The organism is Streptomyces piniterrae, assembly GCF_005048155.1.
Classification (GTDB): Bacteria; Actinomycetota; Actinomycetes; order Streptomycetales; family Streptomycetaceae; genus Streptomyces; species Streptomyces piniterrae.
In genome coordinates, this window is the sequence record NZ_SUMB01000015.1 from 169,135 (window position 1) to 226,231 (window position 57,097).

54 protein-coding genes, 1 tRNA gene and 1 pseudogene (2 of these 56 running past the window's edge) are annotated in these 57,097 nt (G+C 69.0%); 28 read left to right on the forward strand and 28 right to left on the reverse strand.

Features of this window, described 5'->3' with window-relative positions; translation table 11 throughout:
- From nhaA to FCH28_RS39545, 4 genes are all read left to right on the forward strand, one after another.
- Positions 1-195, forward strand: the final stretch of a protein-coding gene (gene nhaA, locus FCH28_RS33740) for a Na+/H+ antiporter NhaA (protein WP_136744029.1). It extends 1,200 nt beyond the left edge of the window; 195 of the gene's 1,395 nt are visible here — the last part of the coding sequence; its start codon lies off the left edge, out of view; the stop codon is at positions 193-195.
- A 46-nt stretch (positions 196-241) separates the two neighbouring features.
- Positions 242-694 carry a phage holin family protein gene (locus tag FCH28_RS33745; protein ID WP_136744030.1) on the forward strand — a complete coding sequence of 151 codons (453 nt, stop codon included), beginning with the start codon at positions 242-244 and terminating at the stop codon, positions 692-694.
- Between the two features lie 2 nt (positions 695-696).
- On the forward strand, positions 697-1,635 hold the full coding sequence (locus FCH28_RS33750) for an alpha/beta fold hydrolase (protein ID WP_136744031.1): 939 nt from the start codon (positions 697-699) through the stop codon (positions 1,633-1,635).
- A 337-nt stretch (positions 1,636-1,972) separates the two neighbouring features.
- A complete protein-coding gene (locus tag FCH28_RS39545) occupies positions 1,973-2,170 on the forward strand; it encodes a hypothetical protein (protein WP_136744032.1) in 198 nt (65 codons plus the stop codon).
- 83 nt (positions 2,171-2,253) lie between these two features.
- Here FCH28_RS39545 and FCH28_RS33760 read toward each other — a convergent pair whose 3' ends face one another.
- From FCH28_RS33760 to nth, 3 genes are all read right to left on the reverse strand, one after another.
- Positions 2,254-3,453 (reverse strand): MarP family serine protease, encoded by a 1,200-nt coding sequence (locus tag FCH28_RS33760; RefSeq protein ID WP_136744033.1) that lies wholly within the window; start codon positions 3,451-3,453, stop codon positions 2,254-2,256.
- A 13-nt stretch (positions 3,454-3,466) separates the two neighbouring features.
- A complete protein-coding gene (locus FCH28_RS33765; protein ID WP_136744034.1) occupies positions 3,467-4,228 on the reverse strand; it encodes an NUDIX hydrolase in 762 nt (253 codons plus the stop codon).
- Between the two features lie 84 nt (positions 4,229-4,312).
- Positions 4,313-5,407: an endonuclease III gene (nth, locus tag FCH28_RS33770; protein ID WP_246103457.1), complete on the reverse strand. Its 1,095-nt coding sequence runs from the start codon at positions 5,405-5,407 to the stop codon at positions 4,313-4,315.
- A gap of 503 nt (positions 5,408-5,910) precedes the next feature.
- Between nth and FCH28_RS33775 the strand changes: the two genes are divergently transcribed.
- Positions 5,911-6,585 (forward strand): Crp/Fnr family transcriptional regulator, encoded by a 675-nt coding sequence (locus FCH28_RS33775; protein ID WP_006604164.1) that lies wholly within the window; start codon positions 5,911-5,913, stop codon positions 6,583-6,585.
- 108 nt (positions 6,586-6,693) lie between these two features.
- Here the strand turns inward: FCH28_RS33775 and FCH28_RS33780 are convergent, their stop codons facing one another.
- The 4 genes from FCH28_RS33780 to sp36 all read right to left on the reverse strand — a co-directional run bounded on the left by FCH28_RS33780 (position 6,694) and on the right by sp36 (position 9,229).
- A complete protein-coding gene (locus FCH28_RS33780) occupies positions 6,694-7,524 on the reverse strand; it encodes an MBL fold metallo-hydrolase (RefSeq protein ID WP_136744035.1) in 831 nt (276 codons plus the stop codon).
- Complete coding sequence (locus FCH28_RS33785; RefSeq protein WP_136744036.1) at positions 7,521-8,459, reverse strand: NUDIX hydrolase; 939 nt, start codon at positions 8,457-8,459, stop codon at positions 7,521-7,523. The genes FCH28_RS33780 and FCH28_RS33785 overlap by 4 nt, the downstream gene beginning before the upstream one ends.
- 144 nt (positions 8,460-8,603) lie before the next feature.
- Positions 8,604-9,068, reverse strand: coding sequence for a RidA family protein (locus tag FCH28_RS33790; RefSeq protein WP_136744037.1), 465 nt, complete (start codon positions 9,066-9,068; stop codon positions 8,604-8,606).
- On the reverse strand, positions 9,065-9,229 hold the full coding sequence (gene sp36 / locus FCH28_RS33795) for a Sp36 family protein (protein WP_136744038.1): 165 nt from the start codon (positions 9,227-9,229) through the stop codon (positions 9,065-9,067). Before sp36 ends, FCH28_RS33790 begins: the two co-directional genes overlap by 4 nt.
- A 199-nt stretch (positions 9,230-9,428) precedes the next feature.
- Between sp36 and bagA the strand changes: the two genes are divergently transcribed.
- Complete coding sequence (gene bagA, locus FCH28_RS33800) at positions 9,429-10,406, forward strand: ATPase BagA (protein ID WP_136744039.1); 978 nt, start codon at positions 9,429-9,431, stop codon at positions 10,404-10,406.
- Positions 10,403-11,731, forward strand: coding sequence for an ATPase BagB (gene bagB / locus FCH28_RS33805; protein ID WP_136744040.1), 1,329 nt, complete (start codon positions 10,403-10,405; stop codon positions 11,729-11,731). The genes bagA and bagB overlap by 4 nt, the downstream gene beginning before the upstream one ends.
- A gap of 412 nt (positions 11,732-12,143) precedes the next feature.
- Here the strand turns inward: bagB and FCH28_RS33810 are convergent, their stop codons facing one another.
- Entirely contained in the window at positions 12,144-12,485 is a 342-nt protein-coding gene (locus tag FCH28_RS33810; RefSeq protein WP_136744041.1) for a WhiB family transcriptional regulator, read from the reverse strand.
- 382 nt (positions 12,486-12,867) lie between these two features.
- Here FCH28_RS33810 and FCH28_RS33820 point away from each other — a divergent pair, with 382 nt between their 5' ends.
- Positions 12,868-15,057: a transglycosylase domain-containing protein gene (locus FCH28_RS33820; protein ID WP_136744042.1), complete on the forward strand. Its 2,190-nt coding sequence runs from the start codon at positions 12,868-12,870 to the stop codon at positions 15,055-15,057.
- Between the two features lie 282 nt (positions 15,058-15,339).
- Here FCH28_RS33820 and FCH28_RS33825 read toward each other — a convergent pair whose 3' ends face one another.
- Entirely contained in the window at positions 15,340-15,807 is a 468-nt protein-coding gene (locus tag FCH28_RS33825; RefSeq protein ID WP_136744043.1) for a GatB/YqeY domain-containing protein, read from the reverse strand.
- A gap of 140 nt (positions 15,808-15,947) precedes the next feature.
- Here FCH28_RS33825 and FCH28_RS33830 point away from each other — a divergent pair, with 140 nt between their 5' ends.
- Together FCH28_RS33830 and FCH28_RS33835 are read left to right on the forward strand one after the other, a co-directional pair.
- Entirely contained in the window at positions 15,948-16,880 is a 933-nt protein-coding gene (locus tag FCH28_RS33830) for a metallophosphoesterase (RefSeq protein WP_136744044.1), read from the forward strand.
- Between the two features lie 118 nt (positions 16,881-16,998).
- Positions 16,999-17,072, forward strand: a tRNA-Pro gene (locus tag FCH28_RS33835).
- An 82-nt stretch (positions 17,073-17,154) separates the two neighbouring features.
- Here FCH28_RS33835 and FCH28_RS33840 read toward each other — a convergent pair.
- Positions 17,155-17,592 (reverse strand): tyrosine-type recombinase/integrase, encoded by a 438-nt coding sequence (locus tag FCH28_RS33840; RefSeq protein WP_246103447.1) that lies wholly within the window; start codon positions 17,590-17,592, stop codon positions 17,155-17,157.
- A gap of 31 nt (positions 17,593-17,623) precedes the next feature.
- On the opposite strand from FCH28_RS33840, the gene FCH28_RS33845 reads away from it, so the two are divergent.
- Positions 17,624-18,016, forward strand: a complete 393-nt coding sequence (locus FCH28_RS33845; protein WP_342781681.1) for a hypothetical protein — start codon at positions 17,624-17,626, stop codon at positions 18,014-18,016.
- An 8-nt stretch (positions 18,017-18,024) separates the two neighbouring features.
- Positions 18,025-18,435, forward strand: coding sequence for an ATP-binding protein (locus FCH28_RS33850; RefSeq protein WP_136744046.1), 411 nt, complete (start codon positions 18,025-18,027; stop codon positions 18,433-18,435).
- A gap of 10 nt (positions 18,436-18,445) precedes the next feature.
- Here the strand turns inward: FCH28_RS33850 and FCH28_RS38400 are convergent, their stop codons facing one another.
- Positions 18,446-18,613: a hypothetical protein gene (locus FCH28_RS38400; RefSeq protein WP_169314321.1), complete on the reverse strand. Its 168-nt coding sequence runs from the start codon at positions 18,611-18,613 to the stop codon at positions 18,446-18,448.
- A 53-nt stretch (positions 18,614-18,666) separates the two neighbouring features.
- A complete protein-coding gene (locus FCH28_RS39800; protein WP_281289778.1) occupies positions 18,667-18,789 on the reverse strand; it encodes a hypothetical protein in 123 nt (40 codons plus the stop codon).
- A gap of 48 nt (positions 18,790-18,837) precedes the next feature.
- Here FCH28_RS39800 and FCH28_RS33855 point away from each other — a divergent pair, with 48 nt between their 5' ends.
- Positions 18,838-19,905: an NAD(P)-binding domain-containing protein gene (locus FCH28_RS33855; RefSeq protein ID WP_136744047.1), complete on the forward strand. Its 1,068-nt coding sequence runs from the start codon at positions 18,838-18,840 to the stop codon at positions 19,903-19,905.
- 5 nt (positions 19,906-19,910) lie between these two features.
- Positions 19,911-20,453: an NUDIX hydrolase gene (locus FCH28_RS33860; RefSeq protein ID WP_136744048.1), complete on the forward strand. Its 543-nt coding sequence runs from the start codon at positions 19,911-19,913 to the stop codon at positions 20,451-20,453.
- 85 nt (positions 20,454-20,538) lie between these two features.
- On the opposite strand, the gene FCH28_RS33865 is transcribed toward FCH28_RS33860, so the two are convergent.
- On the reverse strand, positions 20,539-20,739 hold the full coding sequence (locus FCH28_RS33865; RefSeq protein ID WP_187363992.1) for a DUF5988 family protein: 201 nt from the start codon (positions 20,737-20,739) through the stop codon (positions 20,539-20,541).
- Positions 20,740-21,306: 567 nt separating this feature from the next.
- Here FCH28_RS33865 and FCH28_RS33870 point away from each other — a divergent pair.
- Positions 21,307-21,534, forward strand: coding sequence for a hypothetical protein (locus tag FCH28_RS33870; RefSeq protein ID WP_136744049.1), 228 nt, complete (start codon positions 21,307-21,309; stop codon positions 21,532-21,534).
- Between the two features lie 259 nt (positions 21,535-21,793).
- Entirely contained in the window at positions 21,794-22,006 is a 213-nt protein-coding gene (locus tag FCH28_RS39550; protein ID WP_246103448.1) for a hypothetical protein, read from the forward strand.
- A gap of 378 nt (positions 22,007-22,384) precedes the next feature.
- Here the strand turns inward: FCH28_RS39550 and FCH28_RS38405 are convergent, their stop codons facing one another.
- The 4 genes from FCH28_RS38405 to FCH28_RS33895 all read right to left on the reverse strand — a co-directional run bounded on the left by FCH28_RS38405 (position 22,385) and on the right by FCH28_RS33895 (position 26,198).
- Positions 22,385-22,720 (reverse strand): hypothetical protein, encoded by a 336-nt coding sequence (locus tag FCH28_RS38405; protein WP_169314322.1) that lies wholly within the window; start codon positions 22,718-22,720, stop codon positions 22,385-22,387.
- A 501-nt stretch (positions 22,721-23,221) separates the two neighbouring features.
- Positions 23,222-24,364 carry an LCP family protein gene (locus FCH28_RS33885; protein ID WP_169314323.1) on the reverse strand — a complete coding sequence of 381 codons (1,143 nt, stop codon included), beginning with the start codon at positions 24,362-24,364 and terminating at the stop codon, positions 23,222-23,224.
- Between the two features lie 516 nt (positions 24,365-24,880).
- Entirely contained in the window at positions 24,881-25,156 is a 276-nt protein-coding gene (locus FCH28_RS33890) for a hypothetical protein (RefSeq protein ID WP_246103458.1), read from the reverse strand.
- Positions 25,157-25,790: 634 nt separating this feature from the next.
- Complete coding sequence (locus FCH28_RS33895) at positions 25,791-26,198, reverse strand: cupredoxin domain-containing protein (protein ID WP_222852475.1); 408 nt, start codon at positions 26,196-26,198, stop codon at positions 25,791-25,793.
- 302 nt (positions 26,199-26,500) lie between these two features.
- Between FCH28_RS33895 and FCH28_RS33900 the strand changes: the two genes are divergently transcribed.
- The 4 genes from FCH28_RS33900 (at position 26,501) to FCH28_RS33915 (ending at position 29,001) form a co-directional block, all read left to right on the forward strand.
- Positions 26,501-27,112 carry an iron transporter gene (locus FCH28_RS33900; protein WP_136744050.1) on the forward strand — a complete coding sequence of 204 codons (612 nt, stop codon included), beginning with the start codon at positions 26,501-26,503 and terminating at the stop codon, positions 27,110-27,112.
- Positions 27,113-27,115: 3 nt separating this feature from the next.
- Entirely contained in the window at positions 27,116-27,736 is a 621-nt protein-coding gene (locus FCH28_RS33905; protein WP_136744051.1) for a hypothetical protein, read from the forward strand.
- Positions 27,737-27,812: 76 nt separating this feature from the next.
- On the forward strand, positions 27,813-28,634 hold the full coding sequence (gene efeU / locus FCH28_RS33910; protein ID WP_136744052.1) for an iron uptake transporter permease EfeU: 822 nt from the start codon (positions 27,813-27,815) through the stop codon (positions 28,632-28,634).
- 130 nt (positions 28,635-28,764) lie between these two features.
- A complete protein-coding gene (locus tag FCH28_RS33915) occupies positions 28,765-29,001 on the forward strand; it encodes a globin family protein (RefSeq protein ID WP_136744053.1) in 237 nt (78 codons plus the stop codon).
- Positions 29,002-29,072: 71 nt separating this feature from the next.
- On the opposite strand, the gene FCH28_RS33920 is transcribed toward FCH28_RS33915, so the two are convergent.
- Entirely contained in the window at positions 29,073-32,207 is a 3,135-nt protein-coding gene (locus tag FCH28_RS33920) for an FG-GAP-like repeat-containing protein (RefSeq protein WP_136744054.1), read from the reverse strand.
- Between the two features lie 1,837 nt (positions 32,208-34,044).
- On the opposite strand from FCH28_RS33920, the gene FCH28_RS39555 reads away from it, so the two are divergent.
- Together FCH28_RS39555 and FCH28_RS39560 are read left to right on the forward strand one after the other, a co-directional pair.
- Positions 34,045-34,521, forward strand: a complete 477-nt coding sequence (locus tag FCH28_RS39555; protein ID WP_246103449.1) for a hypothetical protein — start codon at positions 34,045-34,047, stop codon at positions 34,519-34,521.
- A 141-nt stretch (positions 34,522-34,662) separates the two neighbouring features.
- The gene (locus FCH28_RS39560) at positions 34,663-35,289 is read left to right on the forward strand and encodes a hypothetical protein (protein WP_246103450.1); all 627 of its coding nucleotides are present in this window, start codon (positions 34,663-34,665) and stop codon (positions 35,287-35,289) included.
- Here FCH28_RS39560 and FCH28_RS33930 read toward each other — a convergent pair.
- Entirely contained in the window at positions 35,219-36,061 is an 843-nt protein-coding gene (locus FCH28_RS33930; protein ID WP_136744055.1) for a PE-PGRS family protein, read from the reverse strand. The two genes, FCH28_RS39560 and FCH28_RS33930, sit on opposite strands and share 71 nt — an antisense overlap.
- Before the next feature lie 813 nt (positions 36,062-36,874).
- On the opposite strand from FCH28_RS33930, the pseudogene FCH28_RS40165 reads away from it, so the two are divergent.
- Positions 36,875-37,123: pseudogene (locus tag FCH28_RS40165) on the forward strand (5-methylcytosine restriction system specificity protein McrC); the annotation flags it as partial.
- Positions 37,124-37,262: 139 nt separating this feature from the next.
- Here FCH28_RS40165 and FCH28_RS33940 read toward each other — a convergent pair.
- The 8 genes from FCH28_RS33940 to FCH28_RS33975 all read right to left on the reverse strand — a co-directional run bounded on the left by FCH28_RS33940 (position 37,263) and on the right by FCH28_RS33975 (position 48,478).
- Positions 37,263-38,540: a restriction endonuclease subunit S gene (locus tag FCH28_RS33940; protein ID WP_136744056.1), complete on the reverse strand. Its 1,278-nt coding sequence runs from the start codon at positions 38,538-38,540 to the stop codon at positions 37,263-37,265.
- Entirely contained in the window at positions 38,540-40,036 is a 1,497-nt protein-coding gene (locus FCH28_RS33945; RefSeq protein WP_246103459.1) for an N-6 DNA methylase, read from the reverse strand. The genes FCH28_RS33940 and FCH28_RS33945 overlap by 1 nt, the downstream gene beginning before the upstream one ends.
- Positions 40,037-40,041: 5 nt before the next feature.
- On the reverse strand, positions 40,042-40,233 hold the full coding sequence (locus FCH28_RS33950; RefSeq protein ID WP_136744057.1) for a hypothetical protein: 192 nt from the start codon (positions 40,231-40,233) through the stop codon (positions 40,042-40,044).
- Positions 40,234-40,594: 361 nt separating this feature from the next.
- On the reverse strand, positions 40,595-41,917 hold the full coding sequence (locus FCH28_RS33955) for a 7-cyano-7-deazaguanine synthase (protein WP_136744058.1): 1,323 nt from the start codon (positions 41,915-41,917) through the stop codon (positions 40,595-40,597).
- Positions 41,914-42,702, reverse strand: a complete 789-nt coding sequence (locus FCH28_RS33960) for a hypothetical protein (protein WP_136744059.1) — start codon at positions 42,700-42,702, stop codon at positions 41,914-41,916. The genes FCH28_RS33955 and FCH28_RS33960 overlap by 4 nt, the downstream gene beginning before the upstream one ends.
- 1,440 nt (positions 42,703-44,142) lie before the next feature.
- Positions 44,143-44,577, reverse strand: a complete 435-nt coding sequence (locus FCH28_RS40170; RefSeq protein ID WP_136744098.1) for a WhiB family transcriptional regulator — start codon at positions 44,575-44,577, stop codon at positions 44,143-44,145.
- A gap of 295 nt (positions 44,578-44,872) precedes the next feature.
- Positions 44,873-46,891, reverse strand: a complete 2,019-nt coding sequence (locus FCH28_RS33970; RefSeq protein ID WP_136744060.1) for a hypothetical protein — start codon at positions 46,889-46,891, stop codon at positions 44,873-44,875.
- A 777-nt stretch (positions 46,892-47,668) separates the two neighbouring features.
- Entirely contained in the window at positions 47,669-48,478 is an 810-nt protein-coding gene (locus tag FCH28_RS33975) for a DUF3987 domain-containing protein (RefSeq protein ID WP_136744061.1), read from the reverse strand.
- A gap of 574 nt (positions 48,479-49,052) precedes the next feature.
- Here FCH28_RS33975 and FCH28_RS33985 point away from each other — a divergent pair.
- The 4 genes from FCH28_RS33985 to FCH28_RS34000 all read left to right on the forward strand — a co-directional run bounded on the left by FCH28_RS33985 (position 49,053) and on the right by FCH28_RS34000 (position 55,478).
- Positions 49,053-53,129: an nSTAND1 domain-containing NTPase gene (locus tag FCH28_RS33985; protein ID WP_136744062.1), complete on the forward strand. Its 4,077-nt coding sequence runs from the start codon at positions 49,053-49,055 to the stop codon at positions 53,127-53,129.
- A 346-nt stretch (positions 53,130-53,475) separates the two neighbouring features.
- Entirely contained in the window at positions 53,476-54,072 is a 597-nt protein-coding gene (locus FCH28_RS33990; protein WP_136744063.1) for a UTRA domain-containing protein, read from the forward strand.
- 5 nt (positions 54,073-54,077) lie between these two features.
- A complete protein-coding gene (locus FCH28_RS33995; RefSeq protein ID WP_136744064.1) occupies positions 54,078-54,848 on the forward strand; it encodes a glycosyltransferase family 2 protein in 771 nt (256 codons plus the stop codon).
- Between the two features lie 120 nt (positions 54,849-54,968).
- On the forward strand, positions 54,969-55,478 hold the full coding sequence (locus FCH28_RS34000) for a hypothetical protein (protein WP_136744065.1): 510 nt from the start codon (positions 54,969-54,971) through the stop codon (positions 55,476-55,478).
- Positions 55,479-55,560: 82 nt separating this feature from the next.
- Here FCH28_RS34000 and FCH28_RS34005 read toward each other — a convergent pair whose 3' ends face one another.
- Positions 55,561-56,778, reverse strand: a complete 1,218-nt coding sequence (locus FCH28_RS34005) for an amidohydrolase family protein (RefSeq protein ID WP_136744066.1) — start codon at positions 56,776-56,778, stop codon at positions 55,561-55,563.
- Between the two features lie 203 nt (positions 56,779-56,981).
- On the opposite strand from FCH28_RS34005, the gene FCH28_RS34010 reads away from it, so the two are divergent.
- Positions 56,982-57,097 carry the 5' end (the start) of a DoxX family membrane protein gene (locus FCH28_RS34010; protein WP_136744067.1) on the forward strand. Its footprint extends 334 nt past the window's final position, so only the first 116 of its 450 coding nucleotides appear in the window; the start codon lies at positions 56,982-56,984; the stop codon falls past the right edge of the window.

Genomic DNA, 57,097 nt, shown 5'->3' on the forward strand with positions numbered 1-57,097 from the left:
AACAACAAGTACCGCAAGCTCTGCGAGGAGGAGGAGCGCGACGAGGACCACGACGGCATCCCCGACATCTACGAACTCGACAAGCCCGAGTACCACCTGCGGATGGCCGCCATCCTCGAAGCGAAGGCCGCGGAGCACCGGCGCCTGGCGGAAGTAGCCTCCGGGACACACACCGGCGACGATGGTCCGGCATGATCTGAACAGATATCGCATCCGGGTGAAAAAGAAGAGGGAGACGGCGATGAGCGCAGCCGACGACGGCACGGACCGCAGCCTCGGACAGCTGGTGGCTTCGGCAACCGCCGAGATGTCCGCACTTGTCCACGACGAGATCGCGCTGGCCAAGGCGGAACTGCGGCAGGACGCCAAGCGGGCGGGCATCAGCAGCGCCGCCTTCGTCGGGGCCGGGGCGCTGGCGCTGTTCGCCCTGCCGGTGCTGAGCTTCGCGGCAGCGTACGGCATCCACAACCTCGGCCTCGGGCTCGCCTGGGCCTTCCTGATCGTCGGTGGCGCCTTCCTGGTGCTCGCCGCTCTGCTGGTCGCCATCGCGGTCGCCAAGATCAAGAAGATCAAGAAGCCGGAGAAGTCCATCAGCTCGGCCAAGGAGACCGCGGCCGTCCTCCAGAAGGCCAAGCCACACCCGCGCACGGCGCCGGCGGAGCATCCGGTGCTGGAGTCTGTGACACGCTCGTAGGTATGACAGCCCCTGACACCACCACCTCGGTCGTAAGAGTCGACGTGCCCGGCGGGAGAGAGGTGGCACACCGGGACGTCGCGGCGAACGGCGCCCGCTTCCACATCGCCGAGATGGGCGACGGCCCCCTGGTGCTGCTGCTGCACGGCTTCCCGCAGTTCTGGTGGACCTGGCGGCACCAGCTGCCCGCGCTCGCCGACGCGGGCTTCCGCGCGGTCGCGATGGACCTGCGCGGCGTCGGCGGCAGCGACCGCACGCCGCGCGGTTACGACCCGGCGAACCTCGCCCTCGACATCACGGGCGTGATCCGGTCCCTGGGCGAGCCGGACGCCGCGCTCGTCGGCCACGACCTGGGCGGCTACCTCGCCTGGACGGCGGCGGTGATGCGGCCCAAGCTGGTGCGCCGACTGGCGGTGTCCTCGATGCCCCACCCGCGGCGCTGGCGCTCGGCGATGCTCGCCGACGTCAAGCAGAGCAGGCGGAGTTCGCACATCTGGAACTTCCAGCGGCCCTGGCTTCCGGAGCGCCGGCTGATGGCGGACGACGCGGCGCTGGTCGGCCGGATGATCCGCGACTGGTCCGGGCCCCGGCTGCCCGAGGACGACGCGGTCGCCGTCTACCAGCGGGCGATGAGCATCCCCTCGACGGCGCACTGCTCGATCGAGCCGTACCGGTGGATGGTTCGCTCGATGGCCCGCCCCGACGGCATCCAGTTCAACCGCCGGATGAAGATGCCCGTACGCGTTCCGACGCTGCATCTGCACGGCTCCCTCGACCCGGTGATGCGCACCCGCAGCGCCGCCGGCTCCGGTGAGTACGTCGAGGCCCCGTACCGCTGGCGCCTCTTCGACGGCCTGGGCCACTTCCCGCACGAGGAGGACCCGGTGGCGTTCTCGTCCGAGCTGATCAACTGGCTGAAGGACCCGGAACCGGACCGGTGACGGCGGGCACCGCACGGCTGGGGGTCCGGGGGTCGTCCCCCGAAGAGCGCAGTAACTGGCTGAAGGACCCGGAACCGGACCGGTGACGGCGGGCACGACACGGCTGGGGGTCCGGGGGTCGCCCCCCGAAGAGCGCAGTAACTGGCTCAAGGACCCGGAACCCGACCGGCAACCGGACCGGTGACGGCCGGAAGGCGGGGTCCGTTGAACGTCCGCCGCGGCCGGACCGCAACCCGTTCGAACGTTCATCTGACGAACGGCCACTTGCCTCGCGCATAGGCCAATTGGCGGCTCCCGAGGCGGTTACGGACCTTGGGGCACGGGCAGAGTCGAAGGTATGGGCTGGACGCACGACTACCGTGACGTGGCACGCAACCGCCGCAGCAGTGCCGCTGCAGTGGGCACTCGGGAGAGGGGAACCCCGGACCTCGGGTCCGGCGACTCCCCCGAACCCGCGCACCCGATGGGCATTCCGCGCATCCTGCGCCGCAGAGCGCGCTGGGTGAGCGCGCGCCTGCGCCATCCCCGCGGCTGAGCCCCGGCTCCTCCGCGCCGCCGGCGTGCGGCGCGGGAAGCCCCGGCTCACATCTCAGGCCCCCGCGCCCCGCACCTCACCGCTCAGATCGCACAGCCCTGGGTGTCGACCTGCCGCTCGGCCGTACGCCCCTGGGTGACGTCCCCGCGGACCTCGTCGGCGGTCAGCGCGTAGCCGGTGCGCGAGTCGTCCAGCGACTTCGCGAAGACGACGCCGTAGACCTCGCCCTGAGGAGTGAGCAACGGTCCGCCGGAGTTGCCCTGCCGGACCGTGGCGTAGAGGGAGTAGACATCGCGGCCGACCGTGCCGCGGTGGTAGATGTCCGGGCCGTTGGCCTGGATGCGGCCGCGGATACGGGCGGAACGGACGTCGTAGCCCCCGTTCTCCGGGAAGCCGGCGACGATGGCGCTCTTGCCGGTGTTCGCGTCCGCGCCGGCGAACCGCAGCGCCGGGGCGTCCAGCGACGGCACGTCCAGCACCGCGATATCGCGCCGCCAGTCGTAGAGCACGACCTTGGCGTCGTACGTACGCCCCTCGCCGCCCACCTGGACGGTCGGTTCCTCGACGCCGCCGACGACATGCGCGTTGGTCATCACGCGGTGCCGCCCGAAGACGAAGCCGCTGCCCTCGAGGACCTTGCCGCAACTGGGCGCGGTGCCGACGACCTTCACGATGCTGCGCTTGGCCCGCGCCGCCACCGGGCCGTTGGCCAGCGCGGGATCGGGCGCGGGCACCGAGGTGATCGGCTCGTTGGAGAAGGGCGTGAAGACCTGCGGGAAGCCGTTCTGCGCCAGCGCGGAGGAGAAGTCGGCGAACCAGGTGTTGGCCTGCGGGGGCAGCACCCGGGAGACACCCAGCAGCACCTTGGAGTTACGGACCTCCTTGCCGAGCGTCGGCAGGGACGTACCGGCCAGGGCGGAGCCGATCAGCCAGGCGACCAGCAGCATCGCCAGCACGTTGACCAGCGCGCCGCCGGTCGCGTCCAGCGCTCTCGCCGGTGACCAGGTGATGTGGCGGCGCAGTTTGTTGCCCAGATGGGTGGTGAGCGCCTGGCCCACGGATGCGCACACGATCACGATGGCGACCGCCGCGATGGCCGCGAAGGTACCGGGGGTCGCGTCGCCGGTGATCTCGTTCCAGATCAGCGGCAGCAGAAAGACCGCGATCAGGCCGCCTCCGAGGAAGCCGATCACGGACAGGATGCCGACGACGAAACCTTGCCGATAGCCGACGATCGCGAACCACACAGCCGCGACCAGCAGCAGAATGTCCAGGACGTTCACGCCCGACACCGTCTCACGAGCGCCAGTCGAGCGGGACGTGCTTGTCACGGTCCCACGGAATCTCCCAGCCCGCGTAGTGCAGAATCCGGTCGATGACTCCGGCCGTAAAACCCCAGACCAGGGCGTTCTCGACAAGGAACGCCGGGCCCATGTGCCCGCTCGGGTGACGCGTGGTCACGCGGTGACCGGGGTCCGTGAGATCTGCCACGGGAACCGTGAACACCCGGGCGGTCTCCGCCTGGTCGACCGCACCGACCGGGCTCGGCTCACGCCACCAGCCCAGCACGGGCGTCACGACGAAGCCGCTGACCGGGATGTAGAGCCGCGGCAGCACGCCGAAGACCTGGACACCGGACGGATCGAGGCCGGTCTCCTCCTGGGCCTCGCGCAGCGCCGCCCGCACCGGGCCGCACCCGTCGGGGTCGCCGTCCTCCGGGTCGAGGGCGCCACCGGGGAAGGAGGGCTGGCCGGCATGCGAGCGCAGGGTGCCGGCGCGCTCCATCAGGAGCAGTTCGGGGCCGCGCGGGCCGTGGCCGAAGAGGATCAGCACCGCGGACTGCCGGCCGCCGCTCTCGGGCGGCAGGAAGCGGCTGAGCTGGCGGGGCTCGATCGTGTCTGCCGCGCGGGCCACCGGGGTCAGCCATTCGGGCAACCCGTCGGCCGTGACGGTGACGTCCGGCACGTCTGCGCCCGGCGCCGGGCCGTACGGGCCGCTGGGCGCCGTCTTGCGCCGGGCGGCCGTGGTCTCGCCGTACTGCTCCCGTGCTCTCGTCATACGCGCCCCCTCAGGCTCGGCTTCTATGGTCGGGGCTTCGCGGCCGGCCACCCTCGGGGCCGGCCCCTGTCACCGCTGCTGCCGTCATGGCGCCGCCATCGGGGGCGCGGGCTGCCCCGGATAGTCGGCCGGCGGCTTGAGGCGCTGCCCCGGCTGCCCGCCCAGCTCGTACTTGAGCAGCTTCTTCGCCTTCTCCGGGTCCGTCTCGCCCTCGCCGTACGCGGGGCAGAGCGGGGCGATGGGGCAGGCGCCGCAGGCGGGCTTGCGGGAGTGGCAGACGCGTCGGCCGTGGAAGACGACACGGTGCGAGAGCATCGTCCACTCGCTCTTCGGGAAGATCGCGGCGACGTCGGCCTCGACCTTGTCCGCGTCCTCCTGGGTCGTCCAGCCGAAGCGGCGGGCCAGGCGGCCGAAGTGGGTGTCGACGGTGATGCCCGGGACGCCGAAGGCGTTGCCCAGCACCACGTTGGCGGTCTTGCGGCCGACGCCGGGAAGGGTGACGAGGTCCTCCAGGCGACCCGGGACCTCGCCGCCGAAGCGGTCGCGCAGCGCGGCCGAGAGGCCGAGCAGCGACCTGGTCTTGGCGCGGAAGAAGCCGGTGGGCCGGATCAGCTCCTCCAGCCGCTCCGGGGCCATCGCGGCCATGTCCTCGGGCGTCGGGCAGACCGCGAAGAGGCGGGGGGTGGTCTGGTTGACCCTCAGGTCGGTGGTCTGCGCGGACAGGACCGTCGCGACCAGCAGCTCGAAGGGGTTGGTGAAGTCCAGCTCCGGATGCGCGTACGGATACAGCTCGGCCAGCTCGCGGTTGATCCGGCGGGCCCGGCGCACCATGGCGACCCGCGACTCGGGCTTACGGGCGGCGGGGGCTTTCTTGGCGGCGGTCTTCGTGGCCGTCTTCTTGGCGGCGGTCTTCTTGGCCGCGGTCTTCTTGGCGGCGGTGTCCTTGGCCGCGGCGGCCTTCGTGGCGGTCTTCTTCGCAGCGGCGGGGGCCGTCGTGGCGACGGCCTTCTTCGTCGCGGCAGCCTTCTTCGTCCCGGCGGCCTTCTCCGCGGCCGGCGCCTCGGCCCCGGCGGACGTCTTGCCCACTGCGGCCTTCTTCGTCGCCGCGGCCCTGGTCGTCACGGCCTTCTTCGCGGCGGCCTTCTTCGCGGCGGCCTTCTTCATGACGGCCTTCTTCATGACGGCCTTCTCGGCCGCCGCCGGCTTCTCGGGGGTCTGCTTCACGGCGGCCTTCTTCCCTGCCGAGGTCTTACTTGCCGAGGTCTTGATTACCGACGTCTTCCTTGCTGAGGTGTTCGCCATCGGGTCCTTCACCGCCGGACGCGACGCGCCGGGCTTCCGCCCCGCCGGCTTCCGGCCGGACACCACCCTGGAGGACGATTTGTCACTTTTATCCGCATTCGGGCCTTCGAAGGACGGCTGTTCGCCCACAGCGGAATCGCGTCCTGCGCTCACTCGCCCAGCCCCCCAGTCCTGTGCTCCCACCGGCGTATTGGACACTCGGCCAGACTAAGGCCACCCACTGACATCCGGCCCGATCACCGGGATTCGTGACCCCAATCGGCCCCCTGCCGTACGGCTCGCGGCACGGGTCCGGCAAACTTGTGATTGATCGCACTGTTTTGCATTCCGGCATGATGGGGACCACAGTCCCCCGGAGCATGTCGACAAGGAGAGATCTCGTGGACGACGTTCTGCGGCGCGCACCGCTCTTCGCGGCGCTCGATGACGAGCAGGCGGCCGAGCTGCGCGCCTCGATGGGAGAGGTCACGCTCGCCCGCGGCGACGCCCTGTTCCACGAAGGGGACCCCGGCGACCGCCTGTACGTGGTCACCGAGGGCAAGGTGAAGCTGCACCGCACTTCTCCGGACGGCCGGGAGAACATGCTCGCCGTCCTCGGTCCCGGAGAGCTGATCGGTGAGCTCTCGCTCTTCGACCCGGGCCCGCGCACGGCCACCGCCTCCGCCCTCACCGAGGTCAAGCTCCTCGGCCTGGGCCACGGTGACCTCCAGCCCTGGCTGAACGCCCGCCCCGAAGTGGCCACGGCCCTGCTGCGCGCGGTCGCCCGCCGACTGCGCAAGACCAACGACCAGATGTCCGACCTGGTCTTCTCGGACGTACCGGGCCGCGTGGCGCGCGCCCTGCTGGACCTGTCGCGCCGCTTCGGCGTGCAGTCCGAGGAGGGCATCCACGTCGTACACGACCTGACGCAGGAGGAACTGGCCCAGCTCGTGGGCGCCTCCCGCGAGACGGTCAACAAGGCACTCGCCGACTTCGCGGGCCGCGGCTGGCTGCGCCTGGAGGCGCGCGCCGTGATCCTGCTGGACGTCGAGCGCCTGGCCAAGCGTTCGCGCTGACACCGGCCGCGCGATCGCGCACCGCGACACCACGAAGGGCCCCGCTCCGGCGGGGCCCTTCGCGCGTCAGGTCCGGGCCTCCAACGGCCCCTCAGATCAGCCGGCGTTTCAGATCAGCCCGTGTTCCCCCAGGTACTCCAGCTGCGCCCGCACCGACAGCTCCGCCGCCGGCCACAGGGAGCGGTCGACATCCGCGTAGACGTTGGCGACGACGTCGGCGGGGGTACGGTGGCCGGCCTCGACCGCGGTCTCCACCTGGGCGAGCCGGTTGGCCCGATGCGCCAGGTAGAACTCCACCGCCCCCTGGGCGTCGTTGAGCACCGGCCCGTGGCCCGGCAGGACCGTCGAAACGCCGTCGTCGACCGTCAGGGAGCGCAGCCGGCGCAGCGAGTCGAGGTAGTCGCCCAGCCGCCCGTCCGGGTGCGCCACCACGGTGGTGCCGCGGCCCAGGATCGTGTCACCGGTGAGGACCGCGCCATCGGCCGGGAGATGGAACGAGAGCGAGTCGGCGGTGTGGCCCGGTGTGGGCACCACACGCAGTTCCAGGCCGCCGGTGGTGACGACGTCGCCCGCTTCCAGGCCCTCGCCGCCGAGACGCAACGCCGGGTCCAGCGCGCGTACGGCCGTACGGGTCAGCTCGGCGAAGCGCGCGGCGCCGTCCGCGTGGTCCGGGTGACCGTGGGTCAGGAGGGTCAGCGCGATCCGCTTGCCGGCCCGTTCGGCGGTGTCGATGACGGCCGTGAGGTGGGCGTCGTCGAGCGGGCCCGGGTCGATGACGACCGCGAGGTCGGAGTCCGGTTCGGCGACGATCCAGGTGTTGGTGCCGTCCAGGGTCATCGGCGACGGGTTCGGGGCCAGCACACAGTGGGCGCGCGCGGTAGCCGGTCCTGAGATGACCCCGCCGCGGGGCTGGCCCGGGAGAGCGGCTGCTTCGGTCATGCGGGGGTCCCTCCCGAGGGGCTGGGGGTGTCCGGAGGGCCGTCGGGAGTGCCGTTCCCGGGGCCGTCGTCGGCCGGCGCGATGTGTTTGGTGAACTCGTCGTGGCCCGGCCAGCTCAGCACGATCTGGTCGTCCACGATCTTCGCGCGGGCCAGCACCGGTGTCAGGTCCTGGGCAGGGGCCGCGACCAGCGCGTCGGCCGCCGTGGCGTACGGCTGGAGCGCGCGCAGCATCGAGATGGTCGGCGGCATCATCAGCAGCTCGCCGCGGTCGTACCCGGCGGCGGCCTCGGCCGGCCGGATCCACACGGTCCGGTCCGCCTCTGTGGACGCGTTGCGGGTGCGCTGCCCCTCGGGCAGCGCCGCGACGAAGAACCAGGTGTCGTAGCGCCGCGGCTCGAACTCCGGGGTGATCCACCGCGCCCAGGCGCCGAGCAGGTCGGAGCGCAGCATCAGGCCGCGCCGTCCCAGGAACTCGGCGAAGGACAGCTCGTGGCCGACCAGCGCCGCGCGGTCCGCCTCCCAGTCCTCGCCCGTGGTGTCCGCCACGACCGTGTCGGCCGACGCGCCCGCGAGCAGCACCCCCGCCTCCTCGAACGTCTCGCGCACCGCCGCGCAGACGATGGCCTGCGCGGTGGCCGGATCGACGCCCATCCGGACCGCCCACTGGGTGCGCGACGGCCCGGCCCACGCCACCGGCGCCTCGTCGCGCGGGTCGACGGAACCGCCCGGATAGGCGTACGCGCCTCCGGCGAAAGCCATGGAGGCGCGTCTGCGCAACATATGGACGACGGGGCCGCCGGAGTCGGTGTCCCGCAGCAGCAGGACGGTCGCGGCCCGCCGGGGCCTGGCAGGGGTCAGCTCGCCGCTCGCGAGCGCCCGGATGCGGTCCGGCCATTCCGGCGGATACCACTGGCCATTGGTCGTCGACGACATGGCCGGATGCTATGCGCTCGCGCGCGGATGTTCGAGGGTCCCTACGGCACGAAGGGCGCTCTCCGGACGCGCACCACCGGAGTCCGCCGGATCACGAACGCCCGTCGGCAGCCCGCATGGACGCCAACGCCCCGCGTCCGACGGCTATTCCGCGATCTCGACCTGGATCTCGACCTCGACCGGGGCATCGAGCGGCAGCACCGCCACGCCCACCGCGGACCGGGCGTGTACGCCCTTGTCACCGAGGATCTCGCCGAGCAGCTCACTGGCACCGTTGAGGACGCCCGGCTGGCCGGTGAAGTCCGGTGCGGAGGCCACGAAGCCGACGACCTTCACGACCCGCTGGATCTTGTCCAGGTCGCCGGTCACCGACTTCACGGCGGCCAGCGCGTTCAACGCGCAGGTCGCGGCGAGCTCCTTGGCCTGCTCGGGGCCGACCTCGGCACCGACCTTGCCGGTGACCGGCAGCGCGCCGTCCACCATCGGCAGCTGGCCGGAGGTGAAGACGTACGCGCCGGAGCGCACCGCCGGCTGGTACGTGGCCAGCGGCGGCACGACCTGCGGCAGCTTCAGCCCCAGCTCCGCGATCTTGTCCTCTACGGCGCTCACGCCTGCTTCTCCCGCTTCAGGTAGGCCACCAGCTGCTCGGGGTTGTTCGGGCCCGGCACGACCTGAACCAGCTCCCAGCCGTCCTCGCCCCAGGTGTCCAGGATCTGCTTCGTCGCGTGCACGAGCAGCGGCACCGTTGCGTATTCCCACTTCTTGGTCATGCGGCGAGCGTAATGCCTGTCCACGGCCGCGGCGGACGGCGCCCGGCGTGCCTCGCTCAGCAGCGGTCACGGAGCGATCATGAAGCGCCCCCTAGGGGACATCCCCGAGGCCGTCCCTGACGTATCCGCGACAGAAGCTGGGGGTTTCCCGGGTGTATCCCGTGCGTATCGCGGACGCGGACTGGTTAGGCTCCTGGGCGTGAGCAGGCTCCATGTCGTCAGCGGCAAGGGCGGCACCGGCAAGACCACGGTCGCCGCCGCCCTCGCCCTGGCCCTGGCCACCGAGGGACGACGTACCCTCCTGGTCGAGGTCGAGGGCCGGCAGGGCATTGCCCAGCTGTTCGAAACCGAAGCGCTTCCGTACGAGGAACGCAAGATCGCCGTGGCACCCGGAGGCGGCGAGGTGCACGCGCTGGCCATCGACGCCGAGCGCGCCCTCCTGGACTACCTCCAGATGTTCTACAAACTCGGCACCGCGGGCCGGGCGCTGAAGAAGCTCGGCGCCATCGACTTCGCCACCACCATCGCCCCCGGCCTGCGGGACGTCCTGCTGACCGGCAAGGCGTGCGAGGCCGTGCGCCGCAAGGACAAGAGCGGCGGATTCGTCTACGACGCGGTCGTGATGGACGCCCCGCCGACCGGCCGGATAACCCGCTTCCTGAACGTCAACGACGAGGTGGCCGGGCTGGCGAAGATCGGCCCGATCCACAACCAGGCGCAGGCCGTGATGCGGGTCCTCAAGTCGCCCGAGACCGCGGTGCACATGGTGGCGCTCCTGGAGGAGATGCCGGTCCAGGAAACCGCGGACGGCATCGCCGAGCTGCGCACCGCCGGCATCCCGGTGGGCGGCATCGTCATCAACATGACCCGCCCGGCCGTGCTGGGCAACGGCGACCTGGACATCGCCGCCCGCGGTGCCCGTACGGCCGTCGCCAAGGCGCTCTCCCAGGCCGGGCTGGGCGGCGCGCGCCGCGGCGGCCTGGCCGACCGGCTGATCGACCCCCTGCTGGAGCAGGCCCGCGAACACGCCGAGCGGGTCGAGCTGGAGCGCGCCGAGCATGCCGAGCTGACCGCCATCGGCCTGCCCACCTACGAGTTGGAGCTGCTCCCCGAGGGAGTGGACCTCGCCGGGCTCTACCGCCTGGCGAGAGACCTGCGGAAACAGGGGCCCATATGACCTCGGACGACACGACGCTGGACGCCTCGGCCCCGTGGCTGGAGGTCGATGCGCTGATCGACGACCCGCGCACCCGCATCGTGGTGTGCTGTGGCGCGGGCGGCGTGGGCAAGACCACCACCGCCGCGGCGCTGGGCGTACGGGCGGCCGAGCGCGGCCGCAAGGTCGTCGTACTGACCATCGACCCGGCCAGACGGCTGGCGCAGTCGATGGGCATCTCCGAGCTCGACAACGTCCCCCGCCAGGTCAAGGGCGTCGACGACGCGGCAGGCGGTGAACTGCACGCGATGATGCTGGACATGAAGCGCACCTTCGACGAGATCGTCGAGGGCCACGCGGACGCCGACCGGTCCCGCGCCATCCTGGAGAACCCCTTCTACCAGTCCCTGTCGGCCGGTTTCGCGGGCACGCAGGAGTACATGGCCATGGAGAAGCTCGGCCAGCTCCGCGCGAGCGACGAGTGGGACCTGATCGTCGTCGACACCCCGCCGAGCCGCTCCGCGCTGGACTTCCTGGACGCGCCCAAGCGCCTCGGCTCCTTCCTGGACGGCAAGTTCATCCGGGTCCTGATGGCGCCGGCGAAGGTCGGCGGGCGGGCCGGGATGAAGTTCCTGAACGTCGGCATGTCGATGATGACCGGCACCCTCAGCAAGCTGATGGGCGGCCAACTCCTGCGTGACGTACAGACGTTCGTGGCCGCCATGGACACCATGTTCGGCGGCTTCCGCACCCGCGCGGACGCCACGTACCGGCTGCTCCAGGCGCCCGGTACGGCGTTCCTCGTGGTGGCCGCCCCGGAGCGGGACGCGCTGCGCGAGGCGGCGTACTTCGTGGAGCGGCTGGCCGCCGAGCAGATGCCGCTGGCCGGCCTCGTACTGAACCGGGTGCACGGCAGCGGCGCCGCGCAACTGAGTGCGGAGCGGGCGCTGGCCGCCGCCGAGATGCTGACGGACCGGCTGTCCGAGGACGCCGACGCCGGGCCGGACCATGACGAAAATAATCTTGAACCGGACGGCATTGTGGATCTCGACGGCGGGAAGGCTGGAACACGTACCGCCGGCGGCCTCTCCCCCGCTGCCGCGGCGGAGCATGTGGTATCCCCTTCGGCCTCGGCGGCGCAACTCGCCGCCGGGCTGCTGCGGCTGCACGCGGAACGCATGCAGGTCCTCGCGCGCGAACGGCGCACCCGGGACCGCTTCACCGCGCTGCATCCCGAGGTCCCGGTGGCGGAAGTCGCCGCGCTACCCGGCGATGTCCATGACCTCGCGGGCCTGCGCGCGATCGGCGACCGCCTCGCGCTCGGCCCCACCGACGCCGACGACTGACCCACCACCGACGACCGCCTCACCGGAGCCGGCAACGACTGCAACGACCGCCCGGCACCACACCGCCACGGCCCTCCCCGGGCCACCCGCTCCGAGGCCGCCCGCTCCACACTCATCCGATCCGAGTCCGCCCGACCAGAGCCCGTCCGACCAGCCGCTTCGGCCAGTCGCCTCGCCCCGCCCGGACGCCCCACGTCCGCCGTCCGTCGCCGTCCCGCACCACGGACAGCCTTCGCACGCCCGGCACAGATGCCACACGGGCACCACGCACAAGCCACGCGGGCACCATCGCGCGCCCACGCCACGAGCACATCACCCCGGCGTCCAACCCCGGCGCACCCGACTCCAGGGCACGCCAAAGTCACTGACGGGCCATCGTCATTGCCCGGTCCGGCTCGGCCGAAGTGCTCGGCTAGCCGACCGCGGCGAACTCGTTGAAGGCCTCGTCGTCGCAGTCCACCGGCAGGATCCCGGTGCTGCGCTCGTATTCCGTACGCGCTGTTTCCAGCAGGCGGCGCCATGACGTCACGGTCGGGCGGCGACGCAGCAGCGCCCTCCGCTCGCGTTCGGTCATCCCGCCCCACACGCCGAACTCCACCCGGTTGTCCAGGGCGTCGGCCAGGCACTCCGTGCGTACCGGACATCCGGTGCACACTGCCTTGGCGCGGTTCTGTGCCGCACCTTGAACGAACAGTTCATCCGGATCGGTAGTGCGGCAGGCTGCCTGTGCACTCCAGTCGGTAACCCAGCTCATGCTGGCGCCGTCCTCTCCCGAATTGAGGCTCCCCCACGGCGGCAATCGGCATATTCACCGTTGCCAGTTGAGGACGTTACGGAAGGCAGGCAGGGCGCAACACCCCCTTCGGGCCCAATCTTGAATGGCCCGAACGGACTATGCGTATGCGGCAGATCACCCGACGGAGTGACCGCGCGACATGCGTCACATTCACCACAAGGAAGACATTTCGGTGTGGTCACGCGGGATTTCTGGCAGCGCGAGCACGTTCGTGGGACACGGTCCGCACGGGGAGAGGGGCTTGACGAACTGGGGCGTAACCATTCCGCTGTGGCAGGCGAGAACAGGTTAAGCGAACAGGTGCGCCCCTGTCCGGCGATTGAGAACGTAGGCTGCCCTCATGGCTAAGAAGCGCGACGGCGGGGGTCTGAGCAGGACCCAGCAGGCCGCCAAGTTCCTCGGTGTCAGCGTCCTGGCGGGTGCCGTGCTGGCCGGTCTCGCGCTTCCGGCAGCCGGGGCGCTCGGCCTCGCCGCCAAGGGGTCGGTCGAGGGCTTCGACGAGATCCCGGCGAACCTCAAGACCCCGCCGCTCAGCCAGCGGACCACGATCCTGGACGCCGACGGCGGCGAGATCGCCAAGGTCTACTCCCGCGACCGCACCGTCGTCGGCCTCAAGGACATGTCGCCGTATATCCAGAAGGCGATCGTCGCGATCGAGGACGCGCGCTTCTACCAGCACGGCGCGATCGACATGAAGGGCATCCTGCGCGCGGTCAACAAGAACGCCCGCTCCGGCGGCGTCTCCGAGGGCGCCTCGACGCTGACCCAGCAGTATGTGAAGAACGTCTTCGTCGAGGAGGCGGGCAACGACGCGGACAAGGTCGCGCAGGCCACCCAGCAGACGATCGGCCGCAAGGTCAAGGAGCTCAAGTACGCGATCCAGGTGGAGCAGGAGCTCGGCAAGCGGAAGATCCTGCAGAACTACCTCAACATCACCTTCTTCGGGCAGCAGGCGTACGGCGTCGAGGCGGCCTCCCAGCGCTACTTCAGCAAGCACGCCAAGGATCTGAAGCTGGAGGAGGCGGCCCTGCTGGCCGGCATCGTCCAGTCCCCGAGCCGCTACGACCCGGTCAACTCCCCCAAGGAGGCCACCCGGCGCCGTAACACCGTCCTTCAGCGGATGGCCGATCTGAAGGACATCTCCCAGGCGCAGGCCGACGCGGCCGCCGAAAAGCCGATCGACCTGGCGGTCAGCCGCCCCAAGAACGGCTGCATCACCGCCGTCGACGGCGCGGGCTTCTTCTGCGACTACATCCGCAAGGTCTTCCTCGGCAACAAGACCTTCGGCAAGACCCGCAAGGCCCGCCTCAAGCTCTGGGACCAGGGCGGCATGACCATCCGCACCACCCTCGATCCGCAGACCCAGAAGTCGATCCAGGCCTCGGTCAGCAAGCACGTCTACGACGACGACCCGGTCGCCAGCGCCGCGGCGATCGTCGAGCCGGGCACCGGCCGGATCCTCGGCATGGGCCAGTCGCGCCCGTACGGCTTCGGTCCGAACCAGACCCAGCTGAACCTCTCGGTGGACGAGAACATGGGCGGCGGCGCCGGCTACCAGCCCGGGTCGACCTTCAAGCCGGTGATCGCGGCGGCCGCGCTGGAGCAGGGCACCAGCCCGTACCAGCAGTACTCGTCGCCGTACCGGATGCCGTATCCGAGTCCGGTGCAGACCTGCAACGGCGAGTGGACGGGCACGGAGAGCACCCAGAACGAGAACAAGCGGGAGGTCGGCCCGTACGGCATGAAGGAGGCGACCGCGAAGTCGGTCAACACCTACTTCGTGCAGCTGATCAGCGATATCGGTATCTGCCCGGCGGTCAAGATGGCGCAGGGCATGGGCATCGAGCGCGCGGACGGCAGGAAGCTCCAGGAAGTGCCGTCCATGACGCTCGGTGTGCAGGAGATGTCGCCGCTGACGATGGCCGCCGGGTACGCCACGTTCGCCAACGGCGGCCAGTACTGCAGCCCCGTCGCCATCGAGTCGATCACCGGCCCGCGGGGCAAGGCGATGAAGGTTCCGCAGGGCAGCTGCCGGACGGCGATGTCCAAGCGGACAGCGGACACCATAAACGCCCTGCTGAAGGGTGTCGTCGAGGACGGCACCGGCAAGCAGGCCGGCCTCAAGGGCCGGGACAGCGCGGGCAAGACCGGCACCAGCGACGACCGCTACGCCGCCTGGTTCGTGGGCTACACCCCGAACGCGGCCGGCGCGGTCTGGGTCGGCGACCCGCTGCACAACCGCAAGATGTACAACATCACCATCGGCGGCGTCCCGCACGAGAAGGTCTACGGCGCCGACACCCCGGGCCCCATCTGGCGCGATGCGATGACCGGCGCTCTGGCCGGCAGGCCCGCGCCGGCGCTGCCCACCGTCCCGATCAACGATCCGGGCAAGGACAAGGGCGACGACGGCAAGGGGAAGGGCAGGGACCGGCCCGGCCGGGGCCACGGCGGCGACGACAAGCCTGGCGACAGGTGGCACCTCCCGGGCTTCCCGGACATTCTGGGCGGCGGCGACGGTGGCTGGTAGCCGGGCCGTGATGACCGCGGGGTGACACGGGTCACGTTCACGGCCGTGGAGAGATGGCCGTGGAGACATGCCCATGGAGGCATGCCCGTAGAGACACAGAGCCGCAGGGATGTGGAGCCATAGGCACGCGGAGAACGGGCTGAGAACGGACCGCGTCCCACAGCCCTGAGGACACAGAGAAACCTGGGGACACAGAGAAAGGGGCGCCCTCCCGATGGGGGCGCCCCTTTTCCGTACGCGCGCCGCTACCCGTTACCGAGCCGGCCCGCGGCTCGGCTCCGCTCAGCCGCCGGCCAGCAGCTTCTTCACCACCGCGGCCACCCGGCCGCCCTCGGCCCGGCCCGCCACCTGCGGGTTCACGATCTTCATGACGGCGCCCATCGCACGCGGCCCCTCGGCGCCCTCGCCCTTGGCCTGCGCCACGGCCGCCGCGACCAGGCTCTCCAGCTCCGCGTCGGTCAGCTGCTTGGGCAGATAGTCGGCGAGCACCTCGCCCTCGGCGCGCTCCCGCTCCGCGGACTCGGCCCGGCCGCCCTTCTCGAACGCCTCGGCGGCCTCGCGGCGCTTCTTCGCCTCCCGCGTGATGATCTTCTCGACCTCGCCGTCGGACAGCTCGCGCGCCTCGGTGCCGGCGACCTCCTCCTTCTGGATCGCCGTCAGTGTGAGGCGGAGGGTGGAGGAACGCAGCTCGTCGCGCGCCTTGATCGCGGTGGTGAGGTCATCCTGCAGCTTGGACTTGAGCGTGGTCATGCCGTCGAGTATGCCCCGCCCCACTGACAACCGCCGCGCCTTTTCGCGCCCGTGCCCCCGCCACCAGGGGCGAGCGGCGCCGTAACCCCTCCCCAAGGCTCGCCGCGCGGCGCGCTCCGCGACTCTGCGACGATGGAGAGATGCGCGCGCGATACGGAGTCCCCCTGTCCCTGACCGCAGTCGGCGCGGCCGGCCTGGCCTACGCCGCCGGCTTCGAAGCCCGCTCGTTCCGCCTCCGGCGCGTCACCGTGCCCGTACTGCCCCGCGGCATGCGGCCGTTGCGCGTCCTGCAGGTCTCCGACATCCACATGGTCCGAGGCCAGCGCAAGAAGCAGCGCTGGCTGCAGTCGCTGGCCGGGCTGCGCCCCGACTTCGTCATCAACACGGGCGACAACCTCTCCGACACCGACGGCGTCCCCGAGACGCTGGACGCACTCGGCCCCCTGATGGAGTTCCCCGGCGCCTACGTCTTCGGCTCCAACGACTACTACGGCCCCAAGCTGCGCAATCCGGCCCGCTACCTGCTGGAGCGGGTCCAGGGCCGGCACGGCCTCAACGGCAACGCGCCCGCCGTCGGCGTCGTCCGCAACCCGTGGGAAGACCTCCGCGACGCCTTCGACACGGCCGGCTGGGTCGGCCTGTCCAATTCCCGCGGCCGCCTCAAGCTGGAAGGCATCGAGATCGCCCTGACCGGCCTGGACGACCCGCACATCAAGCGCGACCGCTACGCCGAGGTGGCCGGCGGCCCGGAGTCCGACGCCGACCTCTCCCTCGCCGTCGTGCACGCCCCCTACCTGCGCTCCCTGGACGCCTTCGCCACCGACGGCTACCCGCTGATCCTGGCCGGCCACACCCACGGCGGCCAGCTCTGCATCCCCTTCTACGGAGCCCTGGTCACCAACTGCGACATCGACACCGACCGTGCCAAGGGCCTCTCCACCCACACCGCGGCCGGCCGCACCTCCTTCCTCCACGTCTCCGCCGGCTGCGGCACCAACCGCTACACCCCGGTCCGCTTCGCCTGCCCCCCGGAGGCGACCCTGCTGACGCTGACGGCGCCGGACCGCGGCTGACGCCGAACGAGCGGGGCTGATCACCACCGTGATCGCCCAGGTCAGCCCCGCTCCCCCGCTCCGCGAGAACCGGATTTCGCCTACGGGGATCAGTCCGCTAAAGTAGAGCTCGTTGCTTCGGGGTGTAGCGCAGCTTGGCAGCGCGCTTCGTTCGGGACGAAGAGGTCGTGGGTTCAAATCCCGCCACCCCGACAGAGGTCAGAGGCCCATCCGCGTGATCGCGGATGGGCCTCTGACGTGCTCGGGGGCCAAACAGGGGGCCAAACGAAAATGATCAGGCTACGGCGCCGCCCTGTTCCTGATCCCCGGCGAAGATGTCGTCCATTGCTTCAGCACCCTTCGTGATCACGGGCCGGAGCTGCTTGCGATAGACGGCCTCCGTCGTGGCCTGACTGCTGTGGCCGACCAATAGAGCGATGCTCTCCAGCGGGATGCCGTGGTCAGAGAGCAGGGACACGAAGCTGTGTCGGAGTTCCCGCGGGGTCCACTCCGGCTCCAGCCCTGCCTTTTTCACGATCGCCTTGAAGTCCCGCCGGACGTTCGCCGCGTCCAGTGGCTCGCCGCTCCGAGTCGTGAAGACACGGCCGGTCGGACTCCACTCCATCCCCCGCGATGCCCGCTCCTGCTTCTGCCATCGCTTGTGCTCTTCGAGCACATCGACCACCTGCCTCGGCAGGGCGATGGTCCGCCGGCTCTTCCTGGTCTTCGACACGCATATGGAACCCCTCACGGAGCATCGCCCAGTGAACGGCCCAACCGTCTACGGCTTCCTCCGACTCCCCAAGAGCGCCGCCGCCCGGCAGACGGCCCTGACCGAAGCCCTGGCGGAGTACTGCCGCAACCACGAGCTGGTGCTGGGCGCGATCTTCATCGAGCGCGGCACCGGTGCGAACGCCCACAGCGCGGCGTTCACCGGGCTGCTGGACGTGCTCGACATGCCGGATGTCTACGGAGTGGTCCTGCCTGCCGCCTCCCACCTGGGGCCCAAGCCGATAGCCGCCGAGCGGAAGCGGGAGATCGCCGGATCCGGAGTACGGCTGATGCTCGTCCGCGACAGCAAGCCGGCCCGCCGGACGCCACACCGCTCTCGCCGCCGCACTCCCAGCTCTACCCCTGCCCTGGACGCCGAGACATGAGGCTCGCCATGCCCGATGCCATCAAACGATTCTTTGCCCCTGTCCCCGAATCCGTGGGGCTGGCCCGTGACTTCGTCCTCCGCACCCTGGCCGCCTGGGACCTGGAGGGACGGGTCGATGACGTTCGCCTCTGTGTCTCCGAGCTGGCCACCAACGCCCTCGCCCACGGCACACGCCGCGGCTGTGGCTTCTACGTCACGATGAGTGCCGAGGACGACATCGTCCGTGTCGAGGTCCACGACTCCAGCCCCCGCCGGCCCCGGCTCCGTCGCCCCACCAACGATGACGTCTCCGGCCGCGGCCTGCACATCGTCGCCATGCTCTGCGATGACTGGGGCGTCGAGGAGCGCGGTGTGACGGGCAAGGTCGTCTGGTCACGCTTCAAGACCGCCCCGGCGGCCAAGGGGGCACCATGCTGACCACCTGCACTCAGCCGCCCGCCGCAGGCCCCGGGCCCGCCTGCTGGCCGCCCTGGGCGCCTGGACCTGGCTCGGCGTCGACCCAGCCGACACCGACCTCGCGTACCTCCTCCTCGCCCATCCGCCCGGCCGCACCGGGCACGACACTGCGGAGGCCATCGAGGCCCGCATGCGGCACCTCTCCGCATTCCTGGGTGGCCTGGCCGAACCGCAGGGCGCCGTCGCGGATCCTTAGTGATCGGCCTGGACCCACTGCCGCGAAGTGCCGACCTCCCCCGCGTCGACGCCTACCTCGATGCCGGCCTCGCCTCCGGCCGCCTCCTGTTCGGCCTCGCCCGCCCTGCCTGAACGCACCAGCCACCACCCATGCACTGCCCTGACTCCCAATGAGAGGGAACGGCCATGGAATCCTTCGAACGCGCCCGGCTGGACGCCTACTTCGCCAAGATCGCCACCCAGTTCGCACCCACCGGCCAGGTCACCTCATTCCTGGTGACCCACTTACTGCCCGAGCGTCCCGGTTTCGTCCGCGCGGTCGCCGCGATGAGTCGCCTGCGAGCGGTCCTGCCCAAGCCCAAATCCATCACCCCTGCCGCCCAGCGCGAGGTCGAAAAGGCCATCCCGGTAGACACGCTCTCCCGTGAGCTGTTCGCCGATCCCGACGCCGCGCTGGACTACTTCGCCCCCGCCCTCGCCGAGCTGCACGCCCGCTTTTCCGGGCAGATCCTCGGAGTGATCGAGGACACCGAGAACGGCCACCGCCGCTACCAGGACCTCGACAAACTTCCCTGCCCAGTCGTTTCAGTGGCCCGCTCACCGCTCAAGGACCCCGAGGACTTCCTGGTCGGCCAATCGGTGGTCTTCTGCACCGAAGCCGTCATGCGCGGCCGCGGCGACATCCTCCATGGTCGCCCCGCGCTGGTGATCGGTTTCGGCAAACTGGGCAGCTCCATCGCCCGCCTCCTGCACGCCAAGGGAGTCCAGGTCACCGTCCACGACATCGATCCCGTCCGCCGCACCCAGGCTCTGTCCCAGGGCTTCACCGTTGCCCGCGACCGAGAGGACGCGCTGCGGGGCGCCGGACTGGTGCTCTGCGCGACGGGTGCGATCTCGCTGCACGGCGAGGACTTCGGGCACCTCCGCAACGGTGCCTACGTCGCCACCGTAACCAGCAGCGAGGACGAACTGGAACTCAGCAGCCTGCCGGATGTCTACACCCGCACCACGGCCGGCGAACACATCACCCGCTACCAGACCACCGGTCACTTCTTCTATCTGGCGAACGGCGGCAACGCCGTCAACTTCCTCCACGGCGCAAGCGTTGGGCCGTTCATCTTCCTGGTCCAGGCCGAAATCCTCGCCGGGATCAGGATGCTCACCCGCGGAGACCTCGCCCCCGGCATCCACGAGGCCGACGCAGACGACCGCGCCGCAATCGCGGCGACCTGGCTCTCCTACTTCAACAGGTGATCACCATGGCCATCACGGCAGACCACATCCGCACCATCCTCACCGCCTACCTCGACGAGCACCCCGACGAGAAGCCCACGCTCGCCCCCGTCCTCCACCTCCTGGACGAGGGGGCCGACCTGGCCAGCCGCAAGGAGTTCCGCGGGCACGCGACCGCCGGCGCCGTCCTCGCCGGGCCGGACGGCCGCATCCTGCACATCCACCACCTCGCCCTGGACAAGTGGCTCCTGCCCGGCGGCCACCTCGAAGCCGACGACAGCACCCTCTTGGACGCCGCCCGCCGCGAACTCGCCGAGGAAACCGGCATCCCCGCTGACACCGTCGCCTCGGTCGACGACACCCCACTCCACATCGATGTCCACCCCATCCCGGCCAACCAGGCCAAGAGCGAGCCGGGCCACCAGCACATCGACTTCCGCTTCCTCTTCCGCACCACGGCCGAGGTCGGTGAACTGCAGACCGAGGAGGTCACCGACGCCGCCTGGCGCACGGTCGAGACCCTCCACGACGAGCGACTGAAGCGACGCGTCGCAGCGGCTCTGCGCTGACCCCAACAGCTGGCCGCCCCTGCGTCTGCGAGCTCCGACGCAGCCAGGGGCGGTTCCCTGCCCCGTCAGCTTCGCTACTGAGCCGCTACGCGTCGACGTGTGCGACCCACTCGTAGACCGGCAGCGAACCCTCAGGTGTGTCTTCCCATCGGGGCGTCACCTTGAAGCGTTCGTAGCCGCCGCCGTGCTGCACGCGGATCTCAATACCTGGCGGGGTGATCGGCACGATGCGCTGCTTCAGGCCATCTGGCCCTCCTTCAAGCAAAGCCTTGGGCGAACTGCTCACGACGATCCTCCATACCTCTGGCGAAACCGTCTCTCCACGATGTCAACGGATGGCAGCCGACGCTTGCTGGAGGCCCGAACGGGTGACGGTCTGCGACCAGGCAGGCCGTCACCAAATGCCGTTTCGAGGCCCTGAAAAGCGATGACCGGCTTTATGCACCCGATCCGCGCGGAGGCGCTCGATACGCGGAAGATACCGACATCTCATGGCATCTCGCCGCACTCGCCATTCGTCGAACTGTAAATGCAGATATGACTTCCAGAGATGCGTGCAGAGCTTTTTCATGGCGATTATCCAGCAGGTGGCATGTGAAGGGTCTGGTGCCCAAAAATACCTGTATCTGCGCAGGTCAGAATGGTGCTGCAGCAGTGAGGTACGTACCAGATAAAACCGGACAGTAAGTTGCCGCACGGCCTGTTGACGTGATTGCATCCTGCGATACGCGCCGTCGGCATGACGCCCGGATTCGGGTGCCGGACGGCCGTAAAATCGGCCGGATTTGCTTTATCGGTAATCCCCGTCCGACGCTAGTCCAGAAACCCAGAGCATTGAAGGGAACGGCACGCCATGCGTAACGGATTCACCCCTGAGATCGACGCCTCCGAGATTACCGAGAGCGAGCTGGACAACATTTCCGGTGGTCTCGCCAGCTTCGGCGGCGAGATCGCCGGCCACGGTGGCACCGTGACCATCGGCGACGCCGCCGGGACGGCCCAGTCCCTCGCGCCTGCCACGCCCGCCATGCCCGCCTCGCCGATCGACGGTCTGGTCACGGTGGAGACCACCGGCTTCTGACAGCGGCCTGCGCTGCGCGACAAGGCATGAGGCCAGGAGCATCCACGCGAACCACCGGTGCAGTGGCCTACCGGTAGGACTGGCCGGAACCCCGGGACACCGAGTCCCGGGGTTCGCCAGCATGGGGGCGGCGGGCCCGGAGCGGGCGACAGCTTCGGATGAAGATGGCGTAACGCGCCGCCAAGCGCCTTGGAAGATCCGAACGTTGTCGCAGACCACAGTGCCGTCACTACTTGCGGAGGTCCGCTTCCGGAGCACGATGAGCGGCCGTGCACGGCGCAGCACCGGCGCTGCCCGGTCCGCACCCGCACCCGCACCCGCACCCGCACCCGCACCCGCACCCGCGGCGAACTCCGCCGCTCCCGGCGCCCACTCCTGCTGGGGCCACCTCTACGCCGACCCGCTGTGGCCGCTGCACGGCGCCAACCTCGGCACCTTGCTGCGTACCAGCTATGTGGTCGGCCCTGTCTGACCGTGCCGCGGTTCTTCTGGGTGCCCGAGGCGCTGCAGTGCGGCAACACGCTGCGCCGGCCGGCCGATGTGCACTGGACCGGTGATCCGGTGGGTCGGCTGGAGCGGCAGCGTGACGGTGGCGGGGTCGCTGGCCCTGCACCGGCTGGCGGTGCTGATGTAGGTGACCGAGTCCCTCCACGCTCCGCCTACGTGGAGTGCCGCTACGCCAGCCCAGACGGGCACCATCCGCCATGTTGAGCGGCGCACTGGCAACACCGCGATAGCCCGGCCCCGGAGTCGGTCACGCCGCGACCGCCTGAGGGACCCAGGCGGCTGCTGGGGAACGGGGCGCCGAGCAGGTAACCGAGCTGCGCCGCGGCCCGGCATCCGTGCTGGGTCAGAGGCGGCGTACCCGCCCGGCGATCAGGTGTCCGGCCAGCAGATAGATCGCGGCAGGCAGACCGTAGTTGAGGGCGACGCGCAGCCCTTCGGTGTCCATGGTGAAGATGTCCCGCGCCCACCAGGCGAGCCAGTCCGCCACGCCCTTCACGAACTGGACGAAGACGTTGCCCTGGTTCGCTTCCAGCAGGTAGAGCAGGATCCACAGCCCCAAGAACGCGGCGGCAATATCGGCAATCGTATGGATGATCAGGGCTGTCCGCTTTGCGGGGGTGCCGGCCCGGCCGCTGCTGTACGGATCATCTAGGGGCAAGGATTCGCGTCTGTGGCTCATTGGAGTCGCAATCTGACGTACGCAGCGCCTCGACAGTGGGGAAGAGTGATCACGGCCAGGGCGGCCACCCCCCACAGGAGTCACCCTGGCCGTGATCGCACACGGGGCGACCAACGCGCCCGTATGCAGTTCTGCGCCGCAGCATGCTGCCGCGTTACCCGGCCAAGCGATACATCCCATATGCGCGGACATATGCACTCTTCCAGGCGCCTGATGGTGCGGGTGTGACACTCGACCAACCGGTGGCGCAGTAGAAAGCAGCCGACTGGTCATCGGCACGCGGATCCGACGGCTCCCCCCGTGCCGGCGGATCTGCCACCCGGCGCGGGCGGCGCTCTACCTCTACGGCCCCGCCCGCGCCGGCCTCACCCCCGCCCCATGAGCCATTGACAGTGCGCGTTCCGCTCGGACCGTGTGCTTCGAACCGCGTGCTCCGACGCGGGAAAGAGCGGTCCGTACGTTGCCTTCCGCACGGACCGCTCGCGGCCGGATCGATGTAGGTCACCTGTCGCTGGTGACGGTGACCGGGTCGTCGTTCTTCAGCTCGTCCACGAGCTGCTTGACCTTGGCCCTGTCCCACTGGAGGTTGCCGCCGACGCTGCCGGAGACCGGCATGTTCATGGACTTGCCCTCGCCGCTGTTGACGTCCTTCATGGCGAAGAACATCTTGGCCAGCAGGTAGGGGTTCATGTCCTTGTCGACGACGAGGGTGTCCAGGCCCGCGCTCATGACCGGGAAGAGCGTGAACGGGTTGAGGAGGGTGCCGGGCGTGGCCACCTGGCTCGCGAGCGTCGAGAGGAACTTCTGCTGGTTCTTGGTGCGGTCCAGGTCGCTGCCGGCGAAGGCGTGCCGGGTGCGGACGTACGCCAACGCTTGGGCACCGTTGAGGGTCTGTGTGCCGGCCTTGAAGTCGGCTCCTGACCATTTGTCCGTGAAGCCCTTGTCGAGGTTCATCTCGACGCCGCCCATGGCGTCGACGATGTCGGCGAAGCCGGTGAAGCCGATCTCGGCGTAGTGGTCGATGTGCAGCCCGGTGTTGTACTCGACCGTGCGGACCAGCAGCTGCGGACCGTCGAAGGCGTAGGAGGCGTTGAGCTTGTTCGCGCCCATCGCGGGCCTGATCTTGCCGGACTCGGAACCGCGGAACTGCGGGATGGTCACGTTCGAGTCGCGCGGCAGGGAGATCAGCGTCGGGCCGTTGGAGCCGACGTGCAGGATCATCATCGAGTCGGTCCGCTGGCCCGCCTCCGCGCTGCCGCCGGTGTGCAGGCTCTTGCGCCGGGCCGCCGACATGCCCTTGCGGCTGTCCGAGCCGACGATCAGGTAGTTGGTGCCCTCGCCCTCGGCCGGGCGGTCGATGACCTTGCTGAGGTCGACCTCCTTGCGCAGCTTGGAGTCCGCCCAGAAGTATGTACCGGCCAACACCACGAGCAGGACGACGAGCACGGATATCAGAATCCGCTTGGCCTTTCCGCCCCGGCGTGGGGACGGCCCGGCTTCGTACGGCCCGCCGCCTCCCGGCAGGTGCGGCGCTGAGTGGCGCTGGCCGGGAAGGACACGGGCGGAATTCGGATGAGGCGCGGCATTTCCGCGCTCATATCGGTCCTGGAAGTCGGCGTACCTGCCGTCGGGCCTCTGATTCATGCCCGGCAGTGTGCATTCTCCGGCTCCCCCGAACGCAAATCGAGGAGGGGAATCCGGGAAGAATGTTTCACACCTGATGCACAGCGCCTGGGGGAACCGCCACCAATGTCCTGCCAAACATGCAAGGGGGCGAATGAACGGGCAGTCGCGGCCGATTACCATAATTCGGGCACGTCGAATTGATCACCACGTGTCGAATTGATCACCGCGTCACGCCCCGCGGGCGCGGAATGAGCGTGCGGATTCTGGCTCGGGAGAGCGGGGTTTGTCGCGCGACGGAAGGCTCGTATCGGTATGCGCGACGGGAGGTGCGCATCGGGATGCGCATTGGGGCGGAATTTTCAGTGCACCGCGCATCGTTCGCCGGCAGACACGACTCCACGTTCGACGGCAACGATCGGCACGCACCCTCTTCGCCCCGTAGCACGGTGAAACCGGCGCGCTGGGCGCCGAGGGGGTGGTTCGCGCTCAGGGGACACTGGCAGCCCGCGCCCCCTGAGCTCGGCGGATGCCCCGTCAGAGGCGGCGCAGCCAGGCAGCTGCGCCGTGGCCGACCGCGAGGTAAATCAGCGCGGGCAGGGCGTAGTTGAAGAAGACACGCAGCCCTTCCACGTCCATGATGAAGATGTCCTGCGACCAGCCGGCAAGCCAGCTGGCCACACCGTGCACGAAGTCGACAAAGACATTCGCCTGATTTGCGTCGAGCAGATACAGCAGGATCCACAGCCCGAGAAATACCGCGGCGACATCCGCGATGCTGTGAATGATCAAGGCCATTCGGCGCCTGTCGATGCCTCCGCGATTGCCGCTCGAAGTCCTTCTGCCGTGGTACGCCGCGTTCGGAACGTCGCCGTACGGTGCGGCCGGGGCGGAGTTGTAGGGAGGGGGTGAATTTCTGGGGCGCGGGGCATGCGCTCCGTCAGCAGGCGGCAGCGGGGCCGTATCACCGACATCCGGCGCGTTTGATCCGCCGCGGTAGGGAGGGTTTGGTCTGGAGTCGTATGGGCGATTTTGCGGTATGCCGCCATTGGGGTAGGTCACGCCCCTGCGCATTGCCCACTGAACGCTTCCGAAACTCCCTTCACCGCTATTTCACATCGACGTTCTCGGACCGCCACTTCGCAATCGAGGGGCCAATGGCGCGGGCGGCCCGTCAGGGACCGCCCGCGCCGCGCACGGCAACTCAAGGCGGGGGGACCGCAGACATCAAGGCACCGCACGGCCGATAATGATCGGCGCTACCCCCTGCGGCGCGCCGGGCGGATGTGTCACACCCGGCCGGTTGCCTCGCCGCAGACGCCTCAACGCCACGGACGGAGTCTCGGTGGAGACGACGGCCGCGGTGGTAGCGGCGGCAGTCAACGATGCCGTTACGCCCCGGCACCCCGACCTGCGCGCATGCCGCGCGACCCGGGCTTCGCTCCGGTCATCCGTGACGCTTGGCCGTCACGGTGAACTTGCCTCGGATGCCGTCGCCGACCATGCCCGGCTTGCAGGCGGTGGTGTACGTGCCGGCTTTGGGCACCTTCACGGTCATCGTGCGGAACGTGCCGGGGCCGATGCCCTCGACCTCGCTGACCACCTTGCCGTCCGGGCTGTAGAGGTAGAACTCGGTGATCTTGCTGCCTTCATTGGTGACCTTGAAGGCGATGGGCCCGGCGGCCGCGGTCTTCCGGGACAGCTCGCAGGCGTCATCGCCGGCCCGGACGTTGATCGTTCCCGATTTCCCATCGCCGCCCCCACCGCTCTTCTCCGCGCAGGCGGTCAGCAGGGCGAGGGGGCAGCCGACGGCAAGCAGGGCCATGGCGACAGGCCGGTTCGGGCGAGAGGTCATGACGGACTCCTGGGTCGATACGTCGTAAGGCGGGGACGGACGGGAACGGACGGGAACGGAATTGCGCGCGGCGCGGCGAGTGGCAGCAGGTTGTCCGGATATCGAGCAACCTCGCTGCCGTCCGATTCGTCGCCAGATGCACCTTGGCGCCTGCTGACGGAGTTTCATCTTCGGTAAGGGCAGAGAAAATCCCTCACTTGTGCCCGAATTGCCACGAGCGTTCACATTACGAGACGGGTTGACGGCGGACAGTGAAGTCTTTAGGTTCGCCTTACCTTACCTCCGATGGAAGGATTCCGGCCATGCCCAAGTCCTCGCTGCGTACGCTCTCGCTCGCGATACCGCTCGCCCTCGCCCTGACGGCCTGCGGCGGCGCAGACGCCGACAAGACGGAGAACACCTCCGCCAAGGGCCCGGCGAAGGAGACCGCACCGGCCGGCGTGGCACACCAACACACCATCCTGGACGCGGAGATCAAGGCCAAGGGCGGCGAGACCCGCGCCGGCGACTACCGCGTGGGCTACATCGTCGAGGCGGCCGAACCGTGGTTCCACGCCGAGCACGGAGAGCACGGGAAGCTGATCCACCGGGAGCCGACCAAGGGCGAGACCCACCACATCGAGATCATTCCGATGGAGGCCAAGACCGGCCGCATCGTCCCGGATGTCCCCATCCGCCTCGAAGTCCTCGACGGCAAGGGCAAGGTCGTCCAGGCGCAGAAACTGAACTTCTACTACGCCGAGTTCTTCCACTACGCCAACAACTTCTCGATCCCCAAGGAAGGCAAGTACACCCTGCGGGCCACGCTGGAGCGGCCGACGTTCCTGCGCCACGGCGCGAGCGGTGAGCAGCCCCCGCTGGGCGAGAAGGCCACCGCCACCTTCCGCAACGTGACGCTCAAGCCAGGGGCCTGACCCGTGTCCCCGACGTCCAACAGAGCTCTGCCCGTTCCGGTCACCCGGGCCACCCGGGTGCCGGGGTGGGCAGCGCCCGCCGAAAGCGGCAACGACAGCGCCCACCCGCCCACACCGCCCTGGGCACTTGCCGCGCTGGGTGTCCTGAGTACCGCCGCTCTGATGGCCGCCTGCTGGGCGGCCGCCCACCTGCACGCCGACCCACCGCTGCAGACCGCGGCCCGCTTTCTGCATCTCGTGGCACTGATCGTCGGGCTGGGCGCCGTGCTCGCCGTCGACTGGTTCGGCGTCCTGTGGATGCTCGGACGACGCCGGCTGACCGACGTTCTCCAAACCGCCTGCACCCTGCAGGTCCCCATCTGGGCCGGGCTGGCCGGGCTGGTCGTCACCGGCTCGTTCCTCGGCCCGAACCTGGCGGCACCGCTGACCCTGTTCAAGCTCGGGCTCGTACTGGCCATCACCCTCAACGGCCTCTACGCCCACTGGCTCGGCCAGCGCCTCCACCAGCACAAAGCCACCGAGGTCCCGCGCCGCCTGCGCATCCAGGCCGGCGCCGCAACGGCCATCAGCCAGCTCGGCTGGTGGGGCGCCAGCGTGGTCGGCTACCTGAACAGCCACTCCTGACCGACGGCAGCGACACGACCGACCGGAACACACACCAGACGAACCCGTACCAGTCGAACGCGTCCTAGGGGGCCGTGTGTTCGCGAACTACCTGATCGGACTGCGTGAGGGCCTCGAAGCCAGCCTCGTCGTCTGCATCCTCGTCGCCTACCTCGTCAAGACCGACAACCGCAGCAAACTCCCGCCGATCTGGCTCGGCGTGGCCATCGCCGTCGCCCTGAGCCTGGCCGTCGGCGCGGTGCTGCAATTCGGCTCCTCCCAACTGACCTTCGAGGCACAGGAGGCGCTCGGCGGCGGCCTGTCCATCGTGGCCGTCGCCCTGGTCACCTGGATGGTCTTCTGGATGCGCCGCACCGCCCGGCACCTCAAGGCCGAACTGCAGGGCAAGCTCAACGAGGCCCTGGCCATCGGCACCGGCGCCCTGGTCGCCACCGCATTCCTCGCGGTCGGCCGCGAGGGCCTGGAGACGGCGCTGTTCATATGGTCCGCCGTCCAGGCGACCGGCGACGGCGCGCGGCCAGTGCTCGGCGCCGCCCTCGGACTGCTCACGGCCGTCATGCTCGGCTGGCTCTTCTACCGCGGCGCGCTGCGCATCAACCTGGCGAAGTTCTTCACCTGGACCGGCGCCCTGCTGGTCATCGTGGCAGCGGGCGTCCTCGCCTACGGCATCCACGACCTGCAAGAGGCGGAGCTCCTCCCCGGCCTGGACCACCGGCTCTTCGACATCAGCGCGACCGTCCCTCCCGACAGCTGGTACGGCACCCTGCTCAAGGGCATCTTCAACTTCCAGCCCAACCCCAGCGTCCTCCAGGCCACCATCTGGGCGCTCTACCTGGCACCCGTCCTGTTCTGGTTCCTGCGCCCGCAGCCCGCCAAGGAGGCGCCGGCCCCGGCGTAATACGTCGCCGGATGCCGATGTCCGGTCGCGGAGGTTCGGTCCCGGCTGTCGCGGTGCAGCGGCAATGGAGCGCTTGGCGTAGTCCTCGCAGATCGCGGTGGTGTGCGCCAGGCGGGTCCGGGATCGGATCATGGTTGACGACCGGCTGAACGCGAACCCTCGCGTCGACGAGGCGCACCATCGCGTATTGCCGCCCAGGTTCAAATACCTGGTGACGGAAATGGTCGCCGAAGCGACCGGAGGACCGCAGCGATACACGGGTCGCACGATGAAAGACGCCCATCGCGACATGCTGATTACCGGGGACGAATGGGAGGCTTTCATCGACGACCTCCACCAGACAGCAGCGAGCGTGCCTGACAAATGACGAAGGGCCCGTACGACATCGAGTCGCACGGGCCCCATCGCCGGCTATCCGCTCAACAGTCAACTACCCACTCAGTACAGCCCCTTGTAGCCCTGCCAACCCGTCGCGATCTGCGTACGAGCGCTGAACGACCCCTTGCCGTCACCGCTGTTGCGGTAGACATTGCCGCTGGTGTCGCGGGTGACGAGGTCCGTCTTGCCGTCGCCCGTGATGTCTCCGACACCCACGATGGCGTTGTACGAGGAGCCCCAGTTGGTGAAGACCACGACCCGGCTCTTGAACTGCCCGTCCGCCGTGCCGTCATAGCGGTACAGCGTGCCGTCCGTGTGGCGGGCCAGCAGGTCGCCGTAGCCGTCGCCGTTCAGGTCACCGGCCCCGATGAGATGGGTGTAGGCCGTCCATGCCGTGCGGATCTTCGTGCGTGCCTTGAATCCGCCCGCGCCGTTGTCCGCGTAGAGGTAGACATCCCCGGTGGAGGACTGACGGGCGATCAGGTCGGTGCGGCCGTCCCCGGTGAGGTCACCGGGCGCGGTCAGCACGTTGTACTGGTCCCAGCCCGTGCCGAGGACCGCGTAGGAGCTCGACGGGGTGTAGCCGCCGCCTGCACATTTGCCTGTGTAGCGGCGGAGTTCGCCGCCGGGCATCCGGACCAGCAGGTCATTGCAGCGGTCCTCGCCCAGGTCGCCGAACGGGACCGCGACCGTGCCGGTCGGCCAGCCGCTGCCCGACGCCTTGGTGTCGAAGGCGCCCATGCCGTTGCCGTAGTGCGTGGTCAGGTAGCCGGAGGAGCTGAGCGTCATCAGGTCGCCGGCGCCGCCGTTGAGGTCGTGGAAGCCGCGCATGCCACCGGTGAGGCCGAAGGTGCCGGTCAGCGACAGGTCGGCGCCGGAGCCGTCGGCGGGAGCCGCGGTCAGCTGCCAGGTGTAGGTGCCGTCGACCGCCCATCTGCCGGCGTCCGTACGGCCGTCCCAAGTGGCCTTGAGGGCCGCGGCGCTGGGTGCCGCGTCGAGCGTACGCACGGTCTTGCCCGTGCGGTCCTTGATGGTGACCTTGGCGCCGGTGGCGGGCTTGGAGAGCTGCCACGCCGCCTGCCACGCCGGGTCGGTGGCGGACTTGACGTTCACCGACGTGTCGACCCGCGACTCGATCTTCGCGAGCGCGGAGGTGGGCACGCCGGAACCGAGGATCTGGAGATCCTTCCTGTTGTCCGCGAGGAAGGCGATGCCGCTGCCGAAGCGGTCCGCGTCGAGGTACTTCCCGTTGGCCCACTCCGGCGTCTGGGCCAGGGTCGTGGTCGAGCCCCCGATGGGCGTCACCAGCAGCCGCTGGTTGTCGGTGTCGTGGGTGAGGACGTAGCCGTCGCCGAGCGTGCCCTCGTAGGAGCCGCCCACCTGCTCCTTGGTCACCCGGTCGTACACACCGTGGCCGCCCGAGATGTTCAGCTTGCAGTCCCAGGACACCCAGCGGCCGACGGCCTGCACGTCCACCGGGACGCAGTCGTTGCCGGTCTGCACGGTCTCGGTCGCGCCGCTCTTCAGGTCGAGGGAGGTGAGTGTGCCCGCGGTGTCCCCGGCCGTCCACAGCTTGGTGCCCCATACGGCGGCTCCGCCGCGGCCCTTGTGGGTCCGGATGACCTTGGCGCCGCCCGAAGCCTCAAGGTCGACCACGTACTGGACGTCGCTGTCCTGGCGCTGGCGGTTCCCGAAGACCACATAGCGGCCGGAGGCGGAGGTCACCCAGGTGCGGACGTCCGCCGGCAGCTGCTCGCCGGTCGCCGGGTCCGCCGGCTGCACCACCGTCTTCTTGCCGCCGGGAGCCACCACCTCCAGTGCGAAGCGGCCGTCGTCGCCCTTGGCCGTCAGCGCGTACCGGCCGTCGCCGGTGCCGGTGACGTAGGCAGCGTAGAACTCCTTCTGGGCGTCCCCGGTGGCCTGCGGATCGGGTTGTGCCAGCAACGAGCGGTCGCCGGCCGATGGTGTGCTGCTGAGGGTGATGTCCCGCCGGTAGAGGGAGGCGAGGTAGTTGCTGTCCCGCTCCGTGGTCACCAGCTGCCCCGCGGTCAGCGAAACCTCGTCCACCGCCGCGCGCTTGGCCGCCACATCCCGCAACTTGGTCAGCGCGAGACTGCCGTCGGCGGCGGCCGTCACCTTGCGCACGGCCCAGTCCTGCGCCGAGTCGCCACCGGTGACGATGACGCCGCCGCCCGGGACCTGGGCCATCTCCGCCTGCGCATGCGGCAGCAGCGTCGTCGCCTCGCCGCCGGAAAGCGGTACGGCCTTGAGCGGCTCGCCCCGCCGCTGAAGCAGGTCGCCGTCCTTCTGCTGGACGTCCCAGGTCGTCAGCAGCGAGTCGCCCACGAGCGCGATACGCGCGGTGCCCTCGCCGCCCGACGGCAGCGTCACCTTGGTGTCCGGACCGTCCAGCGCGTCCCGGCTGAGCACCCGCACGGTGGTGTTGCCGCCCTCGGGCGAGTACCAGGCGAGGCGCGAATCGGAGAACACCACGCGGGCCCCGGCCCCTCCGGTCGCACCCGGCAGGACGGGCCGTACGCTCCCCGACTCCAGGTCCAGCAGGCCGATGCCATGGGTCCCGTCGGGCGTCGCGTACCAGATCGCCACCGACCGGGTGTCGCCGCCGAGCACCGTGTCGTACCGCTCCACCCAGCCGTTCAGCCCGGTGACCGGGGTGTCGGACAGCCCGTCGGCCGTCTTCCGCAGAATGTGCAGACCGTTGATCTCTCCGTTCGCATCGCGGGTGGCGGTGAGCACGGCGTCGCCGAAACTGCCCTTGAAGATCTGTCCGGCGGGCAGGGTCAGGCTGGTGGACGTGCCCGCCTTCATGTCCTTGAGCGTCACGCGGTCCGTGAAGGAGGCGCTGACGACGTCGGAAGCGGTGGCGGTGACGGTGTCCGAGGAGGAGCCCGCGAAGGTGCTGGTTCCGTCGTACGGGGTCCACTGGTAGTCGCTCAACGCGGCGGCCGAGGCCAGCTCGCGCCGCTCCAGGACCCCCGTGGTACCGGCCCCGTAGACCGGGTTGCCGGTCGGCGCGTAACGGTCGGGCGCCGGGATGGTCAGCGGCTGCGTCTCGGCCTGCGCCTGGGAAAGAAGAAACGATGCGCCGCCGGCCGCGAGACCAAGCGCAACGGTCGCGGCGATTCCGCCGCGTATGAGGGTACGTCTATGACCTGGTTTGTGGCGTGCAGCCACGTCATACCTCCAGCTGAAGGGAGAACGAGGGCGGCTATGCATCGCGGAATGGGGGTCGTCGCGGCGCCAGCCTCTCGAAAGCTGACGGAAGATAACACGGCCTGACCAGCGAAGTCGACGCTGGTCGCGACAACGCCCTGATGTGTCACCAACGGGCGGTGTTGGATGCTTTGGGCCGCATGTGTGGCGTCGTACTCAAGGCCATGACAAGGGGCGATGAGAGTGGTCATGCGTGCAGCACGTCATAGGGGTTGTTCGTGTTCGTCGCGTTCGCCCATTCCGGACGCACGATCTGTGACCAGACTGATTTCGGCCCGCACGAACGCAGCGCTGCTCGGGGCCGCTGCCAGTCTCGATGCTCTGTCGCCCCCTACGTGAGGCAGTGACCACATCGTCTCCACGCGACACGCGTTGCATCGCCGTGCGTCGCTTGGAGTGGGTTTTCGCGCCTGATCCCCTCCCAGACCCCCTCATCTGGTTCCCTCACCCAGCCCCAGCCCGCCTCTTGGTGGCTCTTGTAGGGATGGTGGTTGCACTTGCCGGGCAGGTGCGCCACGCCGTGGGGAGATATAAGGATCATGGCGTACGGCGGCGGTGCCGTTCTGGGGCGAACCCCCAACTCCTCTTCAGGAGTTGTGGCGTTGACAGACCTCGAAGCATCCATGGCATAGATCCTTCCAGCAAGCTCCGACAGTCAGGACAGCTGTTCTTCACGTACGTCCCTGGATAGTGCTTCGCATGCGCACAGCAGGCCGTCGGCAAGGTCCCGCGGAATGGCAGCCACGCCGAGCAGCGCCGCGGATCTTGCCACGGTCGCGCCCCGCTCCAGCACCGTGCCCCCTGCTTGCCCTAACGAGCGGTAAATCACGGTCAATACTGGTGCCCTCTGGACCTCCCCGCCGACCCTATAGCCCACGTTTCCGCAGGTCAGCACCTCAATGGCGGTCACAACCCCCATTGATTCCCAAGCTCAGAGCGCGGGTTCGATTCCCGTCACCCGCTCCAGTCGAGGCAGGGCCGCAAGCAATGTGCCACTGCAACGCAGCGAGCGCCCCTTTTAGCCTCGCACGAGCCATCGCGGCGCCCGGGCTCTGGGAGAAATCCGGGAGATGATCTTCTCTCGGAGGCCCGCCAAGACCGCATCACACCAACCCGCACCAAGCCTCTGACCAGCACAGATACCCGTCCACACTGGCCAGGCCCTTGTCCGAACCCCATTCGGGACGAAGAGGTCGTGGGTTCAAATCCCGCCACCCCGACTGAAGGAACCCTGTTTTGGGAGCCATTTGGGAGCAAACTGGGTGTGATCTTCGGGACCCGGCTCCCGGGCCGCTCCCCGGGAGTGGCGTGCCACTTCTCCCAGCGCTGTGTACGCCTCGCGCCCCGAATGAGTCACTGCACGGCTTATGCCGAGGACACCTGAAACGATACGACGATCGCCATGCACCCTTGGTCTCCGTTAAATGACCGGCAGCTCGCACTCCTCACCCGCATTGGGGGCAGAACCGAGCCCGTCACTTCTGACAGCCCCAAGCTCGCCGTCACGGCTCGCGCGCTCAGGGACTGGGGCCTGGTGACCATGCCCAGGAAGAAAGGGAGGTGGCAGGCGGAGATCACCGACGCGGGTCGCTTCTACCTGGAGCATGGTCACCATCCCGACCGTCCGGAGCCGGCTCCACGCAAGCCTCGCGCTGCAGCGTCTGAAGCCGAGGTACTGGTTGCCGCTGGTCCTGAGCAGGATGCCGATCCCCCGACCGAGACGAAGTCCGCGCCGAAGCGTGCCGTGAAACCCCCGCGCCCGTCACCAGCGACTGTAGGGGCCCCACTCATCGCGCAGGTGCGGGAGGCCGGACGATTCCTTCGGATCCCGGACCCCAGCGCCGAGGAGCGGGCTCGATATCGCAGGGCGTTCGACGCGGCACGGCAGTGCGCTCCGGAGGGGTACCACCTGAAGTACAGCGGGCGGGCGACGGGCGACTTCTTTCTCGGCCTGCTCCGGGTGACCGGTGAGGACGACACCGAGTGGAACCGGATCCGCCTGGCGCGCAGCCGTGTGATCACCGACGTCAAGGACGCGCTCGCTGCGGTCACCAAAGACCACAGCGCCTTCGAGATCTCCGAAGAGGTCCTGCCAAGGCTGCTCGTGCTGCTCCGGCTGCTCGCCGATCAGGCACTCGCGCGGTACGGCGAGATCGCGGTGGCCAAGAAGCGCAAGCAGCCGAGGCCGCTGCTCACCGTCCACGGCAGGACGTACGAGATCGGCTTCCGTGAGCGGCAGAAGCAGGTCCGGTACGTCCCCAAGCAGCCGGGCTGACGCACGTACGACTGGCAGCGGGTCACGCCGGCCCACAAGTTCGAGCCGTCCAGCGAACTGGAGCTGCTGGTCAGCGAGAACTCGGGTTACAGCTACAACTACGGCTGGAAGAAGGAATGGGCCGACACGGCCAAGAAGCCGTTGGAGGAGCAGATCGCGTCAATCTTCAGGGCGTTGAAGGCGCGTGCTGAGGAGCAGGAGCGGGCCCGGCGGGAACGAGAGGCGGAGCAGCGGCGTCTGCGAGAGGAGCGGGAGCGCCAGGAGGCCGAGCGCCGGCGGCTGGCGGCGGAGCGGGAGGAGCGCCAGCGGCGGGAGTGGGAGGCCGTCGTCAGTGCGGCTTCAATCAAGGCGGTTCACATGGTACGGGCCGAGCACTTCGGCACGGCCCTTGAGCAGTGGCGGTCCGCGGGTGAGATCCGGGCGTTCTGTGCCGCGTTGGATGAAGTCGCCGCCACATCGGAAGATGCCCTCGAAGTCGAGAGGCTGCGTGAGTGGTCGGCTTGGGGGAACACGGAGGCCGATCGGCTCGACCCCACCACGGACGGCCAGGTCCTGGCCGCCCGCGACTTCCACGCGAAGCCGACGAAGAAGCAACTGCGACCGTTCCTCGACGGCTGGCACCCCGACCGGCCGGAGAAGGAGAAGCCACCGGCGCAGCCAGCGCCTCCCAAGCCAGAGCCGGACCCGTGGCGTGGCGTCATCGACGCATATCAGGATCAAGGGTGGCGATGTGGAAGCCAAGGTCGCGCTCAATGGTGGAGGAGATGACACCGTGACCTCGGTCGCGTAGGGCTTTGACCGCCTTCTCGACGAGTTCCCCGAGCCTGATGACCTCGGCGCGCAGGGCGACCAACTCGTCGTAGCGGTCGGCCTTGTCTTCGCCGCACCAGGCCCGGACGGTTCGCAGGACAGCTGCCTCCGCGTCCAGCTTCCGGTCGTCCCGCCGACTATAGGAGTACCAAATGGGCTGGGCACGCTCCTGCTCGATGTCCTGCAGCTTGCGGTGCACCTCGGGAAGGATCTCGTCGGCGAGGCGGCCGGCCACTGGGCGGGCGACGCGCTCGGTGACCGGCCACCCGGCCAGGCACATGCCGTGGCGGTTCTCGTAGACCATGGCGTCGCTGCGGAGTTCGGCTGCGTCCATGCCGATGAGCGGTGCTGTCTCATCGAGGCGGCTTAGCTCCATAACCCCAGAGTCGGCCACCGTCCGGCGCAGGCGCAGCCTGTTCTTCGGACGGACGAAGCCGAGGATCATACGGGCAGCCTCGAAATCCGTGCTGCCCCGGACGTGGCGAGAGGACTCCGCCAGCGCCAACTCCGCCGCGTCGTCCGCGCGTAACGTATCGACATCCGCCCACGATGCTACGAGAGAGCCGGTACTGACCCACTCCTGTAGCCCAGCGGCATCGCCTTCGAGAAACCGCACATGGATCCAGCCAGACCTGCCCGGGCCGCCCACTCGAACGACCTCCACCCGTCGAACCTCGCTACCCAGATCCTTCGGCCTCGCGCGGTAGGCCCAGTGTTCACCAATCTCCATGCGCCTATTGAGCCAGGTCGGTTGGGCACGCCACTGAGCATTCGCCTCAACTGCCAGAGCGAGCTGACCGCTGGTTGACGCTGCCCCAGCGAGGCATCGGTGCTCGACAATCACACATGACTCCCTGCATGCACAACGGAGTTCGCCGAGTACACGCACTCGCGAGGTCGAGCTCATCACCAGACGGACGTCAAGCGCCGCCCGCCGAATGCTCGGCCAGTCCGAGCATGAGGCGTCTACGCATGCCAGAAGCGACGTGGGCCCAGCGTGCCGAGATGCCAGCGCAGCACTCAGCGTCGAGATCTGGTCCCCACAGTGCTGCAAACTAAAGTTCCCAGATGATCACGTTTCAGCTGAGTTGCCTGACACGGCTGAGCGTTCTCAGTGGCCTTGACCGCGGTTATGTGGAGGATCGGCTTGACGAGGTACGCGCCGCCGATGCATTGGACGTATCCATCAAGGGAGCTTGACCACCAGGTGTGCTCGACAGCAGCGAGGTCCGCAAGCCGCTGGAGTGGGACGACTACCGAGGACGGGGAGTTAGGCGCGTCGTTCACTCGGCGTGGAGCGGTTGGTGGTGCGGGGGCGTATCCCCGAGTTCAGGCGGGTGATCGCTGCTGTCCCCGATGTGGGAGACGTGCCATCGACACGAGCCTTGCCCGACTGGACTGCTGGCCCTGACAACGCGCCCCTGCGTACCGCAATCCGTGTTGGTGAGTTCGTCCTGAGAGGAGCTTCGTACGAACTCGACGACGGCGGAACCGTTCCCGTGGATGGCTTGCTGATCAACACAGAAAGGGTTTCGAGGACTTTGTCGCTGTATCGCTCCGGGAAGCGCTCGGTCCGTACTCCGGATATGTGATCACCGATGGCGGCCGCCACTTCGTCGACGAGGCGCACCGGATCCGCCTGCTCCCCGATGTCGTTTGGTGTCGTGGTGACGGCACAGCTGCCGGGGTGGCCGACGCGAAGTACAAGGCAGACTCGGTGCGCGTCTTCCTGAAGGCTGACCTCTACCAGATGGCGTCGTACTGCCTCGGTCTGGGACTCGACCGCGGGCACCTCATCTACGCTACGGGGGAGAGACCAGCCCTAGGTCAGGTCCGGCACTCTGGCATTGAGCTCATCCAGCACGCCGTGCCGCTGGCTGCTGAGCCACCCGCAGTACTTACCGCCATGTCACGAATCGCCGCCGCACTCGCTAATGAATACCCCGTGATGCGGGGCCCGCGGTGGGACGAGGAGCCGGAGCGCTCTGCTCTTCCGGCTTGGTTGTCGGTTCCCGGAGGACGCCGGCCTTCGCTGAGATGTCGCGCAGGAGCGCGTCCCGCAGGGTGTGCAGCGTCGCGATCTTGGCGACCAGGAGTCGCGCCATGGCGTGCAGGGGATCGGCCATCGTGTGGAAGTCGGTGCGCGTGAACTGGTCCGGCCAGGTGACCTCCAGGCGCTTGAGGCCACCGGCGGAGATTTCCCTGCCGTTCTGGCCCTGCGCCAGCCGCGTGATGTCGTTTCTCCGGCTCCTGAGTTCGTGGAGGAGCCACCAGCCGTCCTCGTCCTCATTAGGTCGTACGGCCACGACGCCTCTGAGAGGTGTTGCTGGTCGGCTCGGCACAGCGATGTGTGCGCCGTCGGAACGGGTGCTCAGCATCAAGGTGCCGGGCGGATGTGCGTCGCCCTCGTTCGCTGGATTGCTCAGACGGAACCTCTGGACGTGGGGCACGGGGAGGTCGTAGAGATCTTTGGGGGCGATTACATCGGTTACATCGGTGGTGGGTTCTGTGGGCAACGGGAGAAGCGAGCGTTCGGAACCTCTGCCCGTCTTCGGTTTGGCGACTTTCGCGAGCGGTCGTGTCTCCCACGGTGGAATCGTCGACGCCCAGTCGTCATGGAGTGCGTCGGCCAGTTCCACAGCCTTGCGCGCGGCCTCTTGGTAGAGGGCGGTCATCTCCTCGATGAGGCCGAAGGCCCGATGGTACGCGGTGATGACGTCTGGCGGGGGCAGCGGAAACGGCATGCGGCGGAGGGTGTCAAGGCTGATGGTGGGCTCGACATGTGCCGTCACGTCCTCGTCGATGCGTGCTTTCGCCGTGGGTGTCTGTAGCCAGATATGCAGCCACCGCACTATGTGCGGCTCAGCGCGGATGATGCCGATCGACCTGGTCGCCGTACATCCCGCGTGCTCGGCAGTGACCAGCGCGGAATCGCCCACCCGCCGGACGAGTACGACGGCCAGGTCGCCCTCCCTGAGGGTTGACCGGCTGGGCGCGGAATTGCCCGGCCGACACTCCTTGGTCCTGGGCGAGAGGATCCTGCCGTCCTGGACGAACGTCGAGCTGACGACTCCTGCGGCGTGATCGGCAGCCGCTTCGTCGAGGAAACCGGAGGTGGTGTAGATGTCCCGGTGGAGCCGCTCGATTTCGATGGAGGTCGTCTGCCAAGCCGCTCTACCCGAGGCGACCTGGTCGGCATTGGCTTCCATCAGATCTCCTCCAAGACGTCCAGCAGTCGGAGTTCCAGGTCGCGCATCTGGTGGAACTGATCGGCCAGTTCGAGCTTGAGCTGCTCGACCCGGCTCCGTGTGTCTCGTTCAGGGCTGGGAGGCTCCACGGCGTACGAGGTCGGCATCAGGCTGGACTCGCGGTCGGCGATCTCCTCGATGGGGCAGCTTCGGGACCAGCCGGCTGCGTCGTTGTACGGGGCGGCCGCAGCACCGTTCTCGGAGAGGCCACGCCAGGCCGCCAGAGTGGTCAGAATCAATGCCGTGTTCTTGTCGCCCAGCCTCCGTGCTCTCGACTCCGGGACCGGTTCGAAGGCTCGCCGCGCGTTGACGAAAAGCACCTGCCGGCGACGGTCCAGGACACCCCAGCCGGGGCGCGCGCTCTTGTCCCTGTTGAGCACCCACAGACAGGCGGGGGCTTTGGTGTGACCGAACACGCGAGGTGGCAGAGCGATCACGCACTCGACTAGATCGTCACGCAGGAGGCGTTCGCGGAGCCTTCGGGTGACGGGTTGTCTGCTGTTGGCCACGCTGTCGGCCATCAGGAAGACGGCACGTCCGGCCGGAGCCAGCGCGTGCGCGATGTGCTGAATCCACGCGGAGTTGGCGGACCCTCGAGACGGCGGTTCCTCCGGCCATCGGGTATCGACAGGGAGCGGGGGACCCGACCGGCGGGCGCCCTTCTCCGTCTTGTCCTCCGGCGCCCAGTCGCGCTGGTTGAAGGGAAGGTTGGCCAGGATAATGTCGTGGGGCTCGGGTTCGGGCTCCGCGAGGCTGTCCCCGGGCGGGAAGACGTGAGCCGTGATCCCCCGCACCGCGAAGTTCATGCGGGCCACCTGCGAGGTGTGGGCGTGCTGTTCCTTTCCATGCAAGGACATGGCCGGGTTCAGCTCGACGCGTTCGCGGACATAGCGGTGACTCTCGACGAGCAGTCCCCCTGAACCGCAAACCGGGTCCAGCACTCTGTGCCCGTCACGGGGGACGGCCGCACCGACCATCAGACGCGCCATGTCACCCGGTGTGAAGTAGTGGCTGCCGTCTGCCTGGTCCGCCGAGAGATCACGCAGGCACTGGTCTAGCAGGGGCCCGACCCGCTGGGTGGAGCCGATGGCCTGGACGAGAGCGTGTAGTGGTCCTTCGGAACCAGGGGGCGGAGCGGGCATCAGGCTTCTCGTGCCCACGTCGGCGCCCTGTCCGTCGACTGCGGCAAGCCAGTGGCTCAGACACTTGATCACGGCAGCGCGGATACCCGAACCGCGCCCTGCTGGCTGACCCAGCAACCACGACCATGTCGGTACGCCGGTGCCGGGAGCGGCGTGCGCGGTCCGGCTCAGGTACAGCAGCCCAATGACGAGGCGAGTCGCGTCGTGGGCGTTCATCAGCCGCGAGAGGTGCGTGCGGTGTCGGCGCACCTTCGCGAACACCTCGTCGAGCGAGGAGGCACCCTCGGCCTGCACGTGCCCTCCAAGGGCACCCATGTCGCTCACGAGCCCACCACACCCAGGGCGCCCATGACCACGAAAAGCAGCGTCAGGGAGCCGGCGAAGGTCAATGCCCCGGTCTTGAAGGCCGCCGTGGGACGCCCTCCCTCGACGATGGTCACGACGCTGCCGACCAGAGCGGCGACAAGGGCCGCGAGGACCGCGATGATCACGTACATCAGCCTCAACTGCACGTGGTTCCTTCCTGAGGTCGGGGGATCTCCCAGTGGACGAAGTGAGCGGTGATCCCTGGCTTCAGGAAGGACAGTAGAAGACGCAGGCTGCGCGCTGCTGGGTGCACGCCGTTTGGGATTTCTCTAGGCGCGCGCCCGGAGTTCAAGCACTGTCGTCGAGTGCACGTTGTTTGGGGTTCAAGGCAGCGAGTCGGCGCGGGGGTGTGTCCGGGCCTTGGACTCACGATCCGAATGGGTAGGCGAAAAGGCTTTGACCAGATCAGTGGACGCTCTGCGCAGGTACTGCGTCCAGGACACCTCGATGATGTCGTCCCATGAACACCAAGGCGGCCTGGTGCGAGCCGGATCTCGTCTGCGCCGCCTACGCCGCGTCAGCTACCTCCGTCGCATCCGCAATCTGAAGCAGCCGGGCCAACTCTTCCCGCCCGCGCCTGATCAAATCGAACGCCACCGCCGGGTCCGTGTCCGGCGGCAGGGGGGTATCGGTGAAGACATCCGTAAGGGTGTACCGGCCGAGCAACCACCGCTGCAGTGCGCGCCAGTCGGCACCCCGGTCAAGCGGTAGGCCGTCCGCCCACGGCAATGCCTCGTACCGGGTGCCGTCGATGTCGTTGGCGTGGAGTAGTCCGGAGCGGCGCACGAGACACGGGAAGCAGACGCCGCAGTTGGCGATGGGAGGGCCGCCGCTTCGGCGGGTTGGAGGCTTGCCGCAGCTCAGGGTGGACTCCAGGTCGGACGGGGTGAGCCCCGCGTCACGTCCGGCCTTGCACACCTCACCTTTCGTGAGCTGCGCCAAGGGGTTGACCACCTGCACCGCGCTCTCCGTGTCACTCACGGCTGTCAACAAGGCGTTCAGACTACCCAGCGTCCGCGGGTGCACGGAACGCGTGGAGCAAGCGGCCGAGCGTGCCGGTGTCAGGGGCGGATTGAGAGCGAGCTGGCCGTTCTCGGGGATGTGGACAGTACTCACCCCGTGCGCGGTGGCGGCGCGGATCGCGCCCGCCGCGTACAGCAGACCACGTGTGCGGGAGGAGGTCTCCAGCCGTGCCCCCGAGCCGTCGCCCATCGGGGTCTGGCTCATCGGTAACAGCAGCACCGGCCGTGCTCCGCCCAGTCGTTCGACGGCTTTGTAAACCCGCTGTTGGAGACGCAGCAGGCCGATCTCGCGGAACATCACGAGCAGCAGCGGTCGAGCGTCGTCAGCGCGCGAACGAGTGGCGGCCCAGCTGAGGGAATCCAGTCCACCGGAGAACAACGCGACTTCCGAGGCACGCGGGTCGCCCGGAGAGACGAGCGCCTCCTCGACGTAGTGACCGGTGAGAGGCCGGAAGTCCACATTCCATAGGTCCCCAGTGAGGACTTGGAGGAGCGCGGTGAGGTGAGTACGTACAGCTGCGCTTCCCCAACGCTCGTGTTCCGTGACGGGTACGGCGAGGCTGATGCGGCGGGTCCACCGGTCCCATACTCCGGTCCGGCGTACGTACTTGTCGGCGATAAACGCGGCCCTGGCGATGCGAAAAAGATCCTCGGCCCAGTCGGGAACAGGACCGGGCAGATGGTGCCGGCCGGTTATGCGGCGCTCCCTTTCCTGGAAGGCTTCCTCGCCGATCTCCGTCCAGCGGTCGCTACGAGGTCGGTCGCTCCGGGTGCCGCGCCACCACAGGAAGTCGTCGGAATCTGTCACGCCGAAGCTCCCTCTTCTCCGGTGATCTCCTCGGTGATCAGGCCAAGCACCTTTCCGACCGCCCGCGGTACCAACAACTCGGCGATCTCGGGCAGTGCGGCCGACGGATCCTGCACAGCGTCCACCACCGACTGCGCGGTATCCACAGCCTGTGCAAGGCCCGTCGCTTCGGCGGACTCCTCACAGGGATTCGGCACCAGGTCCACCACTTTCTCAGCAACCCAGTCGGCGATCCTGCCTTCCGGATCGGACGCTATGAGCACCGGGACCGCCAGCTTGACGTGCTCGGCGACAACGGACCTGAGGAACTCCCCCACCATGTCGGCGAAGAACACCTGGTAGAGATCGCACAGGATGTCCCAGCTGAAGCCGCCGCCGGCGGTGCCTCCGTCCATGGCGTCGTCCAGCTCGGGATGCCTGCTCCGGACATCGCGGACCGCCGCGGCCATCCCCCTGCGCACCGCGGCATCGGCAAGTGTGCCGCCGCCCCCACCTACCTCCGAGACGAGACGCGCGACGAGCGCGGCCTCCGACTCCGCGCCCTCTGCGGCCAGCGCCCCCAGGGCTCCGGCGAGCCGTTCACCGGCCGCACAGGCTGTGTCGTACAACCCGAAAGCCGATCGATCGAAACGGAGCGTCTCGTGCAGCGCGCTCAGGTGATCCGCCGCGATCTCCTCCAGCCGCTGATCCGCGTTGCGCGAGTCATCCCGCCAGCGCGCCAGCCGCCTCCTAGCGGAACTCCACCGATCGCCGTTCGGCCCCTTCCATCGCGTGGATGTCCCCACATCGCCCCCAACGATGGTGCCCCAACCTGCACTTCGTCCATGGCATCAGACCGGACGATCCCCAGGTAGGGCGGGACTCGGCCAGGGCCCCGCGGACCAGCCATGTGCTGAAACAGCCAGGGCTATCACTTCCCGTGACGCCTACACCTAGAGGCGTGAGGAGCCGTAGCGCTGAGTCACAGACACCCGCACAAGTCCCGGTACGGGGCAGGTCACGACCTGGCAAGATTGGCCCTTGCGTCGTGTGTCCTGTTGTTCATGCCCTCTGCGGAGCACCGGGCCAACTCGGCGAGGCTCAGTGGAGGGTCAGTCTTGCCGACGGCTCGAGAGGGGCTCACTGACGGCGTATCAAATCAGCAACCTCCGAACTGTCTGCGCCAGACAACATCAGTCGCCTGAAGGCCGCTTGCGATCCAAGTCCGGTTACAAGTCGTCATCCGGCACACGGGCAACCGGGTAGGAGGCTGCCACGCCAGCATGCTTCTGCGGTCGCGCACGAGAACACGGTGCAGCGGAGGGTGAAGCTCATGGCCAAGCTCACAGCAGGGCAGAAGCGACAGGAAGCCGCCAACGTGTGCGCTCGGCTCTCGATGCCGAAGCTGATGACCGGCGGCGCCGTGAGCGGAATGAAGGTGGAAGCGAGAAGGCACGCGCCTCAGCTGGGCGGAATACATGGCCGGTGAGCCCTGCCGGGTTGCGGAGAGCCTATGCAAGATGGGCTGGGGGACGGGTATCCCCTCATGAAGCTTTCCGAGTCGGAGAGGCATGAGTACGAGGAAGCCGACCGGAGATTCCGCGAGCGACACGCCAACTGCCAGGGTGGTCGGTGGAGCATCAGCGGTTCTCGGGTGACGCATTGCCGTTTCTGTTGCCCACCACCGCCGGTAGGGCCGAAGCAGATGGAGAGGCTCGCCAGGCTGTTTGTGCCTGGCCCTTACAGGTGGAACACAAGGACCTCGATAGCAGGAACCTCACTCTCCGTTGCGACCATTCAACATCGCGATAACTCCTACGTTTCCACCCGCGTCGTCGACTGCCCAGAATGCGAAGAACGTCGAGGAGTAGTGAGCAGTGAGCGGTAGGGCCCGCATGTCGCGACGACCAGACCATCCGAGCGCGCGGCAGCCGATCGAGGGCGACTCGCCCGGGAACTGACAGCCGCCGAGGCGTCTGCCCCGTCCACAGATAGCGCGACGGCAACCCAACGGCACATTGCCGAGCTCCAGACAGAGCTCGGCAATGAGTCTTGATGAGACGAAGCGCACTCGGCGACGCCGGGGCCTTCCCCCGGCCTCGCTTGCAATGGGTTACCGGCAGGAAGCCCTCGTGTATCGAGGCGTCAGGGCTTGGCGGCTTTCGATGTCGACGCGGTGCCTTCTCTGAGTCGGTCTCGACAGCCCGGTGATCACCACATGCGCGTACGGCAGTGCCAGCTTGGTGTCAGCGCACGGAACGGAGGTAGCGCTGCACGGTTCGTCTGGAGCAACCTAGCACTTGCGCGACGTCGTTGATCCGCCATCCGTCTCGGCCCAGGCGGATGGCCATGAGAGCTCGGTCCGGCAGGGACGTTGCAGTCTTGGCAAGTCGGAGCATTGCCGCGATGCGGTCGCGATCTGCGGGGCCGAGGCCGCCGTACCAACCGTGACGGGCTTCCGGGTCCTCCGCCCGCAGCGCCAGGGCTAGGCACTCCAAGCGGCCCCTGCAGCCGACGCATACGGCCAAGAGGCCCTCGGCGGGACGCTCCCCGTCCTCGGGATGGTAGAGACTCACGTCCACGTCCCTGCAAGCCGCGCGGACTGAGTCCCGGCGCTGAGACGACTGGATCAGATCGCGAAGCTCCTGTTCGCGGCCGACGAGAAAGTGCAGGCTGTCCATCGAGTGCTCCAGCCCGTGGCCATGTCTGGTCCACTGTGAATAGCCAGGGTGAGCTGGGAACTGCCCGGCGCACCCACTTGATGTCTTCCGGGTCACGCCCGGTGTGACGGCAAGAGGTAGCGGATCGTGGTTTCGGCCCCGAGGCGTACCGGCTTCCCGAGCACAAGCCCGGAAAGCCGGCGTTGCCGCCCTCGCCCTGGTCGGGGGGTGGGCCTCCCCGTTTATCCGCGTCGCGATTCCCGGCGCGCGGCCGGTCTTCCATACCTATCCGGAGAACTCCGGGGGCACGAGCGATTCAAGCGACCTCGTCCTGAGGCGGCGTGTCTTCGTCGGTCGACTGACCGTCGAACTCATCGTCCGATTCCTCGCCTTCCTCGTCGTCACGGTCCGCGTCGAGGCCGTACGGGTCCTCGGCGATAATCCCGTGTCGCTGGACACTCCGCTGTTGCCAGACGGGCAGCTTGAATAGGACGTCCTGCAGGACGTGCCGCCACGCCTCACAGTCGGCTCGGTCGGCGCCCAGTGAATCGATAGCGCGGGTCCCGTCATCGGCCCTGACCGCCTCCACGACCTTGACCGCGCCTTCGACAGCCTGGATCGAAGTAGCCAGGTCATGCAGGGCATTCCCGAGAATCTCAGCCGCGTTCCGGGGAGCCGGTGTAGGTGATGGGCCTTCGCCAGCGGGTGGGAAGGTGCGACGGAGGTCCGCGTCGGTGACGAGGATGTCGCGGCCGTCGTCGTTCTGAGTGACCCGTCCTGTCTCGTCTACCTTGCGGGTCCTACGACCCGCCGCAGAGTCGAGGAGCGTCTGCTTCAGCTGATGCACACCGTGCTGGGTACTACGCATGCGGTCGATGACCTCGCCTGGGTGCCGACGGTCAGGTTGATCGTTGTTGTTCGTGCCACGGTCACCCGTGAGTTGGCCGTTGATAACCAGCGGATAGGCGCTTCGGGCCGCAAGTTCCCGGGTCGCCGCGTTTGGTTCCCCCTTTGTCACCTCCTCAAGCGCGGCTTTGGCCAGCTCCTCCGTCCCACGAAACGTGGCCTCCCAGTCCTTGGCCAGCTCGCCCGGGAACGCCGACTTCAGGTACTTCCGCATCCGTTCCCGCCTACGGGAGTCCTCTTCCGAAACCGAGCGCATAACCAGAGAGGAAGCCACGTCGAGCAGCAGCTTGGTGGTGATGTTCTTGCGGGTGCTCTGGCCGGTGATAGCAACCCGCACAGCAGCATGGATCGGCTGATCACGCTCGGCGAAGAGCCTGACGATCGCCGCCGCCCGCACGGACGGGTCGTCGTTAAATCCGGCGGCCTTCGCCTGCTCGGGGGTGAGAGCACCACGTAGCCAGTCGGCCTTGGCGGGAGTGATCAGTTTTCGCCGCTCGATCTCGTCCACCACGGCGTCGGCGAGAGCCTCGTTCTCCGCGGCTTCACCCCACGGCTTGGGGGAGTCGACGTGCCGGAGTGCGACCAACGACTTCACGGCGACGCCGAAGTCAGCGGTGGTGCCTTCATGCGGCTCGAACCCGACGAGCAGCAGCGCCGGAAGCCGTTCGCAGAGCACGGTGACTGCCACCTCCGGGTCAACCTGTGCCGGATCGCCCGCGGTCGTGATCGCCTCGTTGAGCTTTCGGATGTGAGAGCGCAGCTTCGCCGTGTCCCGGAGGTAGGGAACGTCGGCGGACCTGAGGTCGAGCAGGTCGTGGGCGCACGTCACGCGGCTCGATCCCTCAACCGTGACCGGAACCGTTACCCCGGGTGTGCTGTCCTCGTGCTGAAAGGCCGTCGCGGCCAGCCACACCTCTGTCATCACTCCCTGGTGCCGGAGGGACTCGCGCCAGTCGTTGTGGTCGAGCACGTACTCCTTGGACAGTTGTGCCGCCCACGCGAGGTGTTCCTGGTTCGCGAGCCTCTGCACGAGTTCCGGGCGACTCCCAGACGCTGCGATGGGCTCGGCCAACGGACGGAAGCGCGTGCTCTCGCCAGTACCGATCAGGTTCGAGGCCGGGTGCCGGCGCGACGGACCGATCCGCGGGTTTCGCGGGTCTGGGATGATATAGCGCGCCCATACGTCAGCCCGGATGGCCAGGATCACGCCGCCGGGCACCCGCAGCCGCTCCGGGGACTCTGCCGCCCGGCGGGCGGCAGCTGGGTCGACAACAGCCTGCGCGAGGGCCAATGCAGCAGGCTCACCCATGGTGAAGTGTTCGATGAGTTTGTCGGCAAGCTTCCGTCCTGCGGCCGCCAATGCAGGCAGGGGCAGCGCTTCAACAGGGCGGGGCAGCACGGTCTCGGCCGCGCCGGATGACGGCTCCATCAGGTGTTCTCCGATCTTCGTCCCGGTTGTCCATCCAGGCACGCACCTGGACGCCGTGGTCGTCCAAGGAGATCGGTCACGCTGTTTCCCGTTCTCCCCCTCGGCTCGCCCGGGCAAGACCCGATGTGTCCGAGACGGCATCAGCACGCTCGACCGCACTTCCGAGACGTACCGGCTTCGGCTGCCGGCGTTGCCGCCCACCGCCAACATGGCGAAGGTGAGGAGCTTGAGTCCGCTGATGTGACTGCCCGAAAAACGCTAGCAGCATGGGTGACATGCCCTCAGGATCCTGTGGTTTCCTACCGGTTGGCCGCGTAACTGTGCTAAGCGGCGTTCCGGGGAACAGGGCTTCCTTGCCGCGGTTCATGACGACAACAAGGTTTCGCCGCGTGGTGTGGCCTTCTGGACCCCACCGGCCCGGATGCCTTTGACCAATCGGCGCGGCCGAGCGACCCGGGCAGCTTCATAAGCCGATCAGAGCGGCGGGTCAGACGGACTCGACGGCCGTCGGCTGATGCCCTGCTGGGAGCCATCTCGGAGCCGACCCGCTCCCAAGCCCCTCCCACACCACCCGAGACCATCCCACCCCAACGCCCTGACCCGGTAAAACACCAAACACTGTCCGGTGTCGATCTTGACCGAACCCCATTCGGGACGAAGAGGTCGTGGGTTCAAATCCCGCCACCCCGACTGAGAAGTAGCAGGCGAGCCCCACCTAGGAACGTTCCTAGGTGGGGCTCACTCGTTGTGTGTGACTGCCGCGTGACGTTGGAGGCCTCAGCCCTGGTGGATGAGCGCGGGGCCGCCGAGTGTCCGCATGTCGTAGGGGTGGAGCCAGGGGCCGCGGGTGCCGGATTCGAGCGCGTCGATCGCTGTCAGGGCGTCGGATGCGTTCTTGCAGTGCGGGTGCTGCGCGGCAAAGGCCGCGATGCGGGTGCGCAGGGTGGGCAGCCAGGCGGCGACGAGTTGCGGGTCGCCGTCGTACCACCAGGTGAACTTGAGCTCCTCCCAGAGGAGTTCGGTGGCCCAGCCGAAGGCGAGGCGGACCATGCCGGCGTCCGCTTCGGGGCCGGTGAGGCCGGCGAGGTGGTCCAGCCACGGCTCCAGGGCATCCGTCGCGTGAGCGATTCCCTCGATCAGAGCGGTGATCTCCCAGTACGGCCGGCGGTCGGTCACGGCGAGGTGGAGCAGCGCCCGGAAGGCCCGCTCGACCGCGGCGCGCTCGGCCACGGGCCAGTCCGCGAGCCGGGCGCCGTGGCGGCCGAGGCGCCCCATCACATCCGACGGGTCGGTGTCGTCCCCGTCCGGTCCCCAGCGGCGCAGCGCACGAGGGATGAAGCGGCGCCACAGGACGGAGTACTGGTCCTCGTCCCAGTGGCCGGCGACCTCGTGCATGAAGTGGCGAAGGAGATCGTCAGGCACCTCGGCAGGGTCGCCGCCGAGAACTCGCAGCTCCGCTTCCGGAGTGCAGTTCGTGCACCCGTAGACGGGGCCGTCGAGCACAGGTGGTGAGGCGAAGACCTCGTCCACCTCGGCGAGCGCGTCGCGCCACAGCGTGTAGGTGGCGAGTGCGGCGGGTTCGGACATGCGGGACCTACCGGGGGACTCCGCGCGGCCGATACCGGCGAAGAGCGTGACGCTACCAGCAGGCCGGTCGATGGGCGGGGCCAGGGCATGTCCGGAGCCGGCCGGAAACACACCACGCCGTTCGGCGCCGGTCCCTCCCCTGTGGGGACCGGTGCCGAACGGCGCGGGCGGCGGCGATCCGCGCCCCCCGTACCGGCGCGGCTCGAGTAAAGGTCGGCCCATGGTCGATGTGGTGACAGTCCGGGTGGTCCGGGCAGTCCTGGCGGTCCGGGCTCTCCGGGCGGTCCCGGTGGAGGTCCGCTCGGTAGGTCGCTCGCAGCGCCGCGCCGAGGCCCGCGCCACCGGGCGTGACTCCGGCGGAGGTGGCTGGGAACATCCGTCGAGGGTTGTCTCTCCGAGTGCCGGGCTGGTGGCCTGACCGGGCGGCGCCGGGTTGCTGTACCGCTGCGTGCGATCCTGCCAGCTGGGGCTTCCGCCGACGAGGTTCCGGCATCGGGGGCACCGGCGTAACCACAGGTCAGCCAGCTAAGGTGAGTTTTCCGGTCCGGATGTCCGAGTGCGGGGGAAGTTAGGGGTGGAGACCTTGAGTTCCGACTCAGGGGCACGCACAGCCTTCGCCGAACGTCTCGCGCTGCTGTACAAGGAGGCCGGCAACCCTCCCCTCAAGAAGGTGGCCGAGGCGGTCGTCCGGCTTCAGCGGGTCGACGAGCGAGGGCGGCCTGTCCGGGTGTCCGTGCAGCGGATCAGCGACTGGCGGCGGGCCAAGAACGTGCCCGCGCAGTTCGCCGCCCTGGCGGCGGTGCTGCATGTCCTGATTCCCGAAGCACGGCGCCTGCGGCCGGCGCCGGTGTCCACCGGCCTGTACGACGTGGCCCACTGGCAGCGTCTGTGGGAGCGGGCGGTCGGCGACCGCGCCGCGGCAGCGCAGGAGGAGGAACGCCCCTCGGGCGACGCCGCGACCGTCCCCGGTGTGTGCCCGTACCGAGGGCTGGCTTCGTACCGTCAGCAGGACGCCCGGTGGTTCTTCGGCCGGGAGCGGAGCACGGATGCCCTGGTCGCGCAGCTCCTCGCGGCGGAGGAGACGGGTGGCCTGGCCATGCTCGTGGGCGCCTCCGGGGCGGGGAAGTCGTCTCTGCTGAACGCCGGCCTGGTGCCCGCGTTGGAGAAGGGCGCTCTGGCGGACGAGGACGGCCGGCAGAGGGAGGTGTTGCAGCTCGTGCCGGGCGGCGACCCTCTCGGGGAGCTGGCCCGCCGGATCCCCGGGCTCGCGGACGTCGTCGCTGGCGCGGCGGAGCCGGCAGAAGGGGAGGCGACGGCTAAAGATCCGGGGGCAAAGGAGCCGGCGGCGAAGGTTCCGGTAGCGAAGGTTCCGACGGCTGACGCGCCCGGTACGCCGCGATTCGCGCAGGCGGTGCGGGAGGCCGCCGCGGCGTGGGCGCGACGCGAGTCGTCCACCGCCGCACGTCCGGTCGTGATCGTGGATCAGTTCGAGGAGGTGTTCACCCTCTGCTCGGACGAGGCGGCCAGGCGCACCTTCATCCAGCTCCTGCACGCCGCGTGCACACCTGCCGACTCCGGTGAGCCGGCCCCCGTCCTCGTGATCCTCGGCATACGCGCCGACTTCTACGAGCAATGCCTCGGGCATCCCGAACTGGCCGACGCGCTGCAACACCGGCACATGGTGCTCGGGCCGCTGACCACCGCTGAGCTGCGCGAAGCGGTGACCGGCCCGGCCAAGGCCGTGGGCCTGGAACTCGAACCGGGGCTCGCGGAGCTGATCGTCCGGGAGGTGAGCACCGACGGCCCCGGGGCGCACAACGCGGGTGTGCTGCCGCTCCTCTCGCACGCCCTGCTCGCCACCTGGCAGCGACGGAAGGCGGGAAGGCTGACGCTGGCCGGCTACCGCGCGGCGGGCGGCATCCAGGGAGCGGTGGCGGCGACCGCCGAGCGGGCCTGGTCAGGCCTCGACCCGGCGGCGCGTACGGCCGCGAGGCTGCTCCTCCTCCGGCTGGTCCGCCTGGGCGAGGACACCCAGGCCACCCGTAGGCGGGGGACCCGGCGACAACTGGCGGAGGAGTCGACGGACCCCAACAAGACGGAGGAGTCGCTCGAAGCGCTGGTGCACGCCCGGTTGGTGACGCTCGACGCGGAGGCCGTGGAGATCACCCATGAGGCGCTGCTCCACGCCTGGCCGCGGCTGCGCGACTGGATCGACGAGGACCGGAACGGCAATCTGCTGCGCCAGCGCCTGGAGGAGGACGGCAGGGCCTGGGAGGCCTCGGACCGGGACACCTCACTGCTCTACCGGGGTTCCCGTCTGGAGCACGCCCACAACTGGGCGAAATCTGCCGGTAACACCTTTCTGACCCGGAGTGCTCTGGAATTCCTGGCCGCTTCGGTCAGGCTGCGCAAGCGCACGGTCCGGCTCCGGCGCGGTGCGGTGTCGGGTCTGGTCGTCCTGGCGGTGCTGGCCATCGGTGCGGCGGTGGTGGCGTGGCAGCAGCGGGACGACGCGGTGTTCGAGCAGGTGCTCGCCGAGGCCGATCGCGTCCAGTACACGGATCCGTCGTTGTCCGCTCAGCTCGACCTGGTGGCACACCACTTGCGGCCGGACGACGGGGGCGCGAACAACCGGCTGATCTCGATAGTGAACGCGCCGCTGGCCACCCCGCTGCTCGGCCACACCGGCGCCGTCTACCTCACCTCGTTCAGCCCGAACGGACGGATCCTGGCCACCGCGAGCTACGACCGCACCATCCGGCTGTGGGACGTCTCGGACCGGGCGCGTCCGAAACCCCTGGGCAAGCCCCTCACCGGCCACAAGAGCTGGGTGAGCACCGCGGTCTTCAGCCCGGACGGACACACCCTGGCCAGCGCTTCGGACGACGGCACGATCCGGCTGTGGGACGTACGGGACCCCGGCCGTCCGCGCCCGATCGGCGCACCGTTGACCGGCCACGACGGCACGATCTCGCTGCTCGCGTTCAGCCCGGACGGACGCACTCTGGCCTCCGCCACCGAAGACCGCACCGTCCGCCTGTGGGACGTCGGGAACCCCCGTCGGGCGAGGACGCTCGGTGCTCTGACCGGGCACACCGCCGCCGTGCGCTCCCTGGCGTTCAGCCCCGACGGGCGGACGCTGGCGGCCGGTGGCGACGACAAGACGATCAGGCTGTGGGACATGGGGGATGCACGTCATCCCCGCCGTCCGACGCCGATCGAAAAGGTGCTGACCGGCCACAAGGGCACGGTGCACTCGGTGGCCTTCAGCCCCGACGGCCGCACGCTCGCCAGCGGCAGCGCGGACGACACCATCCGGTTGTGGAACGTGGCCGTCCCACGGCACGCGAAACCGCTGGGTGCGCCGCTCACCGGCCACACCGGTCCTGTGTGGTCGGTGGCCTTCAACCGCAGCGGAACCCTGCTCGCCGCCGGCAGCGCGGACAGCACGGCAAGCCTCTGGAACGTCAGCAACCCGACCTATCCGTCGCAGGTCGGCGAGCCTCTCGCCGGCAGCAGTGGCGAGATGTACGCGGTGGGCTTCAGCCCCGACGGGCGCACCCTCGCCACCGGCAGCGGCGACAGCAAGGTCCGTCTGTGGTCGATACCGGCGTCCGACATGATCGGCCGGGTCGGCGCGTTCCGCCCGGACGGGCGGGTGCTCGCCACGGCCGCGCGCGACGGGCGGGTCCGGCTGTGGAACGTGACGGCACCCAGCCGGCCGGTGTCGCTGAGCGAACCGTTCATGCCCGGGGAGGGCGGTGAGCGATCGCTGGCCTTCTCCCCCGACGGCCGCACCCTCGCGGTGCTGTCGGACAGCCGCACCGTGCAGCTGTGGAACGTCAGCGACCCGACGCGGCCCGTCCCCCACGGCCCGCCCGTCGCACTGCGGATACGGTTCGCGGGCCCCGGCGCGCTGGCGTTCAGCCCGGACGGGCGCACGCTGGCGACCGCCCAGGACGACCGCACCGTACAGCTGTGGGACGTCGGCGACGGCTCCCGCCTTCGTCCGCTCGGCGCGCCGCTCGCCGGACACACGGGCTACATCAACTCCCTCGTCTTCAGCCCCGACGGCCGCAATCTCGCCAGCGGCAGCGCGGACGGCACCGTCCGGCTCTGGAACGTGGCCGCCCCGCGTCATGCCGCCCCACTGGGCGCGCCTCTCAAGGGGCATCTGGGCCCCGTCAACGCGCTCGCCTACAGCCCGGACGGCCATACGCTGGCCAGCGGCAGCGACGACAGTACGGTCCGGCTCTGGAACGTCACCGAGCCGCGCAGGGCGGCCCGGCTCTCCACGCTCACCGGGCACACCCGGGCGATCGTGCAGCTGACGTTCAGTCAGGACGGCCGTACCCTGGCGAGCAGCGGCAACGACGACATGGTCAGGGCCTGGAACGTCACCCACCCGTCCAGGGCCACTCCCATCGGCCAGTCGATGAGCCCCAACGCCAAGACGGGCAACTTCCTGTCGTTCAGCCCCCGCAGCCACATGCTCGGAGTGTCGAGCGGCACCGACACCGTCCGGCTGTGGAACCTGGATCCCGACGAGGCGATTCGTCGGATCTGCTCGACCACACGGGGCGTTCTGACGCCGGGGAACTGGCAGGAGTACCTGCCCCGCCTCTCGTACACGCCCCCGTGCGACGAGTAACGGAGCCTAGGCCGGCCCGGCGGCACGCACCCGAACGTCGGGCGGCGCCACCGGGCCGGGTCCGCAACGTCCCTGACGCTCCGTTCCGCCCCCTGATGCAGCGATTTGCGTGAAGCCGATCACAACTCCTTATCGCAGCTGGTGAGTTGGCTCCCATGGCACCCGCAGGCTTGTTACTCTTGGCAGCAGCCCGATCGCTGGTGCATCCCCCGTCGCCAGCGATCGGGCGCTTTCCTGCCCGGCGACGGCGCGGTCGACTCGTATGGTCCTCTTGAGGAGTCGTACGCTGAACCCGCCTGGCGGGCCCTCCGGCCAGGGCCACCAGACGACGGAACGGTGAGCACCGATGGCGGCGTACGAGCCCCGCACGATGGCGCTGCGCTCGAATCTCCGGCACCAGTGGGAGAAGGACCGGGTGCGCGCGCCGCTGGAGCAGCGGGCGCGGACCGGCGCCACCGAGCACGACACCGGACTTGAGCGCGACGACCTCGTCCTGCGCGCGGAACAGCGCGAGATCAAGGCGGACGAGGACCTCGCGGCGGGCTTCGGCGTCCCCGAAGGCACAGCCCTTGTCGAACGCACCTACCGGACGCGCTACGCGGCGGAGAGCGCCCCGTTCAACCTGGTGACCTCGTACCTCGTCCGCGAGATGGTCGCACCGAACCCCGATCTCCTGGACGCGGCCAAGGAGCCGTGGCCGGGAGGCACACAGAGCCAGCTCAGCACCGTCGGAATCGAGCTGGACCGGATCGAGGAACGCGTCACCGCCCGCCCGCCGACCCCGGAAGAGGCGGCGGAGCTGGAGCTGCCGCCCGGGTCGGCGGTGCTCCTGCTCCGGAAGGTGTCGTACGACGTCCAGGACCGCGTCGTGGAGATCTCCGACGTCGTCCTGCCCGGCGACCGCACGGAAATGCTCTTCACCACTCCCCTGGAAAGGTGGTGAGTGCCGTGCGCCGGCGCATCATCATCGTCACTGCCGTGCACGCGCCTTCGGCCCCGTTCCTTCCGGACGCGTACAAGTCGCTCTGTGACCAGGAGCTGCCCGAGGGGTGGGAGTGGCACTGGGTCATCCGGGAGGACGGGACGAGCGATGAGGTCGCCCCCCACGTCCCGGATGACGAGCGGGTGACCTTCCTGCAGGGGCGTCCCGGCGGCCCCGGCGTCGCCCGCACCATCGCCCTGGCGCAGGCGGACGGCGAGTACGTCAAGGTCCTGGACGCCGACGACCAGCTGACGCCCGGTGTCCTGGCCCGCGACCTCGCCGCCCTCGAAGGCGACCGGAGTATCGGTTGGTCGACGTCGCGGGTCCTGGACGCGCTGCCCGACGGCTCAACGGCCGGTTTTCCAGGGGATCCCGACGCGGGGCCGATCGAGACCGGGGCCGTACTCGACTACTGGAAGGCGAACGACTTCCGCGCGCAGGTCCACCCGGCGACGCTCTTCGTCCGTCGTGATCTGCTTCTCGCCCTGGGTGGCTGGATGGCGCTGCCGGCCTCCGAGGACACCGGGCTGCTGCTCGCGCTGAACGCCACGAGCCGCGGTTGGTTCTCGCCCGAGGTGGGTCTGCTCTACCGCAAGTGGCCCGGTCAGGTGACCAGCCAGGCCTCCCACACGGACACCGCCGAGCGCGCGGCCCGGATGGCGGTCGTCGAGGCCAGGGCGCGCGAGCTCGCCCGCTTCCGGTGGCACTATCCCGCCGCCGACCGGACTTCCGACTGAACTTCTGACTGGCCGTCATTTCGTAGTCGCTCGCGCTCTGGTCTGTTGAAGGCCGACGTGCCACCCTGCGCGACACCCATTCGCGCAGCGCCTGTCGCTCTGACAGACAAGGAGGCGGCAATGAGTGAGACCGACGGAGACAAGCAACCGGACACCTCTCCGGCCCAAGCCACCCTGATCCCCGAAACGACCCCGGACGCTCTCAGGAAGAGCCACGCCGCACGTGCCCGAAGCGCCCACGACCGGGCCACGGCCACCTGTCGCCATGCCGGCGTCGAGGAGGATCACGCCAAGTCGGTGCCGACGGGGGACGCCTCACGGGCCGCCAATGCCGTCCGCCTGTCCGCTGTGTCCCTCGCCGCGTTCTCCGAAAGCGCCCCGGATCCCGCGGCGGACGCCCGCCGCGCGAGGAACGCCGCCGCTGCCGCCGTTCTGGCCGCGCAGATAGCCCGGTCCCGGGACGGCGGCGGCCCCTCCGACGACGCGTACCGCGCCGCTCTCCGGGCATCTCAGGCCGCTGGAGCGGCCGCCGCCAGGGAGGGGATGGGCAGCAGCGAGGCGCTGAACGCCGAGGCGGATGCGGCCGAGGCCGCCGCCGTCGCCGCCGCCGAAACCGCCGGCTGGATGTAGCGGCCCACCGCGACCTGTCCGGCGCCGCCGCACCACACCGTGGCGCGGTGCCGGACAGGACCGGTGCGCGAGGGGCGGCCCGTCAGTCCCGGTCGAAGGGGAGATCCAGCATGCGGATGGCATTGCCGCGAAGGATCTTGTAGGTCACGTCCGCGGGGAGGCCTGCCACGTGCTCGGCCGCCACCCGCTTGGTGTGCGGCCAGGTCGAGTCGACGTGCGGATAGTCGGTCTCGAAGGTGGCGTTGTCGACGCCCACGGTCTCGATCGAGGCGATGCCGTGCCTGTCGCGGAAGAAGCAGCAGAAGATCTGCCGGTAGTAGTACGTCGACGGCGGCTCCGGGATGAGGTCCTTCACCCCGCCCCATGCCCGGTGCTCCTCCCACACGTCGTCGGCGCGCTCCAGGGCGTAGGGGATCCACCCCATCTGCCCTTCGCTGTAGGCGAGCTTCAGCCGCGGGAACTTCACCAGGACGCCGCTGAACAGGAAGTCCATCATCGAGGCCATCGCGTTGTTGAAGCTCAGCGAGGCCTGGACGGCGGGCGGCGCGTCCGGCGAGGCGGCCGGCATCTGCGACGACGAGCCGATGTGCATGTTGACCACCGTGCCGGTCTCCTCGCACGCGGCGAAGAAGGGATCCCAGTAGCCGGAGTGGATCGACGGCAGCCCCAGATACGTCGGGATCTCGCTGAACGTCACCGCGCGCACGCCGCGGGCGGCGTTCCGCCTGATCTCGGCAACCGCCAGATCGACATCCCACAACGGGATCAGACACAGCGGAATCAGCCGGCCGCCGCTGTCCCCGCACCACTCCTCCACCATCCAGTCGTTGTACGCCCGGACACACGCCAGCCCGACCTCCTTGTCCTCGGCCTCCGCGAAGGTCTGGCCGCAGAACCGCGGGAACGTCGGGAAGCAGAGCGACGCCTCGACATGGTTGACGTCCATGTCCTCCAGCCGGGCCTTGGGGTCCCAGCAGCCGCGCCGCATCTGCTCCCGCGTGATGCCGTCCAGCGTCATCTCGTCGCGGGAGAAGCCGACGGCCGCGATGACCCGCTTGTAGGGGAAGAACTGGCCCTCGTACTCCCACCAGTCGGTGATCTGGCCCTCGGGGTCGGTGGTGAAGCGGTACTTGCCGCCGACGTACTGGAGATCGCCGATGCCGGCCGTGAAGGGTTTCGGCCCCTTGTCGCGGTGCTTCTTCGGAAGCCAGGTCTCGAAGAGGTGCGCGGGCTCGATCACGTGATCGTCCACGCTGATGACCTTGGGGAGTTCCTCGGTGCCGCTCTCGTTGCTGACCACGCTGTGCCCCCAACTGCCCTGCCGGCGCACCGGCCCAATATCTGACGACCCATCAGTTTCGAGGTTATGGGCTCGCCTCCGGGACGACAAGGAGCAACCGGGAAGTCGGGGCAGTCGGGAACTCACCCCTTGCGGGATCGGCCCGCATCCGCTGAACTGACGCACCATCAGTTCCGTGCAGCGGGGTGACCGAGGGGAGCAGGATGCAAACGATCTGGCTCAGCGGAGCCGAGTGGTTCGCGGTCCTCCGTATCGGCCTCGGCCTGTGGTGGCTGGAGAGCTGGCGCCACAAGGACAAGAAGAGCTGGTTCGCCGGCGG

Coding starts and splice junctions, on each gene's coding strand:
- FCH28_RS33745 (WP_136744030.1), top strand. CDS start 242: ATGAGCGCAGCCGACGACGGCACGGACCGCAGCCTCGGACAGCTGGTG.
- FCH28_RS33750 (WP_136744031.1), top strand. CDS start 697: ATGACAGCCCCTGACACCACCACCTCGGTCGTAAGAGTCGACGTGCCC.
- FCH28_RS39545 (WP_136744032.1), top strand. CDS start 1,973: ATGGGCTGGACGCACGACTACCGTGACGTGGCACGCAACCGCCGCAGC.
- FCH28_RS33765 (WP_136744034.1), bottom strand. CDS start 4,228: ATGACGAGAGCACGGGAGCAGTACGGCGAGACCACGGCCGCCCGGCGC.
- nth (WP_246103457.1), bottom strand. CDS start 5,407: ATGAAGAAGGCCGTCATGAAGAAGGCCGCCGCGAAGAAGGCCGCCGCG.
- FCH28_RS33780 (WP_136744035.1), bottom strand. CDS start 7,524: ATGACCGAAGCAGCCGCTCTCCCGGGCCAGCCCCGCGGCGGGGTCATC.
- FCH28_RS33785 (WP_136744036.1), bottom strand. CDS start 8,459: ATGTCGTCGACGACCAATGGCCAGTGGTATCCGCCGGAATGGCCGGAC.
- sp36 (WP_136744038.1), bottom strand. CDS start 9,229: ATGACCAAGAAGTGGGAATACGCAACGGTGCCGCTGCTCGTGCACGCG.
- bagB (WP_136744040.1), top strand. CDS start 10,403: ATGACCTCGGACGACACGACGCTGGACGCCTCGGCCCCGTGGCTGGAG.
- FCH28_RS33810 (WP_136744041.1), bottom strand. CDS start 12,485: ATGAGCTGGGTTACCGACTGGAGTGCACAGGCAGCCTGCCGCACTACC.
- FCH28_RS33820 (WP_136744042.1), top strand. CDS start 12,868: ATGGCTAAGAAGCGCGACGGCGGGGGTCTGAGCAGGACCCAGCAGGCC.
- FCH28_RS33825 (WP_136744043.1), bottom strand. CDS start 15,807: ATGACCACGCTCAAGTCCAAGCTGCAGGATGACCTCACCACCGCGATC.
- FCH28_RS33830 (WP_136744044.1), top strand. CDS start 15,948: ATGCGCGCGCGATACGGAGTCCCCCTGTCCCTGACCGCAGTCGGCGCG.
- FCH28_RS33850 (WP_136744046.1), top strand. CDS start 18,025: ATGCCCGATGCCATCAAACGATTCTTTGCCCCTGTCCCCGAATCCGTG.
- FCH28_RS33855 (WP_136744047.1), top strand. CDS start 18,838: ATGGAATCCTTCGAACGCGCCCGGCTGGACGCCTACTTCGCCAAGATC.
- FCH28_RS33860 (WP_136744048.1), top strand. CDS start 19,911: ATGGCCATCACGGCAGACCACATCCGCACCATCCTCACCGCCTACCTC.
- FCH28_RS33870 (WP_136744049.1), top strand. CDS start 21,307: ATGCGTAACGGATTCACCCCTGAGATCGACGCCTCCGAGATTACCGAG.
- FCH28_RS39550 (WP_246103448.1), top strand. CDS start 21,794: ATGAGCGGCCGTGCACGGCGCAGCACCGGCGCTGCCCGGTCCGCACCC.
- FCH28_RS38405 (WP_169314322.1), bottom strand. CDS start 22,720: ATGAGCCACAGACGCGAATCCTTGCCCCTAGATGATCCGTACAGCAGC.
- FCH28_RS33885 (WP_169314323.1), bottom strand. CDS start 24,364: ATGAATCAGAGGCCCGACGGCAGGTACGCCGACTTCCAGGACCGATAT.
- FCH28_RS33895 (WP_222852475.1), bottom strand. CDS start 26,198: ATGACCTCTCGCCCGAACCGGCCTGTCGCCATGGCCCTGCTTGCCGTC.
- FCH28_RS33900 (WP_136744050.1), top strand. CDS start 26,501: ATGCCCAAGTCCTCGCTGCGTACGCTCTCGCTCGCGATACCGCTCGCC.
- FCH28_RS33915 (WP_136744053.1), top strand. CDS start 28,765: ATGGTTGACGACCGGCTGAACGCGAACCCTCGCGTCGACGAGGCGCAC.
- FCH28_RS33930 (WP_136744055.1), bottom strand. CDS start 36,061: ATGGAGATTGGTGAACACTGGGCCTACCGCGCGAGGCCGAAGGATCTG.
- FCH28_RS33940 (WP_136744056.1), bottom strand. CDS start 38,540: ATGGAAGCCAATGCCGACCAGGTCGCCTCGGGTAGAGCGGCTTGGCAG.
- FCH28_RS33945 (WP_246103459.1), bottom strand. CDS start 40,036: ATGGGTGCCCTTGGAGGGCACGTGCAGGCCGAGGGTGCCTCCTCGCTC.
- FCH28_RS40170 (WP_136744098.1), bottom strand. CDS start 44,577: ATGGACAGCCTGCACTTTCTCGTCGGCCGCGAACAGGAGCTTCGCGAT.
- FCH28_RS33970 (WP_136744060.1), bottom strand. CDS start 46,891: ATGGAGCCGTCATCCGGCGCGGCCGAGACCGTGCTGCCCCGCCCTGTT.
- FCH28_RS33975 (WP_136744061.1), bottom strand. CDS start 48,478: ATGTCCGAACCCGCCGCACTCGCCACCTACACGCTGTGGCGCGACGCG.
- FCH28_RS33990 (WP_136744063.1), top strand. CDS start 53,476: ATGGCGGCGTACGAGCCCCGCACGATGGCGCTGCGCTCGAATCTCCGG.
- FCH28_RS34000 (WP_136744065.1), top strand. CDS start 54,969: ATGAGTGAGACCGACGGAGACAAGCAACCGGACACCTCTCCGGCCCAA.